This window comes from Nocardia sp. NPDC056564, from assembly GCF_042793755.1.
In the GTDB taxonomy this organism is placed as follows: Bacteria; Actinomycetota; Actinomycetes; order Mycobacteriales; family Mycobacteriaceae; genus Nocardia.
Map to the genome: position 1 here is coordinate 400871 of NZ_JBHTUR010000006.1, position 46708 is coordinate 447578.

General features: G+C 68.4%; 40 protein-coding genes and 2 pseudogenes (1 of these 42 only partly in view). 25 read left to right on the forward strand and 17 right to left on the reverse strand.

Features of this window, described 5'->3' with window-relative positions; genetic code table 11:
* From ACFQ9K_RS18750 to ACFQ9K_RS18760, 3 genes are all read right to left on the reverse strand, one after another.
* Positions 1-268, reverse strand: partial view of an AMP-dependent synthetase/ligase gene (locus tag ACFQ9K_RS18750; RefSeq protein WP_378716728.1) — the beginning only. Its footprint begins 1565 nt before the window's first position; 268 of the gene's 1833 nt are visible here — the first part of the coding sequence; it begins with the start codon at positions 266-268; its stop codon lies beyond the left edge, outside the window.
* Positions 269-435: 167 nt separating this feature from the next.
* Positions 436-1245: a GTP cyclohydrolase II gene (locus ACFQ9K_RS18755; RefSeq protein ID WP_378716726.1), complete on the reverse strand. Its 810-nt coding sequence runs from the start codon at positions 1243-1245 to the stop codon at positions 436-438.
* A complete protein-coding gene (locus tag ACFQ9K_RS18760) occupies positions 1242-2735 on the reverse strand; it encodes a carbohydrate kinase family protein (protein ID WP_378716725.1) in 1494 nt (497 codons plus the stop codon). The genes ACFQ9K_RS18755 and ACFQ9K_RS18760 overlap by 4 nt, the downstream gene beginning before the upstream one ends.
* Before the next feature lie 452 nt (positions 2736-3187).
* Here ACFQ9K_RS18760 and ACFQ9K_RS18765 point away from each other — a divergent pair, with 452 nt between their 5' ends.
* Entirely contained in the window at positions 3188-3481 is a 294-nt protein-coding gene (locus tag ACFQ9K_RS18765) for a hypothetical protein (protein WP_378716723.1), read from the forward strand.
* Positions 3482-3524: 43 nt separating this feature from the next.
* Positions 3525-3908, forward strand: a complete 384-nt coding sequence (locus ACFQ9K_RS18770) for a hypothetical protein (protein ID WP_378716722.1) — start codon at positions 3525-3527, stop codon at positions 3906-3908.
* Between the two features lie 32 nt (positions 3909-3940).
* On the opposite strand, the gene ACFQ9K_RS18775 is transcribed toward ACFQ9K_RS18770, so the two are convergent.
* From ACFQ9K_RS18775 to ACFQ9K_RS18785, 3 genes are read right to left on the reverse strand one after another with little or no spacing between them, the layout of a single operon-like run.
* Entirely contained in the window at positions 3941-5017 is a 1077-nt protein-coding gene (locus ACFQ9K_RS18775; protein WP_378716720.1) for a quinone-dependent dihydroorotate dehydrogenase, read from the reverse strand.
* Between the two features lie 4 nt (positions 5018-5021).
* Positions 5022-5309 carry a DUF5703 family protein gene (locus ACFQ9K_RS18780; protein WP_364733039.1) on the reverse strand — a complete coding sequence of 96 codons (288 nt, stop codon included), beginning with the start codon at positions 5307-5309 and terminating at the stop codon, positions 5022-5024.
* Positions 5309-6391: a YncE family protein gene (locus ACFQ9K_RS18785; RefSeq protein WP_378716718.1), complete on the reverse strand. Its 1083-nt coding sequence runs from the start codon at positions 6389-6391 to the stop codon at positions 5309-5311. Before ACFQ9K_RS18785 ends, ACFQ9K_RS18780 begins: the two co-directional genes overlap by 1 nt.
* Before the next feature lie 161 nt (positions 6392-6552).
* On the opposite strand from ACFQ9K_RS18785, the gene ACFQ9K_RS18790 reads away from it, so the two are divergent.
* Genes ACFQ9K_RS18790 through ACFQ9K_RS18800 form a run of 3 tightly spaced genes read left to right on the forward strand, consistent with a single transcriptional unit; the run spans position 6553 to position 9602 of the window.
* Positions 6553-6909 (forward strand): hypothetical protein, encoded by a 357-nt coding sequence (locus ACFQ9K_RS18790; RefSeq protein WP_378716716.1) that lies wholly within the window; start codon positions 6553-6555, stop codon positions 6907-6909.
* On the forward strand, positions 6910-7449 hold the full coding sequence (locus ACFQ9K_RS18795) for a hypothetical protein (RefSeq protein ID WP_378716714.1): 540 nt from the start codon (positions 6910-6912) through the stop codon (positions 7447-7449).
* A gap of 59 nt (positions 7450-7508) precedes the next feature.
* Positions 7509-9602: an MMPL family transporter gene (locus ACFQ9K_RS18800; protein WP_378716787.1), complete on the forward strand. Its 2094-nt coding sequence runs from the start codon at positions 7509-7511 to the stop codon at positions 9600-9602.
* Positions 9603-10659: 1057 nt separating this feature from the next.
* On the opposite strand, the gene ACFQ9K_RS18805 is transcribed toward ACFQ9K_RS18800, so the two are convergent.
* The 4 genes from ACFQ9K_RS18805 to ACFQ9K_RS18820 form a co-directional block, all read right to left on the reverse strand.
* Complete coding sequence (locus ACFQ9K_RS18805) at positions 10660-11508, reverse strand: heme ABC transporter ATP-binding protein (protein WP_378983396.1); 849 nt, start codon at positions 11506-11508, stop codon at positions 10660-10662.
* Between the two features lie 118 nt (positions 11509-11626).
* Positions 11627-12730 carry a FecCD family ABC transporter permease gene (locus tag ACFQ9K_RS18810; RefSeq protein WP_378716713.1) on the reverse strand — a complete coding sequence of 368 codons (1104 nt, stop codon included), beginning with the start codon at positions 12728-12730 and terminating at the stop codon, positions 11627-11629.
* A gap of 13 nt (positions 12731-12743) precedes the next feature.
* The gene (locus tag ACFQ9K_RS18815) at positions 12744-13808 is read right to left on the reverse strand and encodes a hemin ABC transporter substrate-binding protein (RefSeq protein ID WP_378716712.1); all 1065 of its coding nucleotides are present in this window, start codon (positions 13806-13808) and stop codon (positions 12744-12746) included.
* Positions 13809-13887: 79 nt separating this feature from the next.
* On the reverse strand, positions 13888-14859 hold the full coding sequence (locus tag ACFQ9K_RS18820; protein WP_378716710.1) for an aldo/keto reductase: 972 nt from the start codon (positions 14857-14859) through the stop codon (positions 13888-13890).
* Between the two features lie 269 nt (positions 14860-15128).
* Between ACFQ9K_RS18820 and ACFQ9K_RS18825 the strand changes: the two genes are divergently transcribed.
* The 11 genes and pseudogenes from ACFQ9K_RS18825 to ACFQ9K_RS18875 all read left to right on the forward strand — a co-directional run bounded on the left by ACFQ9K_RS18825 (position 15129) and on the right by ACFQ9K_RS18875 (position 29187).
* Positions 15129-16055 carry an undecaprenyl-diphosphate phosphatase gene (locus tag ACFQ9K_RS18825; protein WP_378716784.1) on the forward strand — a complete coding sequence of 309 codons (927 nt, stop codon included), beginning with the start codon at positions 15129-15131 and terminating at the stop codon, positions 16053-16055.
* A 67-nt stretch (positions 16056-16122) separates the two neighbouring features.
* On the forward strand, positions 16123-16875 hold the full coding sequence (locus tag ACFQ9K_RS18830) for a histidine phosphatase family protein (RefSeq protein WP_378716709.1): 753 nt from the start codon (positions 16123-16125) through the stop codon (positions 16873-16875).
* A gap of 77 nt (positions 16876-16952) precedes the next feature.
* Positions 16953-17537 (forward strand): DUF3090 domain-containing protein, encoded by a 585-nt coding sequence (locus ACFQ9K_RS18835; protein ID WP_040735411.1) that lies wholly within the window; start codon positions 16953-16955, stop codon positions 17535-17537.
* A 3-nt stretch (positions 17538-17540) separates the two neighbouring features.
* Complete coding sequence (locus tag ACFQ9K_RS18840) at positions 17541-18344, forward strand: SCO1664 family protein (RefSeq protein ID WP_378716707.1); 804 nt, start codon at positions 17541-17543, stop codon at positions 18342-18344.
* Positions 18345-19470: 1126 nt separating this feature from the next.
* Entirely contained in the window at positions 19471-20709 is a 1239-nt protein-coding gene (gene mshC / locus ACFQ9K_RS18845; RefSeq protein WP_378716705.1) for a cysteine--1-D-myo-inosityl 2-amino-2-deoxy-alpha-D-glucopyranoside ligase, read from the forward strand.
* A 738-nt stretch (positions 20710-21447) separates the two neighbouring features.
* Positions 21448-22548, forward strand: a complete 1101-nt coding sequence (locus tag ACFQ9K_RS18850; protein ID WP_378716703.1) for an MBL fold metallo-hydrolase — start codon at positions 21448-21450, stop codon at positions 22546-22548.
* A 1495-nt stretch (positions 22549-24043) separates the two neighbouring features.
* Positions 24044-24331: pseudogene (locus ACFQ9K_RS18855) on the forward strand (cation transporter); the annotation flags it as partial.
* 813 nt (positions 24332-25144) lie between these two features.
* Positions 25145-27256, forward strand: a pseudogene (locus ACFQ9K_RS18860) (copper-translocating P-type ATPase); the annotation flags it as partial.
* A 462-nt stretch (positions 27257-27718) separates the two neighbouring features.
* Complete coding sequence (locus ACFQ9K_RS18865) at positions 27719-27946, forward strand: hypothetical protein (RefSeq protein WP_378716702.1); 228 nt, start codon at positions 27719-27721, stop codon at positions 27944-27946.
* 192 nt (positions 27947-28138) lie between these two features.
* Positions 28139-28474, forward strand: coding sequence for a hypothetical protein (locus ACFQ9K_RS18870; protein ID WP_378716701.1), 336 nt, complete (start codon positions 28139-28141; stop codon positions 28472-28474).
* Between the two features lie 11 nt (positions 28475-28485).
* A complete protein-coding gene (locus tag ACFQ9K_RS18875; protein ID WP_378716700.1) occupies positions 28486-29187 on the forward strand; it encodes a dienelactone hydrolase family protein in 702 nt (233 codons plus the stop codon).
* Positions 29188-29242: 55 nt separating this feature from the next.
* Here ACFQ9K_RS18875 and ACFQ9K_RS18880 read toward each other — a convergent pair whose 3' ends face one another.
* The gene (locus ACFQ9K_RS18880) at positions 29243-30025 is read right to left on the reverse strand and encodes a crotonase/enoyl-CoA hydratase family protein (protein ID WP_378716699.1); all 783 of its coding nucleotides are present in this window, start codon (positions 30023-30025) and stop codon (positions 29243-29245) included.
* A 534-nt stretch (positions 30026-30559) separates the two neighbouring features.
* Here ACFQ9K_RS18880 and ACFQ9K_RS18885 point away from each other — a divergent pair.
* Positions 30560-31720, forward strand: coding sequence for an AI-2E family transporter (locus ACFQ9K_RS18885; protein WP_378716782.1), 1161 nt, complete (start codon positions 30560-30562; stop codon positions 31718-31720).
* A 1-nt stretch (position 31721) separates the two neighbouring features.
* Here the strand turns inward: ACFQ9K_RS18885 and ACFQ9K_RS18890 are convergent, their stop codons facing one another.
* Positions 31722-32387, reverse strand: coding sequence for an enoyl-CoA hydratase-related protein (locus tag ACFQ9K_RS18890; protein WP_378716698.1), 666 nt, complete (start codon positions 32385-32387; stop codon positions 31722-31724).
* 46 nt (positions 32388-32433) lie between these two features.
* Positions 32434-33042, reverse strand: a complete 609-nt coding sequence (locus ACFQ9K_RS18895) for a TetR family transcriptional regulator (protein ID WP_378716696.1) — start codon at positions 33040-33042, stop codon at positions 32434-32436.
* Positions 33043-33443: 401 nt separating this feature from the next.
* Between ACFQ9K_RS18895 and ACFQ9K_RS18900 the strand changes: the two genes are divergently transcribed.
* On the forward strand, positions 33444-33992 hold the full coding sequence (locus tag ACFQ9K_RS18900) for a TetR/AcrR family transcriptional regulator (RefSeq protein WP_378716694.1): 549 nt from the start codon (positions 33444-33446) through the stop codon (positions 33990-33992).
* A gap of 8 nt (positions 33993-34000) precedes the next feature.
* Here the strand turns inward: ACFQ9K_RS18900 and ACFQ9K_RS18905 are convergent, their stop codons facing one another.
* Positions 34001-35860: a Na+/H+ antiporter gene (locus ACFQ9K_RS18905; protein WP_378716692.1), complete on the reverse strand. Its 1860-nt coding sequence runs from the start codon at positions 35858-35860 to the stop codon at positions 34001-34003.
* A 125-nt stretch (positions 35861-35985) separates the two neighbouring features.
* Here ACFQ9K_RS18905 and ACFQ9K_RS18910 point away from each other — a divergent pair, with 125 nt between their 5' ends.
* A complete protein-coding gene (locus ACFQ9K_RS18910; protein WP_378716690.1) occupies positions 35986-36888 on the forward strand; it encodes an alpha/beta fold hydrolase in 903 nt (300 codons plus the stop codon).
* A gap of 46 nt (positions 36889-36934) precedes the next feature.
* Here the strand turns inward: ACFQ9K_RS18910 and ACFQ9K_RS18915 are convergent, their stop codons facing one another.
* Positions 36935-37333 carry a hypothetical protein gene (locus ACFQ9K_RS18915; protein WP_378716688.1) on the reverse strand — a complete coding sequence of 133 codons (399 nt, stop codon included), beginning with the start codon at positions 37331-37333 and terminating at the stop codon, positions 36935-36937.
* Positions 37334-37569: 236 nt separating this feature from the next.
* Between ACFQ9K_RS18915 and ACFQ9K_RS18920 the strand changes: the two genes are divergently transcribed.
* From ACFQ9K_RS18920 to ACFQ9K_RS18930, 3 genes are all read left to right on the forward strand, one after another.
* The gene (locus tag ACFQ9K_RS18920; protein ID WP_378716687.1) at positions 37570-38118 is read left to right on the forward strand and encodes a TetR/AcrR family transcriptional regulator; all 549 of its coding nucleotides are present in this window, start codon (positions 37570-37572) and stop codon (positions 38116-38118) included.
* A 434-nt stretch (positions 38119-38552) separates the two neighbouring features.
* Complete coding sequence (locus ACFQ9K_RS18925) at positions 38553-39524, forward strand: enoyl-CoA hydratase/isomerase family protein (protein ID WP_378716686.1); 972 nt, start codon at positions 38553-38555, stop codon at positions 39522-39524.
* Positions 39521-41779 carry a molybdopterin-dependent oxidoreductase gene (locus tag ACFQ9K_RS18930; protein ID WP_378716685.1) on the forward strand — a complete coding sequence of 753 codons (2259 nt, stop codon included), beginning with the start codon at positions 39521-39523 and terminating at the stop codon, positions 41777-41779. The genes ACFQ9K_RS18925 and ACFQ9K_RS18930 overlap by 4 nt, the downstream gene beginning before the upstream one ends.
* A gap of 443 nt (positions 41780-42222) precedes the next feature.
* Here the strand turns inward: ACFQ9K_RS18930 and ACFQ9K_RS18935 are convergent, their stop codons facing one another.
* A complete protein-coding gene (locus ACFQ9K_RS18935; RefSeq protein ID WP_378726863.1) occupies positions 42223-42924 on the reverse strand; it encodes a M23 family metallopeptidase in 702 nt (233 codons plus the stop codon).
* Positions 42925-43107: 183 nt separating this feature from the next.
* On the opposite strand from ACFQ9K_RS18935, the gene ACFQ9K_RS18940 reads away from it, so the two are divergent.
* Positions 43108-43431 carry an ArsR/SmtB family transcription factor gene (locus tag ACFQ9K_RS18940; RefSeq protein WP_378726865.1) on the forward strand — a complete coding sequence of 108 codons (324 nt, stop codon included), beginning with the start codon at positions 43108-43110 and terminating at the stop codon, positions 43429-43431.
* A gap of 974 nt (positions 43432-44405) precedes the next feature.
* On the opposite strand, the gene ACFQ9K_RS18945 is transcribed toward ACFQ9K_RS18940, so the two are convergent.
* Complete coding sequence (locus tag ACFQ9K_RS18945) at positions 44406-45392, reverse strand: glycosyltransferase family 9 protein (RefSeq protein WP_378726867.1); 987 nt, start codon at positions 45390-45392, stop codon at positions 44406-44408.
* Positions 45393-45551: 159 nt separating this feature from the next.
* Between ACFQ9K_RS18945 and ACFQ9K_RS18950 the strand changes: the two genes are divergently transcribed.
* On the forward strand, positions 45552-46004 hold the full coding sequence (locus ACFQ9K_RS18950) for a VOC family protein (protein WP_378726869.1): 453 nt from the start codon (positions 45552-45554) through the stop codon (positions 46002-46004).
* Positions 46005-46115: 111 nt separating this feature from the next.
* Positions 46116-46703, forward strand: coding sequence for an HdeD family acid-resistance protein (locus ACFQ9K_RS18955; RefSeq protein WP_378726871.1), 588 nt, complete (start codon positions 46116-46118; stop codon positions 46701-46703).
* The last annotated feature ends 5 nt before the right edge of the window (positions 46704-46708 follow it).

Below are 46708 nucleotides of genomic sequence, written 5' to 3' on the forward strand. Positions count from 1 at the left end.
GGGCGGCGGTGTCGACCAGGTTGAATTCGGGCCGGTTGGTCAGCATGATGCCCACGGTGTCGCCGGGCCCGACGCCCAGCGCGGACAGGCCGGACGCGATCGCGCGCACCCGCTCGCCGAACTCCCGCCAGGTGATCTGCTGGGTCCCGCCGACCGTCCGCAATGCCACCTGATCGGGCCGCAACGTCAGGGTCTCCTGGAACGCCTCCGGAACCGTGTAGACCGTTTTGTCCGATTCGTGCGCATAGCCGATGTCTGCTGTCGTCATATCCCTGTTCCTGATTTCCATGCCATGAACCGCGCCTCACGGCGTCCGCACGCGGGCGGTTCTCAGTGCGCCAGGAGTGGCGCGGCTCACTCATGGTAGCCAGGGAGTGGGGATAACGGTGGGGCTTACCCGCGAAGTAACACGCATGCGACATTTGCCGCCCGGGGCTACTTCGACCGGGCGAATCGGCCGCGTTGCCGGGCCGCGACCACGAACGCGACCAGCGCGCCGAGCGCAGTGCCCGCGGCACTGCCGAGCTGATCGAAATGGACCATGAGCGCGCACAGGATCGCGATCGGGACGAACAGCTCGACGCCGAGGTGCGGCGTCCAGCGCGGGCGCATCGACCGCGCCGAGAACGCGACGAACGGGATGTACACGATCGGGATGCGATGGCCCCGGCGTGCCCGTTTGGCCTCCAGGTACCGGCGGGCCCGCAGGCCGTGCACGGGCGTGAGCAGCGGCACGGGGGCGACGTCGATGCCCGCGGCGCGCAGTGCGTCGATCTTGGCCGGATTGTTGGTGAGCAGCCGCACCGAGCGCAGACCGAGCCCGGCCAGCCGTTCGGCGGCCAGGTCGTAGCTGCGATCGTCGGCGGGGTAGCCGAGCGCCTCGTAACTGGCGAACGTGTCGGTCGCGTGCTGCTCGCTGTATCGGTAACCGCGCGCCTTCGCGACCAGCCCGGCCCCGCGGCCCTCCTGCTCCAGATACACCAGCACGCCCGCGCCCTCGGCCTGGATCAGGTCGAGGGCGGCGTCGAGTTCCGGTCCGCAGTCGCAGTCCTCGGAACGCAGCGCGTCGCCGTACAGGCAGCGCGAGTGCAGGCGTACCAGACAACCGTCGGCAACCTCGCCGAAAACCAGCAGATGCCCCTGCTCGCCCTGGGTGCCGAGCTCCAGCACGCGCAGTCGCAGATCATGCTCCTTGCGGGTGAACCGGTGATCGGTTTCGGCAAGGTCGGACCCAGCTGTGGTCAACGCTTCTCCTTCGAAGCAAGGTGGAAGATCCGGTCGATCTCACTGACGAGCGGCATTGCGTCTGGGACATCTCCGAACGATTGCGTCGCGGCCGTCGCGGCCGTTGCCCAGACATAGTCCTGGCCCTCGGCCGGTCTGCGCGTCGAGACGAGACGATATACCAGCGCCGCGGCGAAGGCCGCCTGAGCGCCGGGGGAGTCTTCGAGAGCCGCTGGGAACGGCGGGATCTCGGCGTTGACCCTATCCGACCACACCGTGCACCGGAAGTCCTCGACCGCGCATACGGAACGGACGCCGAGCGTGCGCAACCGCCGCGCGGTGTCGGCCACCGAGGTGGAATTCGCCTCCGGCACCATCGCGGCGAGGTCTGCGCTGGTGCCCGCGAGATAGTCGACCACGTCGAGGTATTGGTACAGATACTGCGGCAGGTCCACCGAGGGGGAGGGATGCACGACGAGCAGCGGCCTGCCCGCGGTTCGACGCACGGTGGCCAGCACCTGTTCGATCACCGGGCGGGGCTGCTCGAAGGTCAGCAGCACCGCGTCCGACTGCTCGATCGCGGCGTGGATGACCGGACTGCGCAAATCTTGAGCACTCAACCGGATTCGGTAGTCGCGGCAACCGATATTGCTCGCCGCGCCGGTGCTGGTGATCAGCACCGCGGTGACCGGGGTCGGCGCGTCGGGGACCACCTTCACCAGATCGGTGTCGACGTTCTCGCTGCGCAGGTAGTCCAGGATTCGCCGGCCCGCGTCGTCGTCGCCGATCGCCGTGATCAGCTGAACGCGCAGCCCGAGCCGGGCGGCGGCCACGGCCCGGTTGAGCCCCTTGCCGCCCGGATGTTCGGCGAAGTTGCCCGGCGTCGAGGTGCCGACCTCCGGAATGTGGCCGACGCGGTAGATGTGATCGATCACCGCGTCGCCGAACACCGTGACGACGCCCGGAACCGGCGGCGGCGCAACCACTTCCGGGGCAGGCAGGGAGTGGCCCGGATGGGTGGGCCCGGCATCGTAGATCGATTCGTTGGCGACCAGGGCGGCGAGTTCGGTGAACGCGCGCCACTCCTGGTTGCCGCGCAACGACCGCACGGAAGGTGCGGGCGGCACGTGGTCGGCGTGCAGTGCGGTGTGCAGCAACTGCCACCGATCGGCCAGATACTGCCGCCGCTCGCCCAGGTCGGGAGCGTAGAGGCGATCCAGATCGATTCCGGCGTCCGGAATTTCGCGCAGCAGGCCGAGCGCGAGAACCGCGTCGACGATCAGCAGCGAGGAGGGATTGAGCTGGCGAGCCAGATCGCGCACCACCGGCAGCACCGCCTCCTCGCGCGCTATCCCGGTTCGCTGCGCGTGCCTGCGCACGGCCGGCAGATCCAGCAGCGGTGCGACGTCGATCTCGGTGGTGCGCAGGCGATCCGAGCTCAATCCCGAGCGCTTGCCCAGCCTGGTGAGGATGTTGCGGGCGGCCACCGTGCCCGAGTCCTGCGGCAGCATCGCCATCCTCCCTGTGGTCGTGACGGATCGTTATGCGGCGCTCAGGATAAGCGGTTTATCCGAAGCATGAACTGGCAATTACCAAACTACAACGGCAATTGACCTTTGAGAACGGCAAATGCCACACTGGGGGTGACGATTCGATCGTCTCCGCCAGACGACTCGGGAGGGCCTGGTGATGAAGGTGATTTTCCTGATCCGGCAGATCCGCCGGCGCAAGCAGCGCCGCGCAGTCACCGACACCGAGCTGGAGCCGAACCTGCACGCGGCCTAGGCGAATCGAGTGCGTTCGCCGCACCTGCCGAATGACCACCCCCCAAGTCGTCGCCCGCTCCGCTTCATCGAGGAAGCACCGCACGGTCCGGCCGCACTTCCGCGCCGGATCCGTTGCCTCCACTCCTCTTTCGGCCGACGCGACCCCGGCGACGACTTCCACGCCCGTGGAGTCAGCCGTGACCATTTACGCGAACAGCCGGTCGATGACCAGCAGTGTCACCGTCGAATGGGCGTGGCGGGCGGCCCGCTCCGAACCGTCCTGGCGACTGAGCTGGCTGCCGCATCGCCTCACCCTCGAACAGGCTAGGGCCGGAATGGAATTGGCCGAGCTGCTCGGCCGGCCGGACTCGGTTCCCGGCAACCGGGAGCAGGCCCGCGCCGACGCGCTGGCCGGCTCCCTCGGACTCACCGTGCAGGCGGCCCTGTCCGTGCTGCATCAGCGGATGCACGACAGGCAGCCGCGGGATTAGACGTCGAGCCGAACATGCTCGATCCGTTGTACCGGAGGTAGCGATGACCATTCACACCACCGAATGGACGATGACCAGTGACATCACCCCGGAGTCGGCGTACCGGGACGGGGCTCGGGTCTGGCGGTTGAGCTGGCTGCCTGGCCGCGGACTGACCGAGGCCCAGGCCAGAGCGGGCATGGAGCTCGACGAACTGCTCAGCGACCCGCATGTCGTGCACGACCGCATCGCCCAGGCCCGGGTCGACGGTTACGCCGACCGGCTGGGCATGGTGCGGGAGCAGGTGATCATCCTGCTGGCCAAGCGGATGGCGGAACGACTACACGAGGAGTTGCGGCGCGCGGGCGATCCGGTGCCCGTGCGCCGCAACGCACACTCCTACCGGTTGCGGCCGCACGTGATCACGCCGCCGTACGTCCCCGGATAACGTCGAGAGACGCACTGTCGCAAGGTGAATGCTCAGGCGTTGGCGGTGTGCTCGGCGCCGATGGCGTCGGCGATGTTCCGATACCCGTCGGCGCGCAGGCGCTCGGCCAGACCGCGGTGGATCTTGCGGGTCCAGAAGGGGCCGCCGTAGATGAAGCCGGTGTAGCCCTGGAGCAGGGTGGCGCCGGCGCGGACGCGTTCCCAGGCCTGGTCGGCGGTTTCGATGCCGCCGACGGAGATGAGTACGAGGCGGTCGCCGACGCGGCGGTAGAGGCGGCGCAGCACGTCCAGTGACCGGTCGGCGACCGGCGCGCCGGACAGGCCGCCCGCGCCCATGGCGGCGACCTCGTCGGCGGGGGTGCGCAGGCCGTCGCGGCGGATGGTGGTGTTGGTGGCGACGATGCCGGCCAGGCCGAGTTCGACGGCGAGGTCGGCGACGGCGTCGATGTCCTCGTCGGACAGGTCGGGGGCGATCTTGACCAGCACGGGCACCTGGACGCTGTCGAGCACGGCCTGCAGCAGCGGGCGCAGCGATTCGACGGCTTGCAGGTCGCGCAGGCCGGGCGTGTTCGGCGAGCTGACGTTCACCACGACGAAGTCGGCGAGCGGACCGAGCAGGGCCGCGCTGATCGCGTAATCGCCTGCGGCGTCAGCGGGTTCGACGATTTTGGTCTTGCCGATGTTGGCGCCGATCGGCACGTCGCCGCGGCGGCCGCGCAGGTATTCGGCGGCGGCCGCGGCGCCGAAGTTGTTGAAGCCCATGCGGTTGATCAGGGCGCGATCGGCGGGCAGCCGGAACAGGCGTGGGGCGGGGTTGCCCGGCTGCGCCTGGGCGGTGACGGTGCCGATCTCGGCGAAACCGAAACCGAGCGGCGCCCAGGCGTCGACGCCGTCGGCATTCTTGTCGAACCCGGCGGCCAAGCCGACCGGCGCCGGGAAGTCGATGCCGAACGCGGTGTTGCGCAGGATGGGATCGTCGGTGACCAGCAACTTGGTCATGACCCAGCGGGTGGGCGCGAAACGGGTGGCCAAGCGCATGGCGGCGAAGGCCAGATGGTGGATGCGTTCCGGGGGAACCAGGAACATCAGGCGTAATAACAGGGCGTACATCAGCTCACATTCCCGGTTCCGGCTGGGGTAGTGCGGTTTTTCGGCGGCGCAGCAGCACCCGGCGGCTACCGTCGGTGTAGGCCCGCACGCGGGACAGTTCCCAGCCGCCGAACTCGGCCTGGATGGCCAGCCGCATGGACGCGGTCACCCTGGTCACCTCGGGTGGCAGCCGCAGCGGCACGTATTCATAGTCGTCGCTGGTGGTTTCCCAGCCTGCGGGCAGCGCGTTGCGGCGCGCTCGCTGCTCGCGCGGTGATGGGGGGTCGTCGTCTGCCCGCGTTGCCGGAGTCATCAGTGGCCTCTCTTCCGATCGTCCGCGCGGATCCGCTGCAGACCGCCGTCGGCCGCGGATCCCACGAACATGTCACCGGTACGCTGATCGATGGCCACCGAGTTCGGCTGCCGCACCGTCGGGTAGCGGCCGACTTCCGTCGGTATACCTGTCGATAGATCGAATCCGACGACTTCGTTGCTCTGCGTGCACGTCACCCACACGGTGTCGGACCGCTGATCGTAGGCGAGCGCGTAAGGCGAAGAGTTTACCGGGAATCGCTGACGCAGGACGAGAGGTCCGGCGCTGAACACCAAGAGTTCGTTGCCCGTGCTGTCGGTGACGATGATCCGGCCGAAGTGATCGGAGATCATGGTGGTGGCGCCGTCGCCCGCGCGCAGGGCCAGGCCCAGGTCGTCCTTGCCCAGCTCGATCTCGGTGACCGAGGTCTGCTTGCGGTCCAGGACGGACACGTGGTCGGGGGTGAGGGCGAGCGCGTCGGCGGAGGCGAGGCCGGACACGGTTCGGACCACCTTGCCCGCCGGTGAGAGGGTGCGGACCTTGCCGTCCGCGGTGCCGACGAGCAGCGTGTCGTCGTCGCGACGCTGAACGGACCGGGCATCTCCGTCGAACGGGACTTCGCTGAGGGTGGCGGCGGCGACGTCGACGCGGAGGATGCGGTCGACGGCGGGGATCAGGAGTTCGCCGGGTTTGCCCTGCGCAAGGCCCGCGCCGTGGGCGGGCAGCGGCAGGCTGCGCACGCCGGTGGGGTTCGCGGGGTCGATCAGGAAGAGGGTGCTGTTCGCCTCGCCCGCGTCGAGCGCGCCGAGCTGACCGGTGCCTTGCTCGGCGAGCATCGCGCGGACGGGAGCGAGTCCGGTGACATCGCCCGCGGGTGGCGTCGTGCCGGCGGGTGAGACGGCCGCGGTCGCCGGATCCCTGGTGGGCAGGTTGTCACTGTCGGGGCTGTTGCCGCAGCCGGCCAGCACCGTCAGCGCCGCCACGCCGAGCACGGCGGTGGGAACTCGGACGAGGTGGCCGCGCCGCGCCACCACGGCAGAACCCGCGAACGCCGCCAATCGAACCCAGCCGCGAGGGCGCATCCACCGAACTCCTTACCGACTGCTACCGACGATTAACCGCAACGCCACCATCTGACCATGATGGCGCACCGCGACGGCGTACCGGGGTGGTGGCGGGGGGAGAATGTCGGTGATGCGCGTTACGGTTGAGCTGAAACAGTGTCCAAATCAGGGAGATCCGGTTGATAGCCGACCACACGTCGGGATTTACCATCGATGACATCACCGTTGGTCCGTTCGCTCATGGGTTCGGCACCACCGGCGACGGCAGGCCGTATGCGTTTCGCACGGTCCGGGCCAGCTTGACGCTGGAGATCTACCGGGCCGATCTGGCGAGCGCGGTGCCGGGTCCGGAGGATGTCGTCGCGGTCGCCGAGGCCAGGGTCACCGATATCGATCTGGACGACGAACGCAGCGTCGTCGCGCTGGTGCGGGACATGATTCCGGACGCGGTACCGGTCGAGGCGGCGCCCGATCGAGAAGTGACGACCGTTCGGGCCCTGCTGGGCCGCATCAGCTCCGTCATTGATGGTATGTAGATGGTGATGCCATACACATTTCTCGCCCGCACCGCGCTGACCGCGACCGGCCTCCTCCTGGTGGCCGCGTCCGCGGCATGCAGCACCGGATCGGACGAGGCGGCCGTCGACGCCGCTCGTTCGTCGGCCAACGCGTCGCTGTCCGCGTCGATCACCACCTCCTCCATCGCCGCGCATCCGCCGCTGCCGACGGCCGCGCAGCTGGACGCGCAGATCAAGCGGGCGCTGGATCCGGGGCTGCCGGACACCGAGCGGACCGACCTCATCGAGGACGGCGACGCGTTCCGCACGGCGATTCCCGATATGTACAAGGCGTTGCAGGACAATCCGCGCGCGGTCTACGGGGTCACCGACCCGGTGTTCGACAACCACGACGGCACGCTGACCGCGACCATGCGCCTGGACAAGGACGGCAGCGGGACCGCGGTGCGCACGACCGTGGTGCACTTCGTGCTGCTCGACGGCAAGTGGAAGATCTCGCGCACCGATCTGTGCGGGATTCTGCGTTCCGCCGACTACCGCACGCCCGCCTGCGGCTGACCGTGACCGGGGTGCGGGAGTCGCGCGTGCGGGGTTCGCGTGCGCCGCAGGATGATTCGATGCTGCACTCCGGGTTGCTGCGGTGGGGGCGGTTCGTTTACCGGCATCGTTTTCTGGTGCTCGGGGTGTTCGCGCTGGCGGTGCTGGCGTCCGGGTGGTACGGGCGGGACCTGTCGGGGCGGCTGACCCAGGAGGGGTGGTTCGACGAGTCCAGCGAGTCGGTGGCGGCCTCGAAGATCGCGGATGCGACGTTCGGGCGGGATACCGACAGCGATGTGATCCTGCTGTACACCGCGCCCGCCGGGACGACCGTCGATGATCCGGCGGTGCGGTCCGCGGTGACGGGCGCGTTGACCGGGCTGCTCACGCGGTATCCGGACAACATCCTGAAGATCGATAGCTACTGGGACAGCCCGTTCGCGGCCAACGCCACGGACGCTTCGCGCACGCACGCGTTCGCCAGCGTCGGGTTGCGCGGCGAGGGCACGGCGACCGTCGAGAACTACGCCGCGATCAAGGACCATCTGGGCGCGGGAAGCGCCGGCGGCGGGCCGGGCGGGACGACGGTGCAGCTGGCCGGGTTGCAGCCGGTGCTCGCCGGCCTGAATACCGGTATGCAGAACGACATTCACCGGGCGGAGATCATCGCGTTGCCGTTGGTGGCGATCCTGCTGTACTTCGTCTTCGGCGGGGTGATCGGCGCGTTGCTGCCGGTGGTGATCGGCGGCATGACGATCATGGGGACCGCGGGGATCATGCGGGTGCTCACCGGGATGATCGACGTGAACGTATTCGCCAGTACCGTCATGACTTTGGTGAGTCTCGGGTTGGCCATCGATTACGGGTTGTTCACCGTGACGCGGTTCCGGGAGGAGCTGGCCGCGGGGCGCGACGTGGAGGAGGCGACCGCGCGCACGGTGGCGACCGCGGGGCGGACCGTGCTGTTCTCGGCGGGCATCATCGCGGTGAGTCTCGCCGCGCTGTTCATCTTCCCGAACGGGGTGCTGCGCTCGGTGCCGTACGGCGGGATCAGTTCGGTGCTGCTCGCGGCGCTGCTGTCGGTGACCGCGTTGCCGGCGGCGTTGAGTATCGCGGGGCGGCGCATCGATCTGCTCGGCTGGAAACGGTTCTCCCGCAGCAAGACCGAGGCGCAGATCGATGCCGGGTTCTTCTCCCGGCTCGCGCAGTGGGCGATGCGGCGGCCGTGGGCGGTGGCGGTGCCGATCGTGCTCGCGCTGCTCGCGTTGAGTATTCCGTTCCGGCACATCGAGTTCGGCGGGATCAGTGAGAAGTATCTCGGCGCGGAGAACCCGGCGCGGGTGGCGCAGGAACGGTTCGACGAGCTGTTCCCGAGTTTCCGTACCGAACCGTTGAAGCTGGTCGTACGGAACGCGAATCCGCAGCAGCTCAGTGACATTCGCTACGAGGCGAGTCGAATACCCGGTTTGACCGGGCGATTCGAGCCGTCGGTGCCGACCAAGGACGGCATCAATGTGTTGCAGGCCGGGCTGACGGACAAGCAGGACTCGGATCGGGTGATCAAGGCGCTGCGGGCGATTCCGGAACCGGCCGGGGTGGACGTCATGGTGGCCGGGGTGCCCGCGCTGGAACGAGACAGCATCAACGGGCTGTTGCACGGGTTGCCGCTGCTGGTGGCGATTCTCGCGGCGGCGGCATTGACGTTGATGTATGCGGCGTTCCGGTCGATTGTGCTGGCGGTGAAGGCCGTTGCCATGAGCGCGTTGAGTCTGGTGTCGACGTTGGGGGTGCTGACCTGGGTGTTCGTCGAGGGTCACGGGGCGGGGTTCTTCCACTTCACGCCAGGGCCGTTGATGTTCGCGGTGCTCGCGTTGATCGTGACGGTGGTGTTCGGGCTGTCCACCGACTACGAGGTGTTCCTGCTCTCGCGGGTGGCCGAGGCGCGGTCCAACGGTGCCGAACCAGGCGAGGCGATCCGCTATGGCATCGCCCACACCGGCGGCGTGATCACTTCCGCCGCAGCGATTCTGATCGTCGTCACCGGCGCGTTCGGATTCTCCGATCTGGTGCTGATGAAGTACATCGCCTACGGAATGATCGCCGCGCTGATCCTGGATGCGACGGTCATCCGCATGCTGCTGACTCCTGCTGTGCTGAAGCTGATCTGGCGCTGAGGGGTCGGTTCTGGTGGGGTAGCTACTTGCCGCCGGCCCTCAACCATTGGCCCCTGCTCGCTTCGGAACCGTCGCCCACCGTAGAGGTCTCGTTCGTCATCGCTGACTCCTACCCGGCCCGCGATGGACGGGCATTGTGCCGCAGGGGTATTCGACCATCCGATGAGATCGCGGCTGGTATGTCGCGAATCTGTTCGATTCGGACCACTCCGGCCGAGCGGGAGACCTATGTCCGCAACGGTGGCTTCGTCCCTGACGCGAGCGAATTCGAGGTCGGCGAGTGTTGGGGGGCGCTAGCCGAACGCGGCCCCAGTCGTGCCCGCTCAGGCGGGCAGGCCGAGCGTTGCCTGCCCCCGGGGCGGCCCGACGCACGCCTTCTGATTTCCCGCACCGAGATTTGCATGCGATTTTCGGTGCGGGAAATCAGGAGGCGGGCGTGCGGACGGGCACGTGGCGCCGCGTTCAGGAGGAGGTGTGCGGGTGAAGCAGGCTCATGCTGGGAGCGCGGCGATCGGGAGGGCCGGGCTCAGGATCGCGAGCTGGCAACCGCCGTCGCGCGATCGTGAGCAGTGCGCCGCTCATTGACAGGACCGGCAGGCGATCCTCGGCTTGCGTGGTCGTCCATGCGGAGACGGCGGGGGACGTGGTGAGGTGTTTGTCGAGGACGGCCGTCGTTGCGTCCCGCTCGGTGGGCAGCGGGCGATCGCTCGATCGCCGAGGGAACATCGGGCGACGCGTTTGCCTAGCGCGGCCACTGTCACAGCCCGGGTTTGCGGCGTGGTTGGAGGTTGTCGGCCGTTGAGTTGGGCCATGGGTGAGGGGTCTGCCGAGCACGCCGCTCAGCTGTGTCCCTTTGGTCGGCGGAATTGGGTTTGTTGGTCGTTGAGTGGGACGTGGGTGAGCCGTTTGTCGAGTAGACGCTCTGCCATGTCCCGTTGACGCGCAGGGCTATGTCCCGTTGGGGCGTGGGTGGGTTCTGCGGGGGCTAGCTGGGGTGGATGAATTGGGTTGGCGCGCACGGGGTTGCCGGGCATTCTGGCTGCTTGTGGGGTGGGAGTCAGCGGCGGACGGGGAGGACTAGTTGGGCGCCGGTGATGGGGTGGTTGAGGACCTCGACGGGGTGTTGGTAGACGCGGGTGAGGAGGTCGGTGGTGAGGACTTCGCGGGGTGGGCCGTCGGCGGCTATGCGGCCGGCTTCGAGGACTGCGACGCGGTCGGCGTAGGCGGCGGCGATGCCGAGGTCGTGCAGGACCACGACGACGGCGGCGCCTGCTTCGGCGCGGGCAGTGGCCAGGCGGAGGACGGCTTCCTGGTGGCCGAGGTCGAGGGCGGCGGTGGGTTCGTCGAGCAGCAGGGTGCCGGTGTCCTGGGCGAGTACGCGGGCGAGGGCGACGCGGGCGCGTTCGCCGCCGGAAAGGGTCGGAAAAGACCGGGCGGCAAGGTGTTCCACGTCGGCGGCGGTCATCGCGGCGGCGATGCGCTCGTCGTCGAGTTCGCGGCGTTCGGTGCGCAGCCAGGGCGCCCGGCCCATCGCGATCACCTCTCTGGCCGTGAATGGGAAACCGACGGTGTGGGTTTGGGGGAGCACGGCCCGCCGCCGCGCCATATCCAGCGGCGACCAATGCGTCAGCGCCCGCCCCTCGAGCTCGACCGCCCCCGCGCTCGGCGTCAACTCCCCGGCGAGCGCCGCAAGCAACGTCGACTTGCCCGCCCCATTGGGCCCCACCAGCGCAACCACTTCGCCCGCAACAACATCGAAGTCCACCCCGTCGAGCACTCGCCGCTGCGCCGTCTTCGCCCCGCGCCGATCCACACTCACTCCCCGCGCCCGCAACGTCACCGCCCCCTTCTCCGGCGCCTCCGGCAACTCGTGCGTCCGCACGAACACCTGCCGCACCCCGCTCACACCCGACCCCCGACCAACGCGCCCGCAACATGTGCGTTCACGTTCACTCCAAGTACGCGCGGCTCCGTGGCTTCCTTCTGGACGGGCGCGAGACACGGTGCGGCCCAAGCCAACCGCATCACGCCCACCCCCCTGCGCGCGCACGGGTTCGGCGGAGCAACCAGAAGAAGAAGGGGCCGCCGATGAGGGAGGTGAGCATGCCCAGGGGGAGGTCGGCGTTGTGCACGAGGGAGCGGGCGGTGACGTCGGCGGCGAGCAGGACGACGGCGCCGAGGATGGCACTGAGCGGGATCAGCACGCGGTGAGCGGGGCCGACGAGCATGCGGACCAGGTGCGGGACGATGAGGCCGACGAACAGGACGATGCCGGTGAAGGCGACGCCCGCGGTGGCGAGGACGGCGACGACCAGGATGACGTTGCGGCGCAAGCGTTCCACATCGACGCCGAGATGGCGGGCGGCGGCCTCGCCGAGGGCGAGCAGGTCCAGGCGCGGGGCGATGAGGATGGCGGCGGCGACGCCGAGGGCGGTCAGGATCGCGACGATGGTGACCGAATCCCAGGTCGCGCCGTTGAGCGAACCCAACTGCCAGAACACGATCTGATCGCGCGCGGCGGGGCTGGCGACGAACAAAAGGAACGCGAGCAACCCGCCCGCGAACGCGTTGATCGCGACACCGGTGAGCACCAGCGTGACCACCTCGGTTCGCCCGTCGGCCCGCGCGAGCAGGTACACGAGCAGCGTGGTGGCCAGCCCGGCGACGAACGCGGCAGCGGCCACCGACCAGGCGGCGACAAACGTCCCGCCGACCACGATGACCGTCCCCGCGCCGACCGCGGCACCAGCGGAAACGCCGATAACACCCGGCTCGGCGAGCGGATTCGCGAACACGCCCTGCAACAACCCGCCCGCGGTCGCGAGCGCCGCCCCGACCAGCATCGCCAGCAGCACCCGCGGGAACCGCACCTGCCACAGCGTCACCTCGCCGGCGGGATGCGCGGGCATCGGCCCCCAGTCCAGCCCGATCCGATGCAGCACACTCCCGGCCACCTCGGCGGGTGTGGTCGGCACCTGCCCGATCGCGGCGGAGGCCAGCGCGAGCGCGACCAACCCGATGATCGCGATCACGAAAACCGCTGTCGTGCGCGAACGTCCGCGCGATGTGAGCGCGGGCGGTGTTGGCTCGACGGCCGGTTCGGTTTTGGCGACGGTGGATTCGGTCATGCCGGCCGCCCGGTCACGCGGGCTTGGTGCCGTACACGGCCTCGCTCAAGGCGGTGATCACCCGGCCGGTGTTCGGCCCGTAGCTCAGGATCACCTGATCCGACATGTCCACGACCCGCCTGTTCCGTCCGGCCGGCGTCTGCGCGATGCCCGGCACCTTTTCCAGACCGTCCACGCCGCCAACGGATTTCAACCCGTCCGACATCACCAGCAGCAGATCGGGCGCGGCGCCGATCATGGCCTCGCTGGTGATCGTGATGAACGGCTCGGCCAGCGCGGCGCCCGCGTCCTGCCCGCCGAGCGCGGCGATCAGCGAATCCGCACCGGACCCGGGACCGGCCAGCATGGTGATGGCGGTGCTGCGCAGATACAGGAACGCCATCTTCAACCGCGGATCCTGTTTGGGCACAGCGGCGATGGCGGCGTCGATCTCGCCGCGGGTGCGCTGCCCGAGCGCCTTGCCCTGCTCGGGCACGCCCAAAGCGTTTGCCACGGCCTCGATTTGGGGGACGACGCCGTCCATGGTGCGCTTCGGATCGGCGAAGACCACGTTCACCCCGGCCCCGCGCAGCTGCTCACGCAGCTGCGGCGTCACCGTCACGTCGTCGGTCAGGAACACCGAAGGGCGCAGGGCCAGTAGGGCTTCCAGGTTCAGCGCACCGTTGCCGCCCGCCACGTTCGGCACGTCGCGGATGGCCGGGATGGCGACGCTGCTGCGGCCGATCAGCTTGGCGCCCAGGCCGAGCGCGTACACGATCTGCGACAGGGTGCCGTAGCGGTCGACCGCGATGATGCGGCTGGCATCGGTGATGGTGACGTCCGCGCCGTCGAACGAGCGCACGGTGACCGGCAGGACCGGCGTCGGCTCCGGCCCGATCGGCACCGGATCGAGGTCGGCCAGCGTCGCCGTGGCCGGTCCGCGCTGTCCGGCGGCGGTCGCGGTGTCGGCGCCGCACGCGGCGGTCGCCACGACCATGGTCAGCGCAAGCACGGCCAGCACCCACCGGACCGCTGTGGATCGAACACCACCGGCCCACCGCGCCAGGACGGACGGGTCGCCGGACGTCGCATGCCTCATGTAGGCAAGCCTAAGACGTGCCGCGCGGGGCCGGTCAGCGGGGCGGTACCGGCCACCGCTGCCAGAATCGCCGACCACCTCAGTCGCTACGCGCACTGACATCGTCCAATGCGGCCGCGATCGCCCGCGGCAATTCGAGGGCCTCGGCGGCGAGCACCCCGGTGAGCTGCCCGATATCGCGCGCGCCGACGATCATGCTCGCGATGCCGGGACGGTCCCGAATCCACGCCAGCGCGACGGCCAGCGGTGACGTGCCCAAGCCGTCCGCGGCGGTCACCAGCGCGTCGACCACCCGGGTCGCGCGTTCGTCCAGGCTGTCGCGGATGTCCGCGGCCGTCGCCTCGTCCGCGCCCCGCGAGTCCGCAGGCACCCCATCGCGATACTTGCCGGTGAGAATGCCGCCGGCCAGCGGCGCCGAGGCGATCACCCCGACTCCGTGGTGCAGCGCGGCAGGCACGAAATCGGTCTCCGCGTCCCGCGCCAGCAGCGAGTACTGCGTCTGCGCGGCACTGATCGGCGCGACCGCGGCGAGACTGGCCAGCTGCCACGCCCCGAACCCGCGCACCCCCGCGTACCGGACCTTCCCGGTCCGAATCGCCTGCTCGAGCGTCGCCGTGACCTCGTCGAGCGGCGTCCGCGGATCCCACACCGCGACATTCCAGATGTCCAGGTGATCGGTCCCGAACTCCAGCAACGTGCGATCGAGTTGACGCAGCAGCGCGCGCCGCGAGGTATCGACAGCGGTGCGCGTCGTCGCGTCCGGCACCGCGGGCCCGGCCGGGGCGGGCGTCACGCGCGGCGCGAGACCCGCGCAACCACTGAGCACCAGATCGTCACGCGAGACGAGATCGCCGAGCAACTCGGCCAGAATCCGCTGCGCGCCACCACCGGAATACGCGGGGGAGGTGTCGACGAGCGTCCCGCCCGCCTCGATGAACGCCACCAACTGCACGGCCGCCTCGTCGGCATCCGTGTGCGAACCCCAGGTATGGGTCGCAAGACCTATCCGGGACACCCGTAGGCCGCTGCGGCCGACCGTCCGCTGTTCCATCACCGTGTCCGCGCAATCGTCACGGCGCCAAGCCTAGAGCGTGCACCCGCGTCCGGACGCCTACCCGCACAGTGGCTCGCGCGTCGTTCCCGACAGCGGTGCGAGCATGCCGGTACGGCCGCGACACTGTACTGTCGCTGCGGGATTGCGCCGGTGCTCACTCGCCCGCAACCCAGCTGATGACCAATTGCCCAGTCGGAACGGTTATTTCGGGCAAGAACACATGGAGGCGGCATGCGACACCAGGAGACCGTGTGACGGGCGAATCGATGACCTGGATACAGGCGCTCGTGCTCGGTCTGGTGCAGGGGCTCACGGAGTTCCTGCCGATCTCGTCGTCGGCACATCTGCGGATCGTGTCGGGGGTGTTCTTCGGCGACGACGCGGGTGCCTCGTTCACCGCCGTGACCCAGCTCGGCACCGAGGCCGCCGTGCTGGTGTATTTCGCCAAGGACATCTGGCGGATCCTGCGGGCGTGGTTCACCACCGTGTGGAGCAAGCTGTCGTCCCGGAACCGGGTGCCGCTCACCGAACAGGTGACGACCCGGCTGCCGGTGGTCACCATGGGCCAGGCCGACCGCTACTTCGACGAAGAGCGGCAGCGCGAACTGGACTACCGGGTCGGCTGGTATGTGATCATCGCCACCATCCCGATCGGCGTGCTCGGGTTCCTGCTCAAGGACGTGATCCGCACCGCGGCGCGCAACCTGTGGCTGATCTCGTTCATGCTCATCGCGTTCGCGCTGGTGATCGCGGCGGCCGAGTACTACGGACGCAAGCTGCGGCCGTTGGAGCAGCTGACCACGCGCGACGGGCTGGTGATGGGTTTCGCGCAGTGTCTCGCGTTGATTCCGGGTGTCTCGCGCTCCGGTGCCACGTCGTCGGCGGGTCTGTTCCTCGGGCTGACTCGTGAAGCGTCCGTGCGATTCTCGTTCCTGCTGGCGATTCCCGCGGTGACCGCCTCGGGGCTGTTCAGCATTCCGGACGCGTTCAAACCGGCTGGTGAGGGCCTCAATGCCAGCGGAGCGCAGCTGATCGTCGCGACCCTGCTCGCGTTCGCGGTCGGGTACGCGTCGGTGGCGTGGCTGCTGAAGTTCGTCGCGAAGCATTCGCTGGACTGGTTCGTCGGCTACCGGATCATTCTCGGTCTGACGATGATGGGGCTCCTGGCCACGGGTGTCGTGTCGGCCACATGAACGCAGCATCGGGTAGCGATTCCATGGGGGGCGGCGGCCGGGTGGCGGGCGGGCTTAGGCTGACTACATGACGGTGATTCTGCTCCGGCACGGAGTGTCGACCTCGAACACCGCCCGCACGTTGGCCGGTCGCAGCACCGGCGTCGAGCTGACCGAGCACGGCAACACCCAGGCCGAGGCGGTCGCCGACCGGCTCGCCGGGCTGCCGATCGAACGGATCGTGCACTCTCCGCTGTTGCGCTGTCAGCGAACGGTGGCGCCGCTGGCGGAGAAACTAGGGCTGGAACCGGTCTTCGACGATCGGCTGATCGAGGTCGACTACGGCGAATGGACCGGGCGGCCGATCGCCGAACTGCTCAACGAACCCCTGTGGAAGGTGGTGCAGCGGCACGCCTCCGGCGCGGTTTTCCCGGGCGGTGAGGGGTTGGCGCAGGTGCAGACCCGGGCGGTCGCGGCGCTGCGCGAGCACGATCGGGCGCTGGCCGAACAGCACGGGCAGGACACGCTGTGGGTGGCCTGCACCCACGGTGACGTGATCAAATCCGTGCTGGCCGACGCGCTGGGCATCCATCTGGACGGGTTCCAGCGGATCGTGGTCGAGCCGGCCTCGATCAGCGTGGTCCGCTACACCCCGACCGCGCCCTACGTGTGGCGGCTCAACGACACCGGCACCGACCTGTCCGCGCTGTCGAATCCGCCACGCCCCGTTTCCGATTCCGGTTCGGCCAAGACCGACGCCGCGGCCGATACCTCCGGGCCCGTTCCCGGCGGCGAGCTAGGTAGCTCGGGGAGTGGGGATAATGGGAATGCGGAGCGCTGAGATTCCTTGTACACGGAGAGGGCGTTGTTTCCCAGCGCCGTGGGTAGTCGATCAGGGTCACGTATCAGGAGGTGCATGTGTCACGCGCAATCCATGTATTTCGCACCCCCGATCGTTTCGTCGCCGGGACCGTCGGTGAGCCGGGCGATCGTTCGTTCTATCTGCAGGCCATAGAGGAACCGCGGGTTGTCAGTGTGCTGCTGGAGAAGCAGCAGGTGAAGGTGCTCGCGGACCGCATGGGTCTGCTGTTGGACGAGGTTGCTCGCCGGTTCGGCGCCGAGGTGCCGCCGCAGGCCGAGGACATCGGCGATACCGCGCCGCTGGTCACGCCGGTGGACGCGGAGTTCCGGGTCGGCACCATGGGGCTCGGCTGGGACGCCGACGCGAATGCGGTGGTGGTCGAGTTACTGGCGATCACCGAGACCGAGGTCGATGAGTCGGTCGTGCTCGACGACACCGAGGAGGGGCCGGACGCGGTCCGCGTGTTCCTCACCCCGATCCAGGCGCGCGAGTTCGCGCTGCGATCGACCAGGGTGATCGCCGCGGGCCGGCCGCCGTGCCCGCTGTGCGGGGAGCCGTTGTCGTCACGGGGGCACATGTGCGTGCGCACCAATGGGTACAAGCGCGGCGACATCTTCGGCGCGGCCGAGCTAGAGGAGTGATCGGTGACGCGGGCCGGGGACCGGTTCCACAGCGGCGAGCTGACGGTGATCGGGCGGATCAGCACTGCCAGTAACGTCACCCTGGTTTGCGACATTCTCGACGAGGGTGAAGCGCCGTTGCGGGTGGTGTACAAGCCGGTGCGGGGGGAGCGGCCGTTATGGGATTTCCCGGACGGCACGTTGGCCGGGCGTGAGGTGGCGTCCTACGAGATTTCCGCCGCCATGGGGTGGGGAGTGATTCCGGAGACGATTCTGCGGGACGGGCCCTACGGGGTCGGCATGGTGCAGCGTTGGATCGACGGGGTCGACAACCACACCGAGCAGCGGGACCGGCTGGATCTGGTCGACCTGGTGTCGCCCGGATCGGTGCCGGACGGTTTCCGCGAGGTGCTGCGGGCGCAGGATCCGGCGGGGAACGAGGTTTCGCTCATCCACGCCGACGACCCGCGATTGCAGCGGATGGCCGTGCTGGACGTCTTGCTGAACAACGCCGACCGCAAAGGCGGGCATGCGCTGGAGGGGGTGGACGGGCAGGTGTACGGGGTGGACCACGGCATCTGTTTGCACACCGAACACAAATTGCGCACGGTGCTGTGGGGATGGGCCGGCCAGCCGCTGAGCGACGCGTTGGTCGCCGATATCACCGCGTTCGCGAAGGAACTCCCCGGCTCGCTAGCGGACGTGCTGGCCGAGCACATCACGGACGCCGAAATCGAAGCATTGGTCGACCGCACCCAGGAATTGGTCGACGACCCGGTGATGCCGACCCCACGAACGTCCCGGCCTATTCCATGGCCGGCCTTCTGAATCCAGTTGACCCCGAGCCGATTACCCGGCACTGAATGCGAACCTGCACGGCGTGCCGAACCCGGGCGGTTGCTGTCCTCTGGCCGCCGCACCACTTCTGATTTCCCGCATAGGCAATCGCATGCAATTCCCTATGCGGGAAATCACGAGATGTGCGGTAGTCGGAATGGGATGGCACGCGACGCTGTGACCGCCTCGGCGCGCGAGAGGTCGACGTTGGCGGCACAGGTGCTTTAGCGGCCTACATCAGGCGCGTATGCCGCGGATAAGTGTTTGAAGGGCATATGCCGAGGGCGAGTCCTCGAGGCACGTGCGCCGGAGGTAGGTGCTTGAAAGGCGTGCGCGGAAGGTGCTCAAGTGACGTGCGCCGTGGGCAGGTGCGTCTGCGGTCTACGCTGGGCGGTCGCGCGTAGAGTCCGGCTCGGGGAACGGCGGCGCGTGGCCCGGCAATGTGGGCGGGTGCTGTGCGATGGTGACGTGGGCGGGTGCGGCAGGGGCTTGGCCACCGGTTCAGCTCACGGAGTGTGTGCCGAAGCGGGCTCTGGGCCGGGAGGCGGCACGTCTGTCGGCGATCTGAACGGCTCCAGTTGGGCGAGCGGTATGCGATCGTGGCGCCCCTCGGTTGACTGTTGTCGGGCCGCTCCCTCGGGTCGGTGCGGCTGGGCACTGAGTGTGCTGTGACACGGAGCGATGTTGCCGCCGAGTGACGTTGCCGCCCTGGGCGATGCTGCGGCCTGAGCGACGTCGCGGCCTGGGCGATACTGCGGCCCGAGTGACGTTGCGGCCTGAATGACGTTGCGGCACAGGTCGGGTGGGCGCGCTGCGGTCCGATCGCGGCCGGTTCGGCATCGTGTGCAAGGCTGCGCCGTGTGCCGATCGCAAGCGACGACGCTGACCGATCAACTCGGGATTTCGCATTGCTCTGATGACTCCGGGCCGCTACCGTCGGCGGTTGGTTCGGCTCCGCAGCGCGGGTCTCCCGACAGTCGATTCTGCGAGAGCGAAAATCTTGACATCCCATGATTTGCTGAAAAACGCAGGTCGGGAGTGGCAGGTCAGGGGCTTACGGCGGGCTCTGGGCCGGGGCGGGGGTCGATGATCTCGACCACACCTTTACCCTCGAATCATGCAGTCCTGGTCCGATACCGCCCTACCCACCATCCCCGGAGCAGGGCCACCGTTGCGGTTGTACGACACCGCCGACCGTCAGGTTCGGCCGGTGACACCCGGTGCCACCGCCACCATGTACGTCTGCGGGATCACCCCGTACGACGCGACCCACCTCGGTCACGCCGCCACCTACCTGACCTTCGATCTGGTCAACCGCGTGCTGCGCGACGCAGGCCACGACGTGCACTACGTGCAAAACGTGACCGACGTCGATGACCCGCTGTTCGAGCGGGCCGAGCGCGACGGCGTGGACTGGCGCGACCTGGGCACCCGCGAGATCAACCTGTTCCGCGAGGACATGACCGCGCTGCGCATCGTCCCGCCGCGCGAGTACGTCGGCGCCATCGAATCCGTCGACGAGGTCATCGAATTCGTGCAGAAGCTGCTGGCTTCGGGCGCGGCGTATGTCGTCGACGACGCCGAGTTCCCCGACGTGTACTTCCGCGCCGACGCCACCGAGCAGTTCGGCTACGAATCCGGCTATGACCGCGCCACCATGGAGCGCCTCTTCGCCGAACGCGGCGGCGACCCCGACCGTCCCGGCAAGCGCGACACCATCGATGCGCTGCTGTGGCGCGCCGAGCGCCCGGGCGAGCCGTCCTGGCCGTCGCCGTTCGGCGCGGGTCGTCCCGGCTGGCACATCGAGTGTTCGGCGATCGCGCTCAACCGGATCGGTCCCGAGTTCGACATCCAGGGTGGCGGTAGCGACCTGATCTACCCGCACCACGAATACTCCGCCGCCCACGCCGAGTCGCTCATCGCCGGCCGCCGCTTCGCCCGCCACTACGTGCACGCCGGTCTGATCGGCTTGGACGGCGAGAAGATGTCGAAATCCAAGGGCAACCTCGTCCTGGTCTCCACGTTGCGCCGCAGCGGCGTCGACCCCGCCGCCATCCGCCTCGGCCTGCTGGCCGGCCACTACCGCCAGGATCGCATGTGGACCGACGAGGTCCTCGAACAGGCGAAAGCCCGCCTCGACCTGTGGCGCCGCGCCACCACCCTCGACTCCGGCCCCGCCGCCACCGACACCATCGCCCGCCTGCGCCAGCACCTGGCGGACGATCTGGACACCCCGAAAGCGTTGGACGCCGTGGACAACTGGGCTCGCCAAGCCCTCGACTACGGCGGTTCCGACTCCGAGGCACCTGCGGCCATCGCCGCTGCCGTCGACGCGCTCCTCGGCGTCAGCCTGTAGGCCTCTTCGCGCATCTGCCTGTCGCTGTGCGGATCCCGTGGAACATCGAGGGCCCGTGCAGCGGCAAGCAGATCGTGTGCAACATCGAGGGCTTTGTGAAAGCGGCAAGCAGATCGTGCGGGCAAGCGGACCTGCCTGTCTCGCCAAGCCAGGTTCGCTAGGTGTCGACGTCGGGTGCATGCGGTGCCTGGCAGCGGCTGGTGTGACTCGTCGTCGATCAACTCCGGAAATCGGCCGGATGGGTGCGCTGCAGGTCAAGGCGGTCGAACGAAGCTGAGTCAGTGCGCATTGATTCCCGATCAACTCGACGATCGTGACCAGCCACGTGTCGGTGAGCCGGGACGAGCGGTCCTGAAGCGGCTCGACCATGCCGGGCGGTCCCTAGGCAGGGAAGTGCCGTAGACCAGACGGACGGCGAGTGTATGCGCTGCGCACCAGGACGGCGCACCTCGGTGGACTGGCCGGATGCGGACGTCTGTTATCGAGCCAGAACGGCAACCATATCCGGCGCTCGAGCAAGACAACCTCATCCGGATCTGTCGAAGAGGTGCTTCCCGATCGGGCTCGGGCGGTGCCTCATTGGCTGAGGGCTGCTTGTCGATGAGCTAGCGGCGGCGCTTCATCGGACTGGCCGAATGGGAGCATCACGTGACGCCGTTCTGCCGAGGCTCGGGCCCAAGCCCTTCCGGATCGGCGGAAATCCTTGCCGGGGGTGACGTTCCGTGATGTGGTACTGCGGTGTGCAACATTCCTGGGCGGGGTTTGATCGGGCGGCGGTCGGTGCTGGGCGGTGCGCTCGGTGCCGGGGTCTTGCTGGCCGCGGGTCGATTGACCGCGTCGGCCGATCCGGCCGCGCCGCAGACCGTGGCCGCTCGGCAGCGATTCCTCGGGGCCGACACCGTCGATGCGAAAACCGGTGCGGTCCGCGCGGATCGAGTGGTGCTGGCGTGGGTCGGGTGCACGACGTATGCGATGGCGATGGGCGGGTCGGTCTTCCTGCTGGACGCTTGGGTGCCCCGGCTCACCAGCACCGGATACGTGCCCGCGACGCCACAGGATCTCGCCGACCTCGCGCCCGAGGCGATCTTCATTGGCCACGGGCATTTCGATCACGCCGGTGACGCCGGGCGGATCGCACAGGCCTCCGGAGCTGTGGTCTATGGGACGGCCGATCATGGGGTGAGTATCCGTGCGCAGGTGAGCGATCCGGCCTTCCGGACGGTCGCCCTCGGTGACGCGAATTCGCAACCGGGGGAGCGGCACGACTTCACCGTGGGTCCGCTCGAGGTGACCGCGATCCGCCACGTGCACTCCGCCCCCACCGCCCCCGAACGCCCCGGCGGCTCACCCCCGTTCTTCCCGATGCCGGAACTCTGTGCCCTCGTCCAGCATCCGCCGACCCTGGCCGGCATCCTGCAGAACGTCCCGCGCCTGAACGATCCCGAGGGCGGCTCCCTCCTCTACCAATTCCGCGTCCCCGGCTTCTCCCTGGTCTGGCACGACTCCACCGGCCCCCTGACCGAGAAGGCCCCGCACGTCTTCGACATCTTCGCGGACCTACCGAAAACCGACCTCCAGATCGGCGCCATCCAAGGCTTCAACCAAATCACCAACGGCCTCCGCGACCCCCGCCGCTACATCGAAGCCCTCACCCCCACCCTCTTCGTCCCCGCCCACCACGACAACTGGCTCCCCGGCATCACCGCGGGCGCCGCCACCTACGACCCACCCCTGCACACCGAATTGACCCGCATCCCCACCCCCCACCGCCCCGAACTCCGCTCCCTCCACGACCCCACCGACTACATCCGCCCCGACCTCCTAACCTTCCCCCTCTGACCACCGAATCCCACACCCCGCCAATCCCTCCCACCGCGCCCACCGCAAATCTGCACTGCCTGCCACGGCGAGTGCGCCGAGCGATACCTGTCCGCGCCAAGTCGCGGAGCGGCTTTTTCGTCAAGTCCCGTGCGGCAAGGCCGCATGCTCGGTCGTGCGTCGTGCGTCGTGCGTCGTGCGTCGTGCGTCGTGCGTCGTGCGTCGAGCTCCGAGCGTCGAGCGCCGAGTAGGACGTGGTGGCGTCGAGGTGTGGGTGTGGCCTCGGCGGGGTCCCGTTCGGTGAGGCGGCGGGCTTGGATGGGTGTCGGGTGGGACGTGGTGGCGTAGGAGTGTGGGTGTGGCCTCGGCGGGGTCCCGTTCGGTGAGGCGGCGGGTTCGGATGGGTGTCGGGTGGGACGTGGTGGCGTAGGAGTGTGGGTGTGGCCTCGGCGGGGTCCCGTTCGGTGAGGCGGCGGGTTCGGATGGGTGTCGGGTGGGACGTGGTGGCGTAGGAATGCGAGTGCGCTCTTCTCGGGGGCCCGTTCGGCGAGGTCGCACGTTCGGTTGCCTCCGGAGCGGGAATTGTTGCCTCCAGTCGCGAGTGACTTCTCCGTGATGTCCTTTGTGAGGAACCGCGACCTACAGGCGTGCCAGCGAATTCGGTCGCAGAGGTTCACCGATTCGAACACCACGGACCGAGCGTCGGACCGCGTTGTTCGCGAAACGTCGGCAGCTCCCTACACGTGGCTCCGCTTGCCTGTACCGATATGGGAGAAGAGGCCACAGGTGCTGTCGAAATTCCTGGACATCGACCTCGCTCAGCGGTGCGTCCGTCGGTGCTCGTGAACAAGCGCTCTCCCAGATGCCAGGCAGAGCTATACCTTGCTTCCCTGAGCGGGACATCACCGCACCGACACTCAGTCTTGCTCGCGGTGCAGTCCCGTTCGGCAAGCGCCCGCGCTTGGCTGTGTGCTGAGCGGGGCATGGTTGCACTGGAATGCGGGTGCGCCAGTAGCGATGTCCCGTTCGCCATGGTCGCGGCTTCACGTTGCTTGCCGAGCGGGGACATGGTTGCGCCGCTACTCAGCTGTGCCCACCGTGACGTGCCGTTCGACGATTCGGACCGCCCTTTCCTCCCGAGCGGGACACCTCCCACCCGAGCGGGACATCACCGCACTGAGGCTCAGGTTTGCTCGCGGTCAGGTCCCGTTCGGTAGCGTCCGCGCTTGGCTGCGTGCTGAGCGGGACATGGTTGCGGAGAATCGCGAGTGGGAGCGCCGAGATGTCCCGCTCGACGACGTTGTGTGCTGGATGGCGTGCCGTGTGGGACATTGCGGCGTTTGATGCGAGTGTGCGCTCGATGAATTTCGATCGGCGTGGGTCGTGGTCTGGAGCTGCTCCTTGTGGGGCGTGGGCAAGCTCGTGATGCGTGCCACGGGTCGGCTGTGGTCGGTGGCGATTGATTTCGTGCATGGGCGTAGGTGGTTCGGGTTAGACACCTACCGGGTAGGGGTATATGGTCGATCGTGCCGATGGCGCGCTTCGATTCGATCGAGCCGAGCTTTCCGACCGAGGAGTGAGGTACGTGAACCACGACCAGCAGCACCGTAACCCGACTCGCCGCACTGTCGTCCTCGACGTGCGCGGCGTCCGGTGGGCCAGCCAGGCCAATGTCGTCACCGCCGTACTCCGCCGCAGGCCGGGCGTGCTCGACGTCGCTGCCAACCCGACCGCGCAAACCGCCACGATCGCCTACGACCCGACGCGCACCTCGGTAGCCGAACTGGCCGGCTGGATCCGCGACTGCGGCTACCACTGCGCAGGACGCTCGGTGCCGAACCACATCTGCGATCCGCTGGTAGAGCCGACTTCCGCCAATCACGCGGCCGGTCCCGAAGCCGGCCTGGCCACCGCTCATGGCAGAGCTGACGGCCATCCGACATCGCACGACGCCGAGCACCATGCGCCGACCGTTCACTCTGATCATGTAGTGGCCCATGCCGGCCACGACAGTCAGCCCGCTGACACCGATCTGGGCGCGCTGACGGAAGACAACGCTGAGCCGCGACGCGATCTACACGCTGAACATGTAGGGCACGTTGACCGCGCTGCCCATGACGTGCAGGCGGGTAACAGCGCCGAGGCCGGGCAGGACGTGCACGCCGGGCAGGACGTGCACGCCGGTCACGACGTGCACGCCGGTCACGACGTGCACGCCCGTCAGGACGCGCGCGTCGGGCGGGACGCGCGTGGACGACACGCTTCGGATGACGTGCACGCTGATAACGATGCGCGTCTTAGCGATGACGCGAGCGCCGCCATCGCGGGGCAGGACGCGCACGCTGGTCGGGACGCGCGTGCAGACCATGCTGCTGATGATGTGCACGTCGGCCATGACGCTCACGCGGGGAGTGATGCTCATGGCGGGCATGACGCTGACGCTTTCGTTGGGCGTGGCGCACGCTCCAGCGCCGACCACGCTGCGGATGGCGTGCACGCTGGTAACGATGCGCGTCTTAGGGATGACCCGGGTGCCGCCATCGCGGGGCAGGATGCTCACGCTGGTCGGGACGTGCAAGCCCGTCGTGACGTGCGTGCCGCGCAGAACGCGCGTGCAGACCATGCTGCTGATGATGTGCACGTCGGCCATGACGGTCACGCGGGGAGTGATGCGCACGGCGGGCATGACGCACACTCCAGCGCGCACGCACACGCCGGCCACGCAGGCCACGCCGGAATGTCCATGGACGACATGGCCGCCGACATGCGAAATCGATTCCTCGTAGCCGCCGTCTTCGCGGTGCTGGTGATGTTGTGGTCGCCGATGGCTACCGACATGTTCGGGCTGCATCTCCCTGTGCCGTTCGGGATGCGGCAGGACATCTGGGCGTTGATCTTGAGTTTGCCGGTGGTGTTCTATTCGTCGGCGATCTTCTTCACCGGTGCGGTGGCGGCGTTGCGGGCGCGCACGTTGGACATGATGGTGCTGGTCGCGGTGGGGATCGGGGCGGGGTGGTTGTATTCGCTGGCGATCACGCTGACCGGTGGCGGCGAGGTGTTCTACGAGGCCTCGACGATGCTGGCGACCTTTGTGCTGCTGGGACATTGGTTCGAGATGCGGGCGCGCGGCGGCGCCAACGACGCTATTCGCGCGCTGCTGGATCTGGCGCCGCCCAAGGCGGAGGTGATCCGCGACGGCGCGCCGGTCGAGGTGCCTACCGCGGAGGTGGTGGTCGGTGACCTGCTGCTGGTGCGGCCGGGCGCGAAGATCGCCGTCGACGGTGTCGTGGAAGAGGGGGACAGCGAGGTCGACGAGTCGATGGTGACCGGCGAGAGCATGCCGGTGCACAAGGAGCCGGGCTCGACGGTCATCGGCGCCTCGCTGAACACCAACGGCACCTTGCGGATTCGCGCGACCAAGGTCGGCGCGGACACCGCGCTGGCGCAGATCGTGGAACTGGTTCAGCAGGCGCAGAATTCGAAGGCGCCGGGGCAGAAGCTGGCCGACCGCGCGGCCTTCTGGCTGGTTCTGGTCGCATTGTTCGGCGGCGCACTGACATTCGCGGTGTGGCTGCTGGCCGGTGCCTCGTTCGCCAAGGCGATGCTGTTCGCCATCACCGTCGTGGTGGTCACCTGCCCGGACGCGCTCGGCCTCGCCACCCCGACCGCGATCATGGTCGGCACCGGCCTGGGCGCGAAACGCGGTGTGCTGTTCAAGAACGCGCTCGCGCTGGAAGCGGCGGCCCGGATCCAAACCGTGGTCATGGACAAGACCGGCACCCTCACGAAGGGCGAACCGGAAGTCACCGATGTGATTACCGCCGGGGCATATTCGGCCGACGAGGTGCTGGGCCTGGTCGCCGCCGTGGAACGCGAATCCGAACACCCATTGGCCGCCGCGATCGTCCGGCACGCCGAAACCCTCGGCAGCGCAGCGCTGTCCGCCACCAAGTTCGAGAACATCCCGGGCCACGGCGCCATCGCCGAGGTCGACGGCCACCGCGTCGTGGTGGGCAACCGTCGCCTGTTCGAACGCGAGCACATCGACCTCGGATCGCTTGCCGCACAACGCGATCGGCTCGCCGAATCCGGCCACACCGCGGTCCTGGCCGCGATCGACGGCACCGCCGCCGCGGCGATCGCCCTCGCCGACGCACCCCGCGACACCTCCGCCGCCGCGGTCGCCGAGTTGCACAACCTCGGCATCGAGGTGGTCATGCTGACCGGCGACAACCGCGCCACCGCCGAGCGCATCGCCGCCGACCTCGGCATCGACACCGTGATCGCGGAGGTGCTGCCCGGCGACAAGGCGGCGAAAATCGCTGAGCTGCAACGCGATGGGCGCAAGGTCGCGATGGTCGGCGACGGCGTCAACGACGCGCCCGCGCTGGCCGGCGCGGATCTGGGCATCGCGATCGGCGCGGGCACCGACGTCGCCATCGAGACCGCCGACCTGGTCCTGATGCGCTCCGACCCGCTCGACGTCCCCACCGCCCTGCGCATCGGCCGCGGCACCCTGCGCAAAATGCATCAGAACCTGGCCTGGGCGGTCGGCTACAACACCATCGCGCTGCCCATCGCCGCGGGCGTGTTCGTCCCGGCGTTCGGCTTCACGCTGCGCCCGGAGATCGCCGCGATGTCGATGTCGGGTTCCAGCATCATCGTCGCGCTGAACGCGGTGTCGCTCAAACGACTCCGCCTCCCCGGCCGGACTCCGACCGGCGACTAGCGCGGTGAGCCGGCTGGTCTAACGCTCCGCCGGCCGCGGATGAGGCTCGAGGTGCGGCGCGGGCAGGTGCTCGACGCGGCGCTGCGATTGGTGACCCGCCATGGCGCGCGCGGTTGGTGGCTCGCCATGGTGCTGCGGTTGGTGGCTCGTCATGGTGCGCGCGGTTGGTGGCTCGCCATGGTGCTGCGGTTGGTGGCTCGTCATGGTGCGCGCGGTTGGTGGCTCGTCACGGCGCTGCGGCCGGTCACCCGCCACGGCTCGCGGTGGTCGCGTTGGAGGCCGTCTCGCGCGAGGCCGAGTCGGCCAAACCCCGTGTCTACGTGACCTATCCGCGAGTGGAACCGTTGCCGCTCGCCCCCTTCGACCGCGAAGGCAGTGCGCCGGTGCCCTTCGCAGAGGCCATGCCACCCTTTGTCGAGGGCGGCGACTTAGACGACATCCTCATCGCGGCGATGGCGGAAAATGCCTACCGCCGTCGCCGCGAACCCGGACTCGTGGCGTCAGCTGCTACCCGCCGTCGCCGCGAATCTCGACGCGTGGCGTCTGCTGCTACCCGCCGTCGCCGCGAACCTGGACGCGTGGCGTCTGCTGCTACCAACCGTCGCCGCGAACCTCGACGCGCGGCGCCTACTGCTATCCGCCGTCGACACCCCGAGTCAGGCCCGCGAACGATCCGAAACCGCACGGTAATTCGCCCTCGGTCAGCTGCGCGTTTGGAACAAGGAACGTCGGCCGGCGCCAGTACTGCAGCATCACAATGCCGACTGTTCGCAAGCGCTTTGGCCAACGTCTCCCCGCTGCAGTGCTTTCCCAGCCGCAGTCCGGTCCCGCTCGAATGGGTCGCGACCTCCGCCCTGGATCCGGAACTGCTAGCGATGTCCCTTGCTGGCCGCGCCCGAGCGCGAATGGCACCGGGAGCTTCACGATCCCAACGGGGCCGCGACTGCCATCCTGGATTTCGAACTGCCGGCGATGTCCTTGCTGACGGTGGGCAAGGGCACCGGGTGCTCCTCGATCCCGATGGAGTCGTACCGCCGCCCTGAATTTGGAACTACCGGCGACGTCCTTGCCTGCCGCAGGCGAGCGCGCTGGGCACCGGTACCTCTCGATCCCAAGCGGTTCCGCATCACCCGCCACGAGCAGTTTGCCCGCGGTCTGCCAGCCGTGATCGCCTGCGTTGACCCGATCGTGCTGTACATGTCTGAGACACTGACCTAGATTCGGTGGGCATGAAGACGATTGAGCTCACCGCACCCGATGGCCGGCTCGAGGCGGTCCTGGCGCGGCCGTCGGGGGACGGTCCGTGGCCCGGGGTCGTGGTGATCCACGATGGTGTGGGGTTCAGTGCGGATTTGCGGCGGACCGTCGGGATGCTGGCCGACTACGGGTATCTGACGATCGCGCCGAATCTGTTCTCGCGCGGCCGGGTGCGCTGCATTCAGTCGATCTTCCGGGCGCTGGCCTTCACCGGCGATGGTCCGCCGGTGCGCGACGTGCTGGCGGCCCGCGACCGGCTCGTCGCCGAACCCGACTGCACCGGGCGCACCGCCGTGATCGGCTTCTGTATGGGCGGCGGGTTCGCGCTGCTGGTCGCGCCGAAGGGTTTCGACGCGGCCGCGCCGTTCTATCCGTCGCTCTACGGCGACTACCGTGCCGTGCTCGACGGCGCCTGCCCGGTCGTGGCCAGCTACGCCCAACGCGACCCGATCTTGATCGGCGCGCCCCGAAAACTCGACCGGGCGCTGACCGAGCTCGGCGTGGAGCGCGACATCAAGGTGTATCCGAAGGTCACCCACGCGTTCGCCAATGTGACCGCGGCCGACCCGCTGCTGCGCGTCACCGGGCTCGGTTACAACAAGGACGCCGCTCGCGACGCCTGGGAGCGCGTCTTCACATTCTTCGACACCCACCTGACCGGAGCCGAGGAGTAGCAGTTCGCCCGCCGAGCGCCTCGAAATGCGCTCGGTCGCACCGCGAACCGTCGCCCTACTCGCCGCGCCACCGCGGAGCCCGCTTCTCGGCGAACGCGCGCGGACCCTCGAGCGCGTCCTTGCTGATGAACACCGGGCCGGCCTCCTCGAGACTCATCTGCCAGATCGGCGTATCCCAGTCCGAGCCGAAGTCGTTGACGCGATGCATGATTCGCTTCGACGCGCGTACGGACAGCGGTGCGTTCGCGGCGATGGTCTCGGCCAATTCGAGGGCAGTGGTCAGCACCCGGTCGGCGGGCACCACCCGGTTGACCAACCCCCAGTGCGCGGCGCTAGCGGCATCGATCGGCTTACCGGTCAGCGCCATCTCCAGCGCGATCTTCGGCGGGACCGCGCGCGGCAGCCGCAGCAATCCGCCTGCCGCGGCGACCAATCCGCGGGTCACCTCCGGCAGACCCAGCGACGCGTCCTCGCTCATCACCGCGAGGTCACTGGCCAGCACGATCTCGGTGCCACCACCGAGCGCGAACCCGTTGACCGCCGCGATGAGCGGTTTGTCGATGAAATGCTGTACCAGCCCGGCGAATCCGTACTCCGGATGCTCCGGATCGTGAATCACCTTGCCCTGCGCCAATTCCTTGAGATCGGCCCCGGCGCAGAACGCGCGCCCGGCGCCGGTGATCACCCCGACCCGCAGCGACGGATCGGCGGCCAGTTCGGCCAGCGCGGCGCCCACCGCGCTCGACAGCGCGGCGTTCACCGCGTTCATCGACTCCGGGCGATTCAAGGTGATGACGGCGATGTGCCCCTTGCGTTCCAGCGTGGCTGCGGCGGTCAAAGTGGCCCTCCTTCAGAAGTTCTTCCGAACCTACCGGGCTGCTGCCACCGCGCAGTGCGACATCCCGGTCAGCGGGCGCGGTATGCGATACCGCGTGCCCTCCGGGGAGCCGCCCACCCAACAAGCGATCATCCGAAATCGTGTAGCGGCCGACAGCTATTCGGCCGGTTACGAGATCATGCAGGACATCTCGTTCGGCGCACGCGGTAGACGACCCGGCGTGCGCCTAGCACTCCGCGCCACCCGGCGAGCGGTCGCCCGAAATCATCCGGTGTCAGAGACGACGTGGCCGAACATGAGACCGTGCCGTGCGGATATCCCGGTCGGGCGGGCCACATGGCCCGGCGCCGATAGCCGCGCGCCCCCAACAAGCGGGCCGACGTTCGGAACGATCCGACCCTATGACAATCAGCGGACGTCACCGCCATCCACCCGCCGGATGTGACCACAGCTACCGCGCCGCGCGGCCCGTAATGACCGGATTCGACGGTGACCCCGTGCAAGACTTGGCGCGTGAGTGGGCCCAGTGAAGACATTCAGCAGGACAGCGGTGCGCCGGCGGTGAAGACGGGCGGCGGTAGTCACGCGGTGCCGGATCGCGGGGACGTGATCGGCTCCGGGATCATCTGGCTCGCGAAATGGTCGCTGTGCATCGTCGCGATCGCGGCCGGTTCGTGGGTGCTGATGTATCTGCTCGCGAAGCTGTGGGTGGTGATCCTGCCGGTCGCGCTGGCGATCGTGGTGGCGACCGTGCTGTGGCCGCCGACCCGGTGGCTCACGAATCACGGTGTGCGCCCGGCGTTGGCGGCAAGCATCACGATGGTCCTGTTCATCGGCGGGCTGGCCGGCGTGATCGCGTTGATCGTGCCGTCGGTGGTGGATCAGGCGCCGGACCTCGCGGACAAGTCCACCGCGGGCGTGAACCAGGTGCGCGACTGGATGCAGGGTCCCCCGTTGCGGATTCGCGACGAGCAGCTCAACTCCGCGGTCGACGCGATCGTCTCCCGGCTGCAATCGAGCGCCGCGCAGATCGCGGGCGGCGTGTTCAGCGGCGTCTCCACGGCGACATCGGTGCTCATCACCCTGTTCCTGGTGCTCGTGCTGAGCTTCTTCTTCGTCAAGGACGGACCGCGCCTGCTGCCCTGGCTGCACGCCGTGCTCGGCAGCCGCAGCGGTCGTCACGTCGAGGAGGTGCTGAACCGGATCTGGGGCACCCTCGGGGGATTCATCCGGACCCAGGCGCTGGTCAGCCTGATCGACGCGGTGTTCATCGGGGCCGGGCTGGTGATCCTCGGGGTTCCGCTGGCGCTGGTACTCGCGGTGATCACGTTCATCGGCGGGTTCGTGCCGATGGTCGGCGCGTTCGTGGCCGGCGCGCTGGCGGTGCTGGTCGCGCTGGTCGGCAACGGGTTCACCACCGCGTTGATCGTGCTCGCCATCATCGTCGCGGTGCAGCAACTGGAAGGCAATGTGCTGCAACCGGTTCTGCAGAGCCGAAGCATGCAGCTGCACGCGGTGCTGGTGCTGCTCGCGGTCACCGCGGGCGGTTCGCTGTACGGCATCGTCGGCGCGTTCCTCGCCGTTCCGGTGGTGGCGGTGGTCGCGGTGGTGGTCCGCTACATCGGCGAGCAGATCGATGTGGTCACCGCCGCGCCACCGGAGTCCGACGACGAGGTCCAGCCCGCGGCGAAGTAGGTCAGGCGGTCTGCCTGGCCGCCGTGAGCGCGGCGAGGGCGCCGGCGAACATGGTGTTCTTGATGGCGCCGAGCGTGCCGGAGTCCTTGCCGCCGAGCGGGGCGAGCAGGGCGAGCGCGGTGTCGGTGACCGCGCCCTCGGCGGCGGTGGCGTCGACGATATCGACGGCGAGCGCGTCGGTCCCGCCGAAGCGCCTGCCGGTGGTCATCGAGGCGATCGCGGTCTTCGGGGTCAGCTTGGCCTGGATGAGCGCGGCCATGCCCTCGGTGAACGGGATGCGGATGTCGACCTCGGGGAAGCAGAAGTAGCCGCGGTCGGCGCGCATGACGCGGTAGTCGTGTGCGATGGCCAGCATGGCGCCCGCGCCGAAGGCGTGACCGGGCAGCGCGGCGACCGTGGGGACGGGCAGGGCGAGCACGCGCGCGAAGATGTGCTGCACCTCGCCGACGTACCACGGGCCGCGGTCGCTGTGGGCGCCGAGCCAGTCGAGGTCGAGGCCGTTGGAGAAGAACTTGCCGGTCGCGGTGGTGACCAGGCCCTGCGCGCCGTCGGCGAGGACGGTGTCGAGGTGCGCGTTCACCGCGTCGAGAAAGTCCGGGGAGAAGCGGTTTTCGTCGTCGCCGAGGTCGAGGACGGCGATCTTGTCGTGGTAGGTCAGGTTCGGCATGGGATTCCTCGGGTCGGGGGATGGGATTTCGGGAACGGGTGCGGGGTCATGGTGGTGGGCCCAGTGCGAGCACGGCCCGGACCGCGGCGCGGAGTTGTTCGGCGGCCAGGGGATTGGTGAACCGGTTGCGGCGCAACAGGATCGCGGTGGGCAGGTCGACCAGGCACAGGTTGAGGACGTCGACCGCGCGCCGATCGGCGCGACCCCACAGGTTGCGCGACAGTCGGATCATCAAGTCCACCAGCACCTTATCGGTGTCGGCGAGTTCGCTCGCGATGCTCTCGGGCACCTCGCCGAGCAGTTCGTCGCGCTCGATGGTGAGCAGCAACCGGGACGACGTCGGGAACTTCTCGGCGAACGCGACGGGCGCTTGGGCCGCGGCAACCACCGCGTCGACGGCGTCCCGCTTGTCCGGCCCGTCCAGCGCATCGTCGACGAGCGCGGTCTGCAACGCCAGGAACCGATGCGCGGCCCGCAGCCAGGTGCGACCGAGCAGCTCCGCGCGCGACCCGAAGGTGTGATAGATCGCCCCGTTGGACACCCCGGTCGCCGCCGCGACCGCGCGGGTCGTCACCGCGGCCGGACCTGATCGCACGGCCAGCGACTCCGCGGCATCGAGCACGATGTCGGGGTCGTGAGTCCGTGGGCGGGGCATGCGATCACAATAACAGAGCATCTGCTCTGCTATGTGAGTCGGGCCGCCTGTGAGAGTGGGCGCACTCGGTCGTCCTCCGGTGAACATCAGGATGGGCGTACCTCCACGCGTGCGCGGTGGCCGGGCGATGCCGCACGCAGTCATCGGGTCTCCGCCGGCGAGTCGGGTGGATTATCCGTATCGTCAGCCGGGCGCACTCGCGGCTAACTCGCGGAGCGTCGACCTCGGGCGCTACCGCCATTCGATTCCGCACGCGCACTACATATTTCGCCGAGTAACAGGTACTTGGGGTCCTCGAAAGAAGGCTGCGGCGGCTTGGCTATCCTCGTACGAGCCGACGAGACAATGGGGTACTGTTCGGTCCTCCCACCCCTGCCCGAACGAACAGAACGGCGCCCGGCATGTCACGTGTGGTCACCAAGGAGCAGTACTTCGACACGGCTCTGGAGGTGCTCGCCGAACTGGGTTTCAAGGGGCTCAACATCGGCGTCCTGTGCCGCCGTCTCGGGGTCACCAGCGGGTCGTTCTATCACCATTTCGGCAGCTGGCAGGGCTTCGTCGACGTGTTATTGGAACACTGGGAGAACCGGCAGGTGCTGATCCTGCGCACGCTGAACTTCAATCAGGGCAACCCCGATGACGACATCCGCGCCATGTCCGACCTCGCGTCCGGCCTGCATCACGCCGCCGAAGCCGCGATCCGCGCGTGGGCGGCGAACGACGAGTCGGTGAACCTGGCACTCAAGCGGGTCGACGAATCCCGCAGGCGCACAGTGCACAAGGCGATCAAGGGGGTGGTCGGTGACGACGACACCTCCGCGGTGGTCACCGCGCTCGGCATGGCCATGCTGATCGGCTACCAGCAAATCGCCGCGGGCGGCGAGGATCTCTCGCTGGACAAGCTGCTCAACCAGTACGCGCGCCTGATCTACTCGCACGCCCGCCGCTGACGCCGCGCTCAGCCCAGCAGCTCGTCCACGTAGCACCAGCGCCACGCCTCGCCGGGCTCGACGCTGCGCATGACCGGGTGCCCGGTGCTGCCGTAATGCTTGGTCGCGTGATTGCCGATCGAGGAGTCGCAGCAGGCAATATGCTTGCAGGACAGGCACATTCGCAGATGCACCCAGGTCAGTCCCTCGTCGAGGCATTCGGCGCAGACATCCGGGCCCGCCGGGTCGACGATCAGGGGAGCGCTCTCCAGATGGGCGCACGTGTCGCCCGCTCGGGGAGCAGCGAGCGGTTCCAGGGGTTCCTCTTCGGTCTCGTCGTACCGATCGATCATCGACTCCTCGAGATCCAGCCGGGACAGCACGTACTGCAGGATCTCGTAGTCCGCGCCGCCTGAATCGCGAACGCGCAGAACCGTTTCTCGTTCGGCGCGCAGCATCTCCAGCCGCAGCCGCCGGTATTCGGCGGTCGGAGTGGCGAGTTCGGATTCGGAGCGGCCGAGCCGCTCCCAGGCGGCGTTGGTCTTCCAGGTGACCCGGTCGCGCAGCGAATCGACCACCGACGCAGGCGTTTCCGGGGTGATCCACTTGTCGAGCTCGGCCAGGCCCGCGGTTGTCGCCTGCTGGAGCAGGTTCGCCTTTTGCAGTGCGTTCTCCGCGCGGCTCGGCCCGCGCAGGTGCAGCAGCCGGACCAGCCACGGCAGCGAAGTGCCTTGCAGCAGCAGCGTTCCCGCGACCACCACGAGTGCGAGAAGTTTCAACACGGGCAGCTGCGGGGTGTCTTCCGGCAACAGCAGCACCGCGGCCAGCGTGACCACACCGCGCATGCCCGCCCACGACACCACCACCGAATGCCGGATCGGCACCCCGCCGGTATGCCGCCCGAGCCGGCGAATCAGCAACGACCACGGGAAGATCCACAACGGCCGCGCAAGCATCGTGGCGAGCAACACCCCGATCGCGGCCACCATCAGGGTCGTGTGATCGAGTCCGCTGCTCCACGCGCCCTCGAGGATCGCGCGCACCTGCAACCCGATGATCACGAACACCGAACTCTCCAGAATGAACTGGATGGTGCGCCAATTGGTGCGCTCGGCGATCCGCGAGGCCGCGCTCTGCCAGACCGGCGCACCGTGCCCGAGGATCATCCCGCAGGTCACCACCGCGATCACCCCGGACGCGTGAATCCCCTCGGCAGGCAGGTACGCCGCGAACGGCGCGAGAAACGACAGCGTCGTATCCAGCACCGGATCGGTGATCCGACGGCGAAGCAGCGCAAGCAGATACGCCACCACCACGCCGACCGCGGCCCCGCCGCCCGCGGCGAGCAGGAAGTCGCCACCCGCCTGCCACACCGACACCGTCCCGGCCGACGCGGCGATCGCCGTGCGCAACGCCACCAGCGCGGTCGCGTCGTTGAACAGCGACTCGTCCTCGAGGATCGTCACGATCTGGCGCGGCATGCCGATTCGCCGGGCCACCGCGGTCGCCGCCACCGCGTCCGGCGGGGCCACCACCGCGCCCAGGGCGACCGCGACCGCGAACGGCACCGGCAGCAGCAACCACACCACCGTCGCGACGGCGAACGTGCTGAACAGCACCAACCCCACCGACAGCGACGCGATGGTGCGGAGGTTGGCCCGGAAATCCACCAGCGACGTCCGGATCGCCGCCGTGTACAGCAGCGGCGGCAGCAAGCCGAGCAGAATGATCTCCGGATCGGGATGGATCTCCGGCACGAACGGCAGATACGACGCCGCGACACCGGCCACGGTCAGGACGAGCGGCTCGGACACCCCGAAGCGGCGGGCCAGCGCCGCCAGCGCCGCCGCCGAAGCAACAAGAACCACAAGGCCGATCGCGACATGCACCGTCGCATTCTCGCAGAGCGCACCGACGGCAACTCCGCCCGCGGTAGATGACACGTCCGGTGTCGACGGATTTCCTGTGTGAGCGGGGTCCAGGGTCCATGCTTGTCGGCGACAAGGAGGTAGGCATGGAGGAGTTTGCGTCCTGGCGGGCGAACGGCCGGCGGTTCACCCACCGCGGCCACCAGATCTTCTATCGCGACGGCGGCGGTGGCGCCGGCGGCACAGTGGTCTGCATCCACGGATTCCCGACCGCGTCCTGGGACTGGCATCGGGTATGGCCCGGACTGTGCGGACAGTTCGCCCGGGTGCTCGCGCCGGACATGATCGGTTTCGGCTGGTCGGCGAAGCCGCGCAATTACCTGTACTCCATCGCGGATCAGGCGGATCTGCACGAGGATCTGTTGCGCGAGCAGGGGATCGACCGGGTTCACATCCTGGCGCACGACTACGGCGACACCGTCGCTCAGGAGTTGCTGGCGCGCGATGCCGAACGGAGGGCCGCCGGTGACGAGTCGCTGATGATCGAATCGGTGTGCTTGCTCAACGGGGGATTGTTCCCGGAGGCGCATCGAGCTCGGCTGTTGCAACGGTTGCTGGCCAGTCCGCTCGGGCCGCTGTTCAGCCTGCTGGCGACGGAGAGTGCGTTCAACGCGGGACTATCCGGGGTGTTCGGGCCGGACACCAAACCGACCAGGGAGGAATTGGATCAGTTCTGGACGCTATGGTGTGGCAAACGCGGTAAGCGCAACGGCCACAAGTTGATTCGCTATATGAGTGAACGGCGGAAGCATCGCGAGCGGTGGGTCGGGGCGTTGCGTGACGCTCAGGTTCCGGTGCGGCTGATCGACGGTCTGCTCGATCCGGTCTCCGGCGCGCACATGGTCCGCCGCTATCGCGAGTTGATCCCGGAACCCGACGTGGTGGAGCTGCCGAAGGTCGGTCACTACCCACAGGTGGAGGCCGCCGACGAGACGCTCGCGGCATTCCTCGATTTCCACGCCACCCGGGTCGCGCACCGGACCACCTGATCGCGCTCGGCCCACGCTGGCCGTGGGCCGAGTTCGCGGTGGCGATTCACGCACCTGCGCGTCGCTTGTTCGCGAAGTACACCGCGGGTTCCCGGCTGATCAGCCCGTACCCGCTGTCCGGAATCACCGCGAACGGAGCGGGCAGGTGCAGCACCGGGAGGGTCTCGCCGATCAGCGGCCGCTGCTCCCGTTTGATCCGGTAACCGATCTCGACCGCGTCGGGCACATCGTCGCCGACCTCGCCGCCGTCGCACCGGTACGGTTCGAGCCGGAGCGTCCGAATCGCCGTCCGCGTCCAGTGGAACAGCACGCACTCGGACATGCCCGGACGCGCGTACTCCACCAACCCCACGCCGTCGTCCCAGAAGACGAACTGCTCGTCCTCCATCGAGGTGTGATAGCCGGCCTCCACGCTCCACTGACCGATGATCTCGTCGCCATGCACCGGGTGATTGAACCACCGCGCCGCCGTTCTCGGGGCCTTCGAGCGCGTTCGTGCGAAACGGGTTCGTGGAGGATTTCGCGCATGCGGCGAAGCGGAACGTCGGCATTCCGCCGAGGCGGGCGGGCCGGGTCGCGTCGTCTTTATGGCATATGCCATAACATGGCGGTATGGCAGGGACACGCCGAGCGCGTAGCGAAGGTTCCGTACGGCCACGCGCGGGAGACGCGCGGCGGCGGATGATCGAGGGGGCGGTCGAGTCGTTGCGGGTGCACGGGGCCAGTGCGACGAGTGTGGATCGGGTGCTCAGTAGCACGGGCGCGCCGCGCGGGTCGGTGTATCACCACTTCCCCGGCGGGCGCACGGAACTGATCAACGACGCGGTCGTTACCGCGGGCGGCATCATGTCCGAGCTCATCGAGAAACTGACTCGCGATAACGATCCCGTGACCGCGCTCGACCAGTTCGCCGCGATGTGGCGGCACACGCTGGTGGACAGCGACTTCCGCGCGGGTTGTCCGGTCTTCGCCGTCGCGGTCGAAACCAACGACGACGCACCGGAATTCGCCCGCGCCGCCGCCGAGATCTTCGCCCGCTGGGAGCGCTCCCTCGCCGACATGCTCGTCCGCGACGGCATCCCCGAGCTCCGCGCCCACACCCTGGCCACACTCACCGTCGCCGCCTTCGAGGGCGCGATCGCCTTGTGCCGAGCCCAGCACGATATCGCCCCCCTCGACAACGTGGTATCCGAACTCCGCACCCTCATCCCCGCCGTAACCCGCAGCTGACCGCCTTGGCCTGCCGCTGGCTGGGTGGGCTTGCGACCGATCATCCCTTGGCTCGCGATCGGCGGGGATCTCTGGACGACGTCTGGGCTGGATGGCAAGGCATTGTCACCTGTTCGCGGGCGCTGGCTGGAGCATGCGGGAGGGGACGTCTATGGCCAGGTGGCTGGCAGCTGCCTCGGCCGACGAGTACGACGGTTTCGACCTGTGGACTGCTGTTGGTCTCGCACGCGTAGGCCGCTGGGCGGCGCGGCGATTGTCGGAGGCGCGGTGGCCGATGGTGCACACGCCCCGGGACGTGTGGTGGGTGGTACCCCTTGACACACCTATTATGGTGTACACCATAATAGGGAAACCGGATCAGGTCTGGGTGAATCGGGTTTGCGCCGAAGCAATCTCATGGACCGGTCGTTGCCCGCCGATCGAAGGAGCCGCTGATGTCCGTCGCCGATCTCCAGTTGGAGACGATCGAACTGGTCCAGGACGGGCGGGTGCTCACGGCGCGGGTCGTCGCACCGCCGCTGAACTTCGCCACGCCCGAGTTCGTCCGCGATCTGGATGTGCTGACCGCCGCGGTCGACGTCGATGACACGGTCGGCGCGGTGGTGCTGACCGGCGGACTGCCCGGCCGTTTCCTGACGCACGCGGACCCGAGTGCGCTCACCGGGATGATCGAACTGCCGCATCCGTTCATCCCGGCTCGGGTGGCGGCGCCGTTCCTGCGGTTCGGCGATCTGGCGATGCGGTTGCCCGGCGCGACCCGGGTCGCGCAACGCTTCGGCGGCGGTCTCGGCGCGGGACTGGTGTGGGGGCATCGGTGGAAGAAGACCACGTTGCGGATGAATCGGTCGGGGGTCGTGTACCTGGCCGCGATCAACGGCCCCGCACTCGGCGGCGGGCACGAAATCGCGCTGTCCTGCGATCTGCGGTATGCCGCCGACGCCGATCACGTCAAGCTCGGTCAGATCGAGACGCTGGCCAACCTGATCCCGGGTGGCGGCGGAACGCAGCGCCTGTCCCGACTGCTGGGCGCTGCCAAGGCAATTGAGGTGACGCTCGAAGGCGCACCGCTGTCGGCGCGGGAGGGGTACCGACTGGGTCTGGTGCACCGGTTGCTGCCGGAAGACCAGCTGCTGGCCGAAACCCAGGCGACCGCAGCAAGATTGGCGACCCGCAACCCGGTAGTGGTCCAGGAAGCCAAGCGTGCCATCTACTTCGGCACCGACAAGTCGCTGTCCCGTGGCCTGGACCGCGAACAGGCCGGGTTCATCTCGGCCGGCACCACCCCGGCGGCCACCCGCACCACCACGGCGTTCTTCGAGGACCTCGAACGCCTCGGTGACACCCCATTTCTCGCCGACCTGAAGCCCTGGCTCGACGGCACCCGCGTCGACCAGGTGAGCAAATGAACGCGCCGGCCGGCGATGCGGGGACCGCGCAGGGGGAGTGGCACAAGACCGCCTGCATCCTCTGCGAGAACAACTGCGGCCTGCTGATCCAACTCGACGACCGGCGGTTCGCCAAGATCCGTGGCGACAAGGACCACGTCGCGTCCGCGGGGTACACCTGCAACAAGGCGCTGCGCCTCGACCACTACCAGAACGGCGGCGCCCGGCTGACCACGCCGCTGCGCCGCGAACCCGACGGCAGTTTCACCGAAATCGACTGGGACACCGCTATTTCCGAGCTGGCGGCGCGCCTGGTCGAGGTGCGGCAGCGGTACGGCGGCGACAAGATCTTCTACTACGGCGGCGGCGGGCAGGGCAATCATCTCGGTGGCGCGTACAGCGGCGCACTGCGTCGCGCCCTCGGCGCCCGGTACCGGTCCAGCGCGTTGGCTCAGGAGAAGACCGGTGAGGGGTGGGTCGACGGTCATCTCACCGGCGACCACACCACCGGCGACTTCGAGCATGCCGAGGTGTCGGTGTTCCTCGGCAAGAACCCCTGGCAGTCGCACGGTGTCCCGCGGGCCCGCACGGTCTTGCAGCAGATCGCCAAGGATCCCGCGCGCAGCATGATCGTGCTCGACCCGGTGCGCACCGAAACCGCCGATCTCGCCGACTTCCATCTGCAACTGCGCCCGGGTACCGACGCCTGGTGCCTGTCGGCGATCCTCGCCGTCCTGGTCCAGGACGACCTCGTCGACCACGCCTTCCTCGCCGAGCACACCACCGACTCAGCGGCCGTACTGCGCGAACTGTCCGGTGTCGACATCGCCGCCTACGCCGAAATCTGCGGCGTACCGGAACAACTCGTGCGCGCCGCCGCACATCGCATCGGCACCGCGACCAGCGTGGCCACCTACGAAGACCTCGGCGTGCAGCAGAGCCCCAACAGCACCCTCGTCTCGTATCTGAACAAGATGCTCTGGCTGCTCACCGGCAACTTCGCCAAACCCGGTGGCATGCATCCGCATTCGTGGATGGCGCCGCTGGCCGGATACAGCCGCGACATCAAACGCACGCCGGTGACCGGTGCGCCCATCCTGGGCGGGATGGTGCCGTGCAACTCGATCGCGGAGGAGATCCTCACCGACCATCCCGATCGGTTCCGCGCGATGATCATCGAATCATCCAATCCCGCACACTCGCTCGCGGATTCGGCCAAGTTCCGCGCGGCCCTCGACGCGCTGGATCTGGTCGTCGTGCTCGATGTGGCGTTCACCGAGACGGCCAGGCACGCCGACTATGTACTGCCCGCCGCAAGTCAATTCGAGAAGTGGGAGGCCACCTTCTTCAATCTCGAGTTCCCGCACAACACCTTTCACCTGCGTGCGCCCGTCCTCGACCCGCTGCCAGGCACGTTGGCCGAACCGGAGATCTACGCCAGGCTGCTGCGCGAGCTCGGCCCGGTCGGCGGCGGGAAACTCGCCCTGCTCCGGGCGGCCGCGAAACTCGGTCGGGGCCCGTACAAATGGGCGTTCGCCGCGTTGCTGGCGACCGATAAGTCGCTCGCGGGCGTCGCGCCGATCGTGCTCTACGAGACGCTGGGGCCGACCCTGCCGGACAACGCGCGCGCCGCCGCGGTGCTCTGGGGACTCGCCCAACGCGTCGCCAAGGTCTACCCGGCGGCGATGCGCCGGGCCGGGCACCGCGACGCCGACGCGCTCTTCGACGCCATCCTCGCGGGCCGCTCCGGGGTCACCTTCACCGTCGACGATTACGCCGACGCGTGGGACTACCTGCCGTATCCCGACAGACGAATCCCCTTGGCAATACCGGAGTTACTGGACGCCCTGCGCGGCCTCGCCACCACCCCGACCGCGCACACCAGCGCCGAATTCCCGTTCGTCCTCGCCGCGGGGGAACGCCGCGCCTTCACCGCCAACACGATCTTCCGCGACAACACCTGGCGCCATCGCGACCCGAACGGTGCGCTGCGCCTCAACCCCGCGGATGCCGCCGATCTCGGCCTCGCCACCGGCGACCGCGCCCGCATCACCACCACCCGCGGCACCGCCGTCTCCACCGTGGAAATCAACGACCGCATGCAACCGGGCCACGCCTCCCTCCCCAACGGCCTCGGCCTCGACCTCCCCGACGGCACCCAGCGCATCGGCGTAGCCGCCAACGAACTGACCGACCTGACCTGGCGCGACGCGATAGCAGGCACCCCCTGGCACAAACACGTACCGGCCCGCATCGAGCGCCACGAAGCGCCCTGAACCCACCCCGCGGACTGCGGCAGGGCAAGCACTACCGCGAGGAGACGTTGGAACAGTGCGGGGGAGGACGCGGCCGAGCCACCGGACCTGGAGGCCGGTCACCCCAACCTGGCCACCACGGACTCGCACTGCCGCTCAATGCTTCTCGCACAGTGAGCGGCGTCGAGCGACGTGGGCTGTCGCACCCCGGAAATCCAACGCCCGGATCTGCGAACAAGCGGGAGCGCCGGCCGTGCGCATGTCGGTTTCTGCGAACCTCCGGGGCCTCGAAATGGTGAGACGCGAACAGTGGAATGTCGGCTATTGATGCGCGAGCCGCCGGTGTTGAACAGCTGATACGCGAACGCCCCGGCCGCGAACGTGTCGTCGTTGACACGGTCGCGGCCGGGGTGTTCGCGTGAGGGTGTTCGCGAGCCCCTCATCGACTCGCGAAGCACGCCGGCCTAGGGCGTGTTGCCCTGGACGTCGATGCCGCGGGTGGCGAGCCAGGGGAGCGGGTCGATCGGCTCGCCGCTGGGCAGGTGGATTTCGTAGTGCAGGTGCGGGCCGGTGGAGAAGCCGCGGTTGCCGACGGTGGCGATGATGTCGCCCGCGCGCACCTGCTGGCCGACGGTGGCCAGGATGTCGTTGACGTGGCCGTAGATGCCGATGGTGCCGTCGTCCTGCTGCACCCGCACCCACATGCCGAAGCCGCTGGCCGGTCCGGCCTCGATCACGACGCCGTCGGTGACCGCGGCGATCGGCGTGCCGATCGGGTCCGCCAGGTCGAGGCCTGCGTGCATCGCGCCCCACCGCACGCCGAAGGTGGAGGTCAGGATGCCGGCGATGGGGCGGACGGTCTTGGGGCGGGCGGCTTCGACGGCGAGGCGGTGCTGCTCCCACACGACGTTGCCCGGCACGGTCTGCGGCATCTGCGCTTCCCGCGGGGTGAATGCGGTGAACATCGCCTGTGGGGCCACGTCGGTTTCGGCGGCGGCGAGCTTTCCGGTGGTCATGGGGCCGGAGGTCGAGTGCTGATCGGCGGCGGCGAGAACGCCGAGCGAGGCGCTGACGACCGCGGACACGGCCACCGCACGGGTGGCGGCACGGTGGCGTCGAGTCCGGGTCGCGCGCCGACGAGAAGATAACGGAACGGTCACGGGCATGGAACGAACGTACGGGAGGGTCATGCGGGTTCCGCAATCGTGTGGCTACCGTCACAGTGGTGCGAAAGCCCAGTTCAAGTATTACAACTGTGTAACGCACATGGGCGCATTGCGCGTTCACCTGGGGAAATTCCGAATGGCGTCGAGTTGACCACATGGTCGCTCGGTGATCACACTATTTCAGTGGCGACTAACGGAGTCCGAGCCCTCGTGGCGCTGTCCGACCCGACCCGACGTGCCATCTTCGAGGCCCTCCCGGCGGCCCCGCGCGCGGTCGGCGAACTGGCCGAACTCACCGGCGTGACCAGCTCCGCCGTCTCCCAGCACCTGCGCGTCCTCCGCGAGGCCCGCCTCGTCATGATGCGTCCGGAAGGCAACCGCCGCCTCTATTCCCTGGACCCCCGCGGCCTCGGCGACGCCCGCGACTACCTCGACCAGTTCTGGCCCAGCGCCCTGGCCGCCTACGCCGCCGCCCTCCAAACCGCCCGCACCGACACCGCCATCTGACCCAAACCGCTTCGCCCGGAATCGATTCCGCGCGGACGCGCTGCGCTCGAACGCGACCAGGAGAGAGCGCACCACCGATCCAACCCAGCGATGTCCCGTTGATCGCGCCTTCGCGCCCTGAGGCGCGGTGAACGGGACATGAGCGCGCGTGTACTCGCAGTTCGACTCAATAGTGTCCCGTTGGCCGTGCCGTTTACGTGGTTCGGCGTGGTGAATGGGACATGAGCGCGCGTGTGCTCGTGGTTTGACTCAATAGTGTCCTGTTGGCCGTGCCGTTACGTGGTTCGGTGTGGTGGATGGGACGTGAGGACGGGTGTGCTCGCGGTGGTGTCCCCGTTGATCGCACCGCTTACGTCGTCCGGCGCGGTGAATGGGACATGAAGGTGGGTGTACTCGTGGTTCGAGTCGGTGGTGTCCCGTTGGCCGTGCTGCTCATGTGGTTCGGCGCGGTGAAGGGACATGAGCGCAGGTGTAGTCGTGGTTCGACTCGGTGGTGTCCCGTTGGCCGTGCTGCTCACGTGGTTCGGCGTGGTGGATGGGACATGTGGGCGGGCGTGTTGGTGGTCAGACTCGGTGGTGCCCCGTTGACCGCGCCGCTCATGTGGTTCGGCGTGGTCAATGGGACGTGAGGGTGGGTGTAGTCGTGGTTCGACTTGGTGGTGTCTCCTTGACTGCGCCACTTACGTCGTCTGGTGCGGTGATCGGGACGTGAGGGCGGGTGTATTCGTGGCTCGACTTGATGTTGTCCAGTTGGTTGCGCGACTCAGGGTCTTCGGCGTCGCCAACGGGACACCAGTGCGGGCGTCAGCACGATTCGGGCATGTAGGCCCCGGCCGCAGGCGCGCCGGAGGTCGGCAGGGCGCCGCGCCGGAGGCCGGCAGAGTGCCGTGCGCCGGTCCAGTCGGCCAGGTGGGGAACTCGGCCTGGGGCAGTGATGTGGTTGTCGCGTGCGCGACTGACAACGGGTGGGGCTGTCAGCCGACGCGGCGGTAGGGGGTGCGGCGGGGTTGGGTGCCGGTGCCGGGCCAGTTGCGTTTGTTGAGTTGCTTGTCCACGGCGTTGATCACCTCGGTGACGCCGATGCGGAGCAGGCCGGGATCGGGGGTGTCGGCGTCGGGGTCGCCGAGCTGCCCGGCCCAGAGCACGGCGTGCCGGTTGAGCAGGTGCGGGGGCGGCCCGCCCCAGCGTGGTGGCGTCGGGCCGAACATGAGGACGGTGCGGGTGCCGAACGCGGTGGCCAGATGGGCGACACCGGTGTCACCGCTGATCACGAGCCCGGCCTCGGCGATGGTGGCGGCCAGTTCGATCAGGTTCTGCTCGCCGGCCAGCACCCGGCCGATCGGCAGGCCGGCCCGGGCGGCGATGTTCAGCGCGATCTCGCGTTCGTATTCGTCGCCGGTGAGCACCACCTCGCGGCCGAGCACCAGCAGATGCCGGACCACCGCGGCGAACCGATCGGGCGGCCAGCGGCGAGCTGGTGCGCCCGCCCCGACGTGCACGACGACGCAGTCGCGATGGCTGGTGGTCGACACCGGCGGCACCAACCCGAGGTTGCGCCGATCCGCCACGATCCCGTCGGACTCGAGCAGATGACACCAGCGATCCACATCGTGCATGTCCGTCTGCCACTCCGGCCCGGACAGCTCGGGAAACGCCGGATTGCGGTAGCTGAGGATCCGGCCCGGATCCGTCTTCTCCAGTTGCACAATGCTTTCGGTGCTCGGCCCGTGCAGATTGACGGCGAGCTGCGGGCCGGGCGCGTCCCAGCGGAGTCCGCCGACCTCGGCGGTGGGAATCATCGTGTCCACCGACGCGATCAGATCTACGATCGGCTTGAGCCGGTGCGGTGCGGCGAGCACGATGTGATCGTGCGGCTTGGCACGGCGCAGCGCACGAAGCGCCGGGACCCCGGTCAGCAGATCACCAAGGCCCCGTGCCTGCAGCACGAGTACAACCGCCACCCTCTTCTCCTAGCCACCCGAGACTCACGATTTTCGACCCACCCGTTTCACCCCATGGGCGTACACGACGAGAGTCACTTAGGGATGACTACCCGGGCCAAACCGTCGATAAACCCGCCAGGGATCGCCCCGTGTGCTTCGGCGCACTAACCTCGTGACATGACCTCCCGGCTCAACCCGTACCTCAGTTTCGGCGACACGGCCCGCGCAGCTCTGGAGTTCTACCGCGAGGTGTTCGGCGGCACCCTGACCATCAGCACGTTCAGCGAATTCAGCGATGCGGATGCCCCCGGCGCAGACCTGGTCATGCACGGCGTTCTGGAGACCCCGAGCGGGTTCACCCTGATGGCCGCGGACACCCCGCCCGGCATGGAATACAAACCGGGAAGCAGCATTTCGATCAGCCTCAGCGGTGAGGACGCGGCCGAGCTGCACGGGTACTGGGACCGGTTGGCGGAGGCGGGCACGGTGTCGGTTCCGCTGGAGCGGCAGATGTGGGGCGACGAGTTCGGTCTGTGCCAGGACCGGTACGGCATCAGCTGGATGGTGAACATCGTGGCGCCCGCCGCGGTGAATTCCGGCGGGCCGGCGACCGGCGAATCGGCGGTTTAGCCGGACTCCGCCGCCGTATGGGCGGATAATGCAGTGGGTAAGCCCACTGGACTTGCGAGTTGCGTGGGCAAATGTCCAGGAAACCCTACTGGCAAGGCATAACATCGAATTATGACGACAAACAGCGTGCTCGAGGGTCCTTTGCAATCTCTTGCCCGCAGTGCGTGGCAAACCGTTCTGGTCACCGGCTTACTTTCGGTGATCCTCGGTGTGATCATTCTCGCCTGGCCCGGCGTAACCCTGCTGGCGGCGGGAGTCCTGTTCGGAATCTATCTGGTGGTCAGCGGTTTTCTGCAACTGATGGCCGCGTTCGGCGCACCGGCCAGCACCGGGATGCGGGTGCTGGCGTTCATCAGTGGCGTGCTATCCATCGCCATCGGTGTGTTCTGCTTCCGCGACGAGCTGACTTCGATTCTGCTGCTGGCGATCTGGATCGGCATCGGCTGGTTGTTCCGCGGGGTGTCCGCGGTGGTGATCGCGCTGTCCGAGCCTGCCGTGCCCGGACGGTGGCTGGCCGTGTTCTTCGGCGTGATCACCGTGATCGCGGGCATCGTGTTGATCGCCTGGCCGCTGAGCTCGGTGGCGACGCTGGCGATCGTGGTCGGTGTCTGGTTGATCGTGCTCGGCATCATGGAGGTCATCCTGGCGTTCGGAATTCGCAAGGACGCCAAGGCGATCCACGGCGCAACCGGTATCTGACGGAT

Bases quoted from the DNA above. Each gene is read 5' to 3' on its own strand.
- ACFQ9K_RS18760 (WP_378716725.1), bottom strand. From the start codon at position 2,735: ATGCTGCCGCAGGACTCGGGCACGGTGGCCGCCCGCAACATCCTCACC.
- ACFQ9K_RS18770 (WP_378716722.1), top strand. From the start codon at position 3,525: ATGACCATTCACACCACCGAATGGACGATGACCAGTGACATCACCCCG.
- ACFQ9K_RS18775 (WP_378716720.1), bottom strand. From the start codon at position 5,017: ATGTACGCCCTGTTATTACGCCTGATGTTCCTGGTTCCCCCGGAACGC.
- ACFQ9K_RS18780 (WP_364733039.1), bottom strand. From the start codon at position 5,309: ATGACTCCGGCAACGCGGGCAGACGACGACCCCCCATCACCGCGCGAG.
- ACFQ9K_RS18785 (WP_378716718.1), bottom strand. From the start codon at position 6,391: ATGCGCCCTCGCGGCTGGGTTCGATTGGCGGCGTTCGCGGGTTCTGCC.
- ACFQ9K_RS18795 (WP_378716714.1), top strand. From the start codon at position 6,910: ATGGTGATGCCATACACATTTCTCGCCCGCACCGCGCTGACCGCGACC.
- ACFQ9K_RS18800 (WP_378716787.1), top strand. From the start codon at position 7,509: ATGCTGCACTCCGGGTTGCTGCGGTGGGGGCGGTTCGTTTACCGGCAT.
- ACFQ9K_RS18810 (WP_378716713.1), bottom strand. From the start codon at position 12,730: ATGACCGAATCCACCGTCGCCAAAACCGAACCGGCCGTCGAGCCAACA.
- ACFQ9K_RS18815 (WP_378716712.1), bottom strand. From the start codon at position 13,808: ATGAGGCATGCGACGTCCGGCGACCCGTCCGTCCTGGCGCGGTGGGCC.
- ACFQ9K_RS18820 (WP_378716710.1), bottom strand. From the start codon at position 14,859: ATGGAACAGCGGACGGTCGGCCGCAGCGGCCTACGGGTGTCCCGGATA.
- ACFQ9K_RS18825 (WP_378716784.1), top strand. From the start codon at position 15,129: ATGACCTGGATACAGGCGCTCGTGCTCGGTCTGGTGCAGGGGCTCACG.
- ACFQ9K_RS18830 (WP_378716709.1), top strand. From the start codon at position 16,123: ATGACGGTGATTCTGCTCCGGCACGGAGTGTCGACCTCGAACACCGCC.
- mshC (WP_378716705.1), top strand. From the start codon at position 19,471: ATGCAGTCCTGGTCCGATACCGCCCTACCCACCATCCCCGGAGCAGGG.
- ACFQ9K_RS18865 (WP_378716702.1), top strand. From the start codon at position 27,719: ATGCCTACCGCCGTCGCCGCGAACCCGGACTCGTGGCGTCAGCTGCTA.
- ACFQ9K_RS18875 (WP_378716700.1), top strand. From the start codon at position 28,486: ATGAAGACGATTGAGCTCACCGCACCCGATGGCCGGCTCGAGGCGGTC.
- ACFQ9K_RS18890 (WP_378716698.1), bottom strand. From the start codon at position 32,387: ATGCCGAACCTGACCTACCACGACAAGATCGCCGTCCTCGACCTCGGC.
- ACFQ9K_RS18895 (WP_378716696.1), bottom strand. From the start codon at position 33,042: ATGCCCCGCCCACGGACTCACGACCCCGACATCGTGCTCGATGCCGCG.
- ACFQ9K_RS18900 (WP_378716694.1), top strand. From the start codon at position 33,444: ATGTCACGTGTGGTCACCAAGGAGCAGTACTTCGACACGGCTCTGGAG.
- ACFQ9K_RS18910 (WP_378716690.1), top strand. From the start codon at position 35,986: ATGGAGGAGTTTGCGTCCTGGCGGGCGAACGGCCGGCGGTTCACCCAC.
- ACFQ9K_RS18920 (WP_378716687.1), top strand. From the start codon at position 37,570: ATGATCGAGGGGGCGGTCGAGTCGTTGCGGGTGCACGGGGCCAGTGCG.
- ACFQ9K_RS18925 (WP_378716686.1), top strand. From the start codon at position 38,553: ATGTCCGTCGCCGATCTCCAGTTGGAGACGATCGAACTGGTCCAGGAC.
- ACFQ9K_RS18930 (WP_378716685.1), top strand. From the start codon at position 39,521: ATGAACGCGCCGGCCGGCGATGCGGGGACCGCGCAGGGGGAGTGGCAC.
- ACFQ9K_RS18935 (WP_378726863.1), bottom strand. From the start codon at position 42,924: ATGCCCGTGACCGTTCCGTTATCTTCTCGTCGGCGCGCGACCCGGACT.
- ACFQ9K_RS18950 (WP_378726869.1), top strand. From the start codon at position 45,552: ATGACCTCCCGGCTCAACCCGTACCTCAGTTTCGGCGACACGGCCCGC.
- ACFQ9K_RS18955 (WP_378726871.1), top strand. From the start codon at position 46,116: ATGACGACAAACAGCGTGCTCGAGGGTCCTTTGCAATCTCTTGCCCGC.